At 39.4% G+C, this 57,671-nt stretch carries 49 protein-coding genes and 1 pseudogene (1 of these 50 cut by a window edge); 20 read left to right on the forward strand and 30 right to left on the reverse strand.

Features of this window, described 5'->3' with window-relative positions; genetic code table 11:
* The first annotated feature begins 65 nt into the window (after nt 1-65).
* Together PL9214_RS02030 and PL9214_RS02035 are read left to right on the forward strand one after the other, a co-directional pair.
* A complete protein-coding gene (locus PL9214_RS02030; RefSeq protein ID WP_072717174.1) occupies nt 66-467 on the forward strand; it encodes a fasciclin domain-containing protein in 402 nt (133 codons plus the stop codon).
* A 114-nt stretch (nt 468-581) separates the two neighbouring features.
* Complete coding sequence (locus PL9214_RS02035; protein WP_072717175.1) at nt 582-1,454, forward strand: DNA cytosine methyltransferase; 873 nt, start codon at nt 582-584, stop codon at nt 1,452-1,454.
* On the opposite strand, the gene tnpA is transcribed toward PL9214_RS02035, so the two are convergent.
* Complete coding sequence (tnpA, locus tag PL9214_RS02040; RefSeq protein ID WP_072717176.1) at nt 1,435-1,833, reverse strand: IS200/IS605 family transposase; 399 nt, start codon at nt 1,831-1,833, stop codon at nt 1,435-1,437. The two genes, PL9214_RS02035 and tnpA, sit on opposite strands and share 20 nt — an antisense overlap.
* 35 nt (nt 1,834-1,868) lie before the next feature.
* Here tnpA and PL9214_RS02045 point away from each other — a divergent pair, with 35 nt between their 5' ends.
* From PL9214_RS02045 to PL9214_RS33370, 3 genes and pseudogenes are all read left to right on the forward strand, one after another.
* Nucleotides 1,869-3,095, forward strand: a complete 1,227-nt coding sequence (locus tag PL9214_RS02045; RefSeq protein WP_222425192.1) for an RNA-guided endonuclease InsQ/TnpB family protein — start codon at nt 1,869-1,871, stop codon at nt 3,093-3,095.
* Between the two features lie 78 nt (nt 3,096-3,173).
* Entirely contained in the window at nt 3,174-3,509 is a 336-nt protein-coding gene (locus PL9214_RS02050; protein WP_072717178.1) for a DNA cytosine methyltransferase, read from the forward strand.
* Between the two features lie 2 nt (nt 3,510-3,511).
* Nucleotides 3,512-3,625 (forward strand): annotated as a pseudogene (locus tag PL9214_RS33370) (restriction endonuclease); the annotation flags it as partial.
* A gap of 36 nt (nt 3,626-3,661) precedes the next feature.
* Here PL9214_RS33370 and PL9214_RS02055 read toward each other — a convergent pair.
* The 5 genes from PL9214_RS02055 to PL9214_RS02075 form a co-directional block, all read right to left on the reverse strand.
* Nucleotides 3,662-4,954, reverse strand: a complete 1,293-nt coding sequence (locus PL9214_RS02055; protein ID WP_072717179.1) for a CO2 hydration protein — start codon at nt 4,952-4,954, stop codon at nt 3,662-3,664.
* A gap of 87 nt (nt 4,955-5,041) precedes the next feature.
* Complete coding sequence (locus PL9214_RS02060) at nt 5,042-6,535, reverse strand: NADH-quinone oxidoreductase subunit M (protein WP_072717180.1); 1,494 nt, start codon at nt 6,533-6,535, stop codon at nt 5,042-5,044.
* Between the two features lie 217 nt (nt 6,536-6,752).
* Nucleotides 6,753-7,475: a carbonic anhydrase gene (locus PL9214_RS02065; RefSeq protein ID WP_072717181.1), complete on the reverse strand. Its 723-nt coding sequence runs from the start codon at nt 7,473-7,475 to the stop codon at nt 6,753-6,755.
* Between the two features lie 93 nt (nt 7,476-7,568).
* Nucleotides 7,569-8,273 carry a carbonic anhydrase gene (locus PL9214_RS02070; protein ID WP_072717182.1) on the reverse strand — a complete coding sequence of 235 codons (705 nt, stop codon included), beginning with the start codon at nt 8,271-8,273 and terminating at the stop codon, nt 7,569-7,571.
* 53 nt (nt 8,274-8,326) lie between these two features.
* Nucleotides 8,327-10,162: an NAD(P)H-quinone oxidoreductase subunit F gene (locus PL9214_RS02075; protein WP_072717183.1), complete on the reverse strand. Its 1,836-nt coding sequence runs from the start codon at nt 10,160-10,162 to the stop codon at nt 8,327-8,329.
* A gap of 374 nt (nt 10,163-10,536) precedes the next feature.
* Between PL9214_RS02075 and PL9214_RS02080 the strand changes: the two genes are divergently transcribed.
* Nucleotides 10,537-11,175 carry a glutathione S-transferase family protein gene (locus tag PL9214_RS02080; RefSeq protein ID WP_072717184.1) on the forward strand — a complete coding sequence of 213 codons (639 nt, stop codon included), beginning with the start codon at nt 10,537-10,539 and terminating at the stop codon, nt 11,173-11,175.
* A gap of 178 nt (nt 11,176-11,353) precedes the next feature.
* Here the strand turns inward: PL9214_RS02080 and PL9214_RS02085 are convergent, their stop codons facing one another.
* A complete protein-coding gene (locus PL9214_RS02085) occupies nt 11,354-12,175 on the reverse strand; it encodes an alpha/beta hydrolase (protein WP_072717185.1) in 822 nt (273 codons plus the stop codon).
* Nucleotides 12,176-12,266: 91 nt separating this feature from the next.
* On the opposite strand from PL9214_RS02085, the gene gcvH reads away from it, so the two are divergent.
* The 3 genes from gcvH (at nt 12,267) to PL9214_RS02100 (ending at nt 14,390) form a co-directional block, all read left to right on the forward strand.
* Entirely contained in the window at nt 12,267-12,656 is a 390-nt protein-coding gene (gene gcvH, locus PL9214_RS02090; RefSeq protein ID WP_222425193.1) for a glycine cleavage system protein GcvH, read from the forward strand.
* A gap of 71 nt (nt 12,657-12,727) precedes the next feature.
* Nucleotides 12,728-13,264, forward strand: a complete 537-nt coding sequence (locus PL9214_RS02095; protein WP_072717187.1) for a sll1618 family protein — start codon at nt 12,728-12,730, stop codon at nt 13,262-13,264.
* A 52-nt stretch (nt 13,265-13,316) separates the two neighbouring features.
* Nucleotides 13,317-14,390, forward strand: coding sequence for a class I SAM-dependent methyltransferase (locus tag PL9214_RS02100; protein ID WP_072717188.1), 1,074 nt, complete (start codon nt 13,317-13,319; stop codon nt 14,388-14,390).
* Nucleotides 14,391-14,574: 184 nt separating this feature from the next.
* Here the strand turns inward: PL9214_RS02100 and PL9214_RS02105 are convergent, their stop codons facing one another.
* Nucleotides 14,575-15,474 carry a GUN4 domain-containing protein gene (locus PL9214_RS02105; RefSeq protein WP_072717189.1) on the reverse strand — a complete coding sequence of 300 codons (900 nt, stop codon included), beginning with the start codon at nt 15,472-15,474 and terminating at the stop codon, nt 14,575-14,577.
* A 286-nt stretch (nt 15,475-15,760) separates the two neighbouring features.
* On the opposite strand from PL9214_RS02105, the gene PL9214_RS02110 reads away from it, so the two are divergent.
* Together PL9214_RS02110 and PL9214_RS02115 are read left to right on the forward strand one after the other, a co-directional pair.
* Nucleotides 15,761-17,290, forward strand: coding sequence for an ATP-binding protein (locus tag PL9214_RS02110; RefSeq protein WP_083579851.1), 1,530 nt, complete (start codon nt 15,761-15,763; stop codon nt 17,288-17,290).
* A 57-nt stretch (nt 17,291-17,347) separates the two neighbouring features.
* Nucleotides 17,348-20,155: a beta strand repeat-containing protein gene (locus PL9214_RS02115; RefSeq protein ID WP_083579852.1), complete on the forward strand. Its 2,808-nt coding sequence runs from the start codon at nt 17,348-17,350 to the stop codon at nt 20,153-20,155.
* Here PL9214_RS02115 and PL9214_RS31065 read toward each other — a convergent pair.
* From PL9214_RS31065 to gyrA, 6 genes are all read right to left on the reverse strand, one after another.
* Entirely contained in the window at nt 20,118-21,857 is a 1,740-nt protein-coding gene (locus PL9214_RS31065) for an ATP-binding protein (protein WP_072717191.1), read from the reverse strand. The genes PL9214_RS02115 and PL9214_RS31065 overlap by 38 nt on opposite strands.
* On the reverse strand, nt 21,854-22,867 hold the full coding sequence (locus tag PL9214_RS02125; protein ID WP_072717192.1) for an ABC transporter substrate-binding protein: 1,014 nt from the start codon (nt 22,865-22,867) through the stop codon (nt 21,854-21,856). The genes PL9214_RS31065 and PL9214_RS02125 overlap by 4 nt, the downstream gene beginning before the upstream one ends.
* A 3-nt stretch (nt 22,868-22,870) precedes the next feature.
* Nucleotides 22,871-28,018, reverse strand: a complete 5,148-nt coding sequence (locus PL9214_RS02130; RefSeq protein WP_072717193.1) for a PAS domain S-box protein — start codon at nt 28,016-28,018, stop codon at nt 22,871-22,873.
* Nucleotides 28,019-28,022: 4 nt separating this feature from the next.
* A complete protein-coding gene (locus PL9214_RS02135; protein WP_072717194.1) occupies nt 28,023-29,144 on the reverse strand; it encodes a hybrid sensor histidine kinase/response regulator in 1,122 nt (373 codons plus the stop codon).
* Between the two features lie 128 nt (nt 29,145-29,272).
* Nucleotides 29,273-30,889 carry an apolipoprotein N-acyltransferase gene (gene lnt / locus PL9214_RS02140; RefSeq protein WP_072717195.1) on the reverse strand — a complete coding sequence of 539 codons (1,617 nt, stop codon included), beginning with the start codon at nt 30,887-30,889 and terminating at the stop codon, nt 29,273-29,275.
* Nucleotides 30,890-31,063: 174 nt separating this feature from the next.
* A complete protein-coding gene (gene gyrA, locus PL9214_RS02145) occupies nt 31,064-33,697 on the reverse strand; it encodes a DNA topoisomerase (ATP-hydrolyzing) subunit A (RefSeq protein WP_072717196.1) in 2,634 nt (877 codons plus the stop codon).
* A 180-nt stretch (nt 33,698-33,877) separates the two neighbouring features.
* Between gyrA and PL9214_RS02150 the strand changes: the two genes are divergently transcribed.
* The 5 genes from PL9214_RS02150 (at nt 33,878) to PL9214_RS02170 (ending at nt 38,894) form a co-directional block, all read left to right on the forward strand.
* Nucleotides 33,878-34,798 (forward strand): histone deacetylase family protein, encoded by a 921-nt coding sequence (locus PL9214_RS02150; protein WP_072717197.1) that lies wholly within the window; start codon nt 33,878-33,880, stop codon nt 34,796-34,798.
* Between the two features lie 263 nt (nt 34,799-35,061).
* Nucleotides 35,062-35,256: a hypothetical protein gene (locus PL9214_RS02155; protein ID WP_437126732.1), complete on the forward strand. Its 195-nt coding sequence runs from the start codon at nt 35,062-35,064 to the stop codon at nt 35,254-35,256.
* A gap of 145 nt (nt 35,257-35,401) precedes the next feature.
* The gene (locus PL9214_RS02160) at nt 35,402-36,109 is read left to right on the forward strand and encodes a sirohydrochlorin chelatase (protein WP_072717199.1); all 708 of its coding nucleotides are present in this window, start codon (nt 35,402-35,404) and stop codon (nt 36,107-36,109) included.
* A gap of 189 nt (nt 36,110-36,298) precedes the next feature.
* Nucleotides 36,299-37,006, forward strand: coding sequence for a hypothetical protein (locus PL9214_RS02165; RefSeq protein ID WP_072717200.1), 708 nt, complete (start codon nt 36,299-36,301; stop codon nt 37,004-37,006).
* Between the two features lie 79 nt (nt 37,007-37,085).
* The gene (locus PL9214_RS02170) at nt 37,086-38,894 is read left to right on the forward strand and encodes a PmeII family type II restriction endonuclease (RefSeq protein ID WP_072717201.1); all 1,809 of its coding nucleotides are present in this window, start codon (nt 37,086-37,088) and stop codon (nt 38,892-38,894) included.
* 63 nt (nt 38,895-38,957) lie between these two features.
* Here the strand turns inward: PL9214_RS02170 and PL9214_RS02175 are convergent, their stop codons facing one another.
* On the reverse strand, nt 38,958-39,626 hold the full coding sequence (locus PL9214_RS02175; RefSeq protein ID WP_072717202.1) for a Fe2+-dependent dioxygenase: 669 nt from the start codon (nt 39,624-39,626) through the stop codon (nt 38,958-38,960).
* 169 nt (nt 39,627-39,795) lie between these two features.
* Between PL9214_RS02175 and PL9214_RS02180 the strand changes: the two genes are divergently transcribed.
* Nucleotides 39,796-40,125 (forward strand): hypothetical protein, encoded by a 330-nt coding sequence (locus tag PL9214_RS02180; protein ID WP_072717203.1) that lies wholly within the window; start codon nt 39,796-39,798, stop codon nt 40,123-40,125.
* Between the two features lie 48 nt (nt 40,126-40,173).
* Here PL9214_RS02180 and panB read toward each other — a convergent pair whose 3' ends face one another.
* From panB to PL9214_RS02195, 3 genes are all read right to left on the reverse strand, one after another.
* Nucleotides 40,174-40,959, reverse strand: coding sequence for a 3-methyl-2-oxobutanoate hydroxymethyltransferase (panB, locus tag PL9214_RS02185; protein ID WP_072717204.1), 786 nt, complete (start codon nt 40,957-40,959; stop codon nt 40,174-40,176).
* A gap of 116 nt (nt 40,960-41,075) precedes the next feature.
* Nucleotides 41,076-41,924 carry a GNAT family N-acetyltransferase gene (locus PL9214_RS02190; protein ID WP_072717205.1) on the reverse strand — a complete coding sequence of 283 codons (849 nt, stop codon included), beginning with the start codon at nt 41,922-41,924 and terminating at the stop codon, nt 41,076-41,078.
* Nucleotides 41,925-42,007: 83 nt separating this feature from the next.
* Nucleotides 42,008-42,367, reverse strand: coding sequence for a phage holin family protein (locus PL9214_RS02195; RefSeq protein WP_072717206.1), 360 nt, complete (start codon nt 42,365-42,367; stop codon nt 42,008-42,010).
* Nucleotides 42,368-42,535: 168 nt separating this feature from the next.
* Here PL9214_RS02195 and PL9214_RS02200 point away from each other — a divergent pair, with 168 nt between their 5' ends.
* Complete coding sequence (locus PL9214_RS02200) at nt 42,536-43,030, forward strand: pentapeptide repeat-containing protein (protein ID WP_072717207.1); 495 nt, start codon at nt 42,536-42,538, stop codon at nt 43,028-43,030.
* Between the two features lie 265 nt (nt 43,031-43,295).
* Here PL9214_RS02200 and PL9214_RS02205 read toward each other — a convergent pair whose 3' ends face one another.
* The 10 genes from PL9214_RS02205 to PL9214_RS02250 all read right to left on the reverse strand — a co-directional run bounded on the left by PL9214_RS02205 (nt 43,296) and on the right by PL9214_RS02250 (nt 54,736).
* A complete protein-coding gene (locus PL9214_RS02205) occupies nt 43,296-45,122 on the reverse strand; it encodes a sensor histidine kinase (protein WP_072717208.1) in 1,827 nt (608 codons plus the stop codon).
* A gap of 375 nt (nt 45,123-45,497) precedes the next feature.
* Entirely contained in the window at nt 45,498-46,757 is a 1,260-nt protein-coding gene (gene metK, locus PL9214_RS02210) for a methionine adenosyltransferase (RefSeq protein WP_072717209.1), read from the reverse strand.
* A 286-nt stretch (nt 46,758-47,043) separates the two neighbouring features.
* Entirely contained in the window at nt 47,044-47,373 is a 330-nt protein-coding gene (gene frp, locus PL9214_RS02215) for a fluorescence recovery protein (RefSeq protein ID WP_072717210.1), read from the reverse strand.
* Between the two features lie 361 nt (nt 47,374-47,734).
* Nucleotides 47,735-48,694 carry an orange carotenoid-binding protein gene (locus PL9214_RS02220; RefSeq protein ID WP_072717211.1) on the reverse strand — a complete coding sequence of 320 codons (960 nt, stop codon included), beginning with the start codon at nt 48,692-48,694 and terminating at the stop codon, nt 47,735-47,737.
* Between the two features lie 256 nt (nt 48,695-48,950).
* Nucleotides 48,951-49,721, reverse strand: coding sequence for an HAD family hydrolase (locus PL9214_RS02225; protein WP_072717212.1), 771 nt, complete (start codon nt 49,719-49,721; stop codon nt 48,951-48,953).
* A gap of 147 nt (nt 49,722-49,868) precedes the next feature.
* Nucleotides 49,869-50,915, reverse strand: a complete 1,047-nt coding sequence (locus tag PL9214_RS02230) for a 30S ribosomal protein S1 (protein WP_072717213.1) — start codon at nt 50,913-50,915, stop codon at nt 49,869-49,871.
* A gap of 633 nt (nt 50,916-51,548) precedes the next feature.
* Complete coding sequence (gene nrdR / locus PL9214_RS02235; protein WP_072717214.1) at nt 51,549-52,106, reverse strand: transcriptional regulator NrdR; 558 nt, start codon at nt 52,104-52,106, stop codon at nt 51,549-51,551.
* A 249-nt stretch (nt 52,107-52,355) separates the two neighbouring features.
* Nucleotides 52,356-52,451 carry a photosystem II reaction center protein T gene (locus PL9214_RS02240; RefSeq protein ID WP_006619121.1) on the reverse strand — a complete coding sequence of 32 codons (96 nt, stop codon included), beginning with the start codon at nt 52,449-52,451 and terminating at the stop codon, nt 52,356-52,358.
* A 166-nt stretch (nt 52,452-52,617) separates the two neighbouring features.
* Nucleotides 52,618-54,147, reverse strand: coding sequence for a photosystem II chlorophyll-binding protein CP47 (psbB, locus tag PL9214_RS02245; RefSeq protein WP_072717215.1), 1,530 nt, complete (start codon nt 54,145-54,147; stop codon nt 52,618-52,620).
* Nucleotides 54,148-54,409: 262 nt separating this feature from the next.
* The gene (locus tag PL9214_RS02250; protein ID WP_072717304.1) at nt 54,410-54,736 is read right to left on the reverse strand and encodes a hypothetical protein; all 327 of its coding nucleotides are present in this window, start codon (nt 54,734-54,736) and stop codon (nt 54,410-54,412) included.
* Between the two features lie 177 nt (nt 54,737-54,913).
* Here PL9214_RS02250 and PL9214_RS02255 point away from each other — a divergent pair, with 177 nt between their 5' ends.
* Nucleotides 54,914-55,585 carry a retropepsin-like aspartic protease family protein gene (locus tag PL9214_RS02255; RefSeq protein ID WP_083579853.1) on the forward strand — a complete coding sequence of 224 codons (672 nt, stop codon included), beginning with the start codon at nt 54,914-54,916 and terminating at the stop codon, nt 55,583-55,585.
* A 117-nt stretch (nt 55,586-55,702) separates the two neighbouring features.
* Nucleotides 55,703-56,284 (forward strand): retropepsin-like aspartic protease family protein, encoded by a 582-nt coding sequence (locus PL9214_RS02260; RefSeq protein WP_072717216.1) that lies wholly within the window; start codon nt 55,703-55,705, stop codon nt 56,282-56,284.
* 2 nt (nt 56,285-56,286) lie between these two features.
* Here the strand turns inward: PL9214_RS02260 and trpD are convergent, their stop codons facing one another.
* Both trpD and PL9214_RS30400 read right to left on the reverse strand, forming a co-directional pair.
* Complete coding sequence (trpD, locus tag PL9214_RS02265) at nt 56,287-57,363, reverse strand: anthranilate phosphoribosyltransferase (protein WP_072717217.1); 1,077 nt, start codon at nt 57,361-57,363, stop codon at nt 56,287-56,289.
* 87 nt (nt 57,364-57,450) lie between these two features.
* On the reverse strand, nt 57,451-57,671 hold the final stretch of the coding sequence (locus PL9214_RS30400) for a L,D-transpeptidase (RefSeq protein ID WP_083579854.1). Its footprint extends 394 nt past the window's final position; the window shows 221 of its 615 coding nt (coding positions 395-615); its start codon lies beyond the right edge, outside the window — the gene reads right to left on this strand; its stop codon occupies nt 57,451-57,453.

Raw genomic sequence — 57,671 nt, forward strand, 5'->3', positions numbered from 1 at the left:
CTGTTCAAAATTCGTTTACTATTTTGAGAGGAACTTTTGTTTTTAATTTAGGTTAAATTTGTTCAATGGCAGATATTGTTGATATTGCTGTAGGCGCTGGTTCATTTACAACCTTAGTGGCTGCTGTTCAAGCCGCAGGTTTAGTGGAAGCCTTAAAAAGTCCTGGCCCATTTACGGTTTTTGCGCCCAATGATGACGCCTTTGCTAAACTTCCCCCAGGAACGGTACAAACCTTAGTTCAAAATCCCCCCCAGTTAGCCCGAATTTTAAAATTTCACGTCGTTTCGGGTAAACTGGCGAAAGCTGATTTAGAAAAATTGGGTTCTGTAACATCTTTAGAAGGTTCACCCATTCCCATTAACTGTTCCGATGGGTTTGAAGTGAAAAATGCAACGGTTCTCGCCCCCGATATTGAAGCCGATAATGGCATTATTCACGTTATTGATACGGTGATTTTAATGGGTTAATTTTCTGTTCTAATTAGCCAATCAATAACCCGTAAGGGTGGGGTTTTCCCACCCATCCTAGAAGTATCAACTCAATTACCGAGACTATTAATAATAGCTCAAGGAGAACAACATTTGAGTCGGTTTAAAAAACAAACAGCGATTGAATTATTTGCTGGAATTGGTGGTTTTCGTTTAGGGTTAGAAGCCAGTGGAATTCAAACGATTTGGGCGAATGATATCAATGAATTGTGTTGTCAAGTTTATCAAAGCAACTTTGGTCAAAATTCTATTGTATTAGGAGATATCCAAAGTATCAATTTAGCGGATATTCCTGACCATGATTTATTAACCGCAGGATTTCCCTGTCAACCCTTTAGTGCGGCGGGCAAAAAATTAGGAATTCGAGATCAATTTCGCGGAACCCTATTTGAAAAAATTGTAGAAATTATAGATACTAAAAAACCTCACTATTTTTTGTTGGAGAATGTTAAACGTATTTTAACAATGGAACAGGGACACCATTTTAAAGTGATTTTAAATGCTTTAGCGTCTCTCAATTATTTGATTGAATGGCGCATTATTAGCCCTATTAATTTTGGGATTCCTCAAAACCGTGAGCGTATTTTTATTTTTGGATCTCGCTGTAAATCGGATTTTAACCCTATAAATTTAGAAGATCATTTAATTTTTTTAAATCAAAGCGAGACTGAATACTTAAATTTTGATTTCGAGAATTTTGAAAAATATTTATATCCTATTTTAGATTCCCCGATTAAAAATTATCCTTGGGGAATTGCTTATCAAAATAAAATGTATAGTCAATCTCTCCCCTCATTTCCTGATATCTATCCCCCTACGCGATTAAAAAATATTCTTCAATCTGAATCAGAAGTTGAGCCTCAATTTGATTTTACAATAACCGTATTCAAAGCCCACGTCTTTCAAGCGTGGGATGTAGAATACCCGCCTTTAGGCGGAGTGAAGGCTAGTGAGAGTTTTGGTTAGCAATATACTTTTTGATAGTTTCACTAGAAACAGAACCAGCCGTCCCACAATAATAGCTTCGACTCCACAAAGAAGGTAGTTTAAGTAAATGAGGAAATTCTTTTCTTAATATTCTTGATGATGCCCCTTTGATTCTGAACATAATTTGATGTGGAGCAATCAAAGGGTGACAACTAATAAATAAATGCACATGATCAGGCATTATCTCCAGAGCTAGGACATCACATTCTAGCTCTTTTGCTTTTTGGTAGATAATTTCCTCTAATCTTCTGCTCACTCCGTTAACCAACACCCTTTTCCTCCTTTTTGGGCAAAAGACAAAATGATAGTTGATCAGACTAACTGATGTGTTTTTTCTTCTATATTGATTTTCTGTCATTGTCGATACACACGATTCATCAACCTTATGTTATCATGGATGACATGACAAAAATAACTCGGACGATTAAATTGAAATTCGTGGATCTCAACCGTTGTAAAGCTCAGGTGTTTGAGCAAATGACGGCAGAAAACACACGGGTTGCCAACAAGCTGTTGTCATTGCCGATTAAAGAACGGCGTAAAATGACAACAGCTAAAATTATGTCCGAGTTAAAATCTGCCCTTGTTAACCAAGTAATCCGACATACCACATCACCCACAGGTCGTAAAACCAAACAATATAAAGTTCTTCCTGTGGAAGTTAACAACCAAAACTGGAAGTTAACCCTAAAAGGGAATACTTATTCAATTAGTTTTCCAACCCTTAAAGGTGAAAAAAGAATTCCCATTGAAGTTGCATCTCCCCATTGGCAACCTGTTTTAGACGGATTGTTAGAGGGAACAATTCAAGGGGGTTCTTTTAAATTAATTAAACATCGAAATAAGTGGTATGCCTATCTGTCAATTACTGAGGATGTTCCAGAAGTTAAGACGGAGAAAAGATTAGGATGTGACCGAGGACAGAATAATTTAGCGGTAGTTGCACCTAAACAGGGTTTTGGTAAGTTCTTTAATGGTCAAAGCGTTAAGCATCGGAGACGTTATTTTCAACAACGAAGAAAACAACTTCAAGAAGCTAAAAAGTTTCGAGCATTAAAGAAATGGGACAAAAAAGAACGACGATGGATGGATGCAATCAATCATACAATCAGCCGTCGAATTGTTCGTTTTGCCGAATACCATAATGCTGATGTTGTTATTGAGGATTTAGAAGGATGTCGAAGCACAATGAAACAGAGCCAAAAATCTCGTTCTGATTCCGGTGAATCTCGACATAATTGGTCTTATTATTCTTTGGAACAGAAACTTAATTATAAGTTGGCTCTTAAAGGATTGAAATTAATTAAAAGACCTGCGCCATACACTTCCAAATCCTGTTCAACCTGTGGTTTTATTGGTAAAAGAAATCGACATGATTTCAATTGCCCTAATGGTCACTACCATAACTCTGATTTGAATGCTGCGAAAAACCTAGCTCAATGGGACGGTTTTTCTTGTCAGTTAGACCTACAGAGAGATGCTTCTGTAATGGATTCATCCGGTTTAACTGATGGGGTGCTTGGCACACCCCTGAACTCGGTGAATACAGTCAAACAAGAGTATATTCAACTGTCTCTGCTTGACTGGACTAGATACGAGAATCCCACCCCTTTAGCGTAGCGCAGGGGTGGGAGTGTCAACACAGATACTTTAGAACGGATTAAAAACAGTAAAGCAGTTAATCGCTATTGTAATGGTGTGGAAATTTTATATAACCAAGATGGGGGTGCAAGGTTAGGGTATACTATTTTTGGTGTTAATGGAGTTGCTTCTACTTTGACCGCATCCACTTCCAGACATTATGAACGATATCAAATTGGGAATAAATTTAGACGATTAACGCCGATAGAATATGCACGTTTAATGGGTTTTCCTGACAATTGGTGTCGAGTTGCTAAAATTTACGATCAATATGCTTTATTTGGTAATGCTGTTGTTACCATTTGTATTGAATGGATTTGTCAAAGAATTGGGCAAAAAAATATAATAATCACACCTAAAAAATATCAACAACTCAGTTTATTTACTAGCTAAACCCTGAACTGGGTTATTTAACCATTTCTAATGCGTTGCAATGGCGGTTACAATACAGAAGAATTATCGAACAAGCAACGTTGGGAACTGAGGGTGTAGAAAATTTAATGGGATAACCATTAAGTGACTCATTCTACACCCTACATCCTAATTTAACGATAATCAGAACGTTGAATATCTCTTAATCGTGCTTCAGGACGTTTAAATCGATCTAATTGCGCTTCAAAAAATTGACGATTTGCTATCAAATGTTTGGGATTTTGATCGTCTAATGGGTACAGTAAAGCCGTGCGTAACGCTTGAATGACCGCAGAAGTTACACAATACATTGACCGTTGAAAACTATTCGCCAACTGAATCAACATATCATCTTCACCTCGACAATATTTTTGGTAATATTCCACTAAATAAGGAGGCAAGAAATGTAACATATCTTGCATTAATAATGTTGGGGGAATTCCCGCCGTCCCAACGGGGAAAATATCAGCATACAAAATACCATAATGGAAGTCATTCTGATCCTCTGGAACTTGTTTTGCTTGCGCGTTATAAGATTTAGTTCCTCGGAAGGGAGCAGTCCGATAAAACACTGCTTCAACATAGGGTAATGCCGCTTCATAAAGCCACATAAATCCTTTAGATTTGGGGATAATTTCATAACATTCCCCATCAATATAAACATGATGATAAATCGGACGACCGGCGATCGCAAAAATCCCATTAACCAGAAAATTCATCGCTTCAGGAACACTGGTAATTTTGCCTTCATCATAAAGATCACTCATTTCAAAAAACACAGGCGCCATCACTTCCCAAAACAGTCCTAAATTGCTATAATAGGACATCATTCTCACCTGTTCGATGAATAAATCTGGGAAAAGTTTATACAATCCCATCATCATCGGATTTTTCTTAAAATAAGCTTTAATGGCTCGATCTGCATTAGCTTTATATTCATCGGTATCTAAATAAGGATCAAATAATCCCCCCATATCTCGATGCCAAAGCATCGCCTGCATACAAGCTTCAGCAAACTCCATATTCACCCGATCATGCCATAAATGATGCAGTAATTTCGGCATTTTTCGGGTTTCCCCTTTTTCAATAAAGGCTAATAATTCCGGGTGTGCTGTTGCTTCTCCTCGCCAAATTCTTAAGTCAGCATCATCTCCCGCATAATGATTATGGAGATCTAAATATTCTTGAGGAATGAAGTATTTTAAAAAGGGTAAGGGATTTAAAAACACCTGTTCGGCAATGTACAGTAAATCCCGCCAATAGAAATCCATTGGGACTGCATAAGCTTTATAAATCCCGATAATTTGCATTAAATTTTCGGGGGTATCGGGTAACATTGCACCCCCTGCTTCTAAACGGTGAATAATCTCGGAAAATTCATGGGTTGAGGGGGGTAATTTGGTTTGAGGTAAGGTTGCTGTTGTCATAATTTTTTCCTCGTTTTAATTGTTGTTAAGGGAGGATGCAGAAACCGGGTTTTTAAAGTCTAACTTAGGAACCCGGTTTATAGGGGGTTATTGTTTAATTGCAACTTGGGTGGGAACAGCGTTATTTAAAGCAATTACCATCGATTGTGCCGTGGGTTCCATCCATCGGAATAACCAAGTTGGCTGGATACCGAGAACAAAAATTAAAGCAGCTAAAATTAAGGCTGGAGCTTGTTCAGATAAACTAACTTTCGGATAATAAGCTAAGTTATTATCGAGTTTTCCAAAACAGGTACGGTTGAGGAGAATGACAAAATAAACAGCCGTTAAACCGGAGGCAATAATACACAATAAACTGTGAATGGGGAAGACGGCAAAAGTTCCTTGGAAGACGGGAAACTCAGCAACAAATCCGACTAAACCGGGGATACCAGCGCTCGCCATTCCTGCCATAATTAACAAGGAACTGGTGAGGGGTAAACCTCGAATCGGGTTCATTAAACCATTGAGAATATTTAAGTCCCGGGTTCCCACTTTTTCTTCCACAACCCCAACTAATTGGAATAGAATTGCCAGGATTAAACCGTGAGCAATCATTTGAGCAATTGCTCCAATTAAACTCAATTCATTAGCAGCAGCAGCGGCAACTAAAATATAACCCATGTGACCAATTGAACTATAAGCCACCATGCGTTTAATATCCTGTTGAGCAATAGCCGTTAACGCTCCATATAAGACACTAATTACTCCAATGGTTGCCAGTCCAGGACTCACAATATGCCAAGCTTCAGGAAACAGTTGTAAGCCAAACCGAATTAAACCATAGGTTCCTAATTTCGCCAGAATTCCGCCTAATAAAATTGTGACGGGAGGAGAAGATTCAACATAGGCATCGGGCAACCAAGTATGCAGGGGAACTAAAGGAATTTTGATCCCAAAACCTAAGAGTAAAACCGTGATTAAAATTAATTGAGTGTTTAATGCAAAGTCCTGGGTTTTAATTGCAGCATAATCAAAACTTCCGGCATTACTGAGCCACGCCATTCCTAAAAATCCTGCTAGAATCAGAATCCCTGAAAGGGCAGTATAAATCAGAAATTTCATCCCCGCATAGGCGCGTTTTTCGCTGCCCCAAATGCTAATTAACAGGTAAACGGGAATCAGTTCAAGTTCATAAAATAGAACAAACAGCAGTAAATTCTCAGATAAAAAGGCTCCGGCTATGCCTGCATTGACTAAGAGAATCATGGAATAATAAAGGCGCGGACGGTCAATTTCTCCGTGACTGCTGGAAATCGCAATTAAAGTTAATAAACCACTTAACCCAATTAAGGGAAAGGATAAACCATCGATACCTAAACTATAAGATAATCCTAATTGTGGAATCCAATCCAGATATTCTTGGAGTTGAAAATTAGGATTAGTTAAATCAAAATCAAAGGTGAGTTTTGCTGTCCACGCTAAAATGATAGTGGTAATCACTAAGGCAATGGAACGAACTTGCTGGGCTGAAAATTGTTTAGGCAATAGTCCTATTAACAGGACTCCCAAAACTGGAATAATAATTAAAGCACTCAACATAAGCTTAGGGTATGAGGATGAGGGGTAATCTCAGCAATATTCAAGTTAACCCAAAAGTAGGTTTTAAAGTCTGTTTTCAAACTTTATTCATCATAACTTACCCAGTTTAAAAAGAGTAAAATTATGAATTTTAAAGTTTTAATCAAGGGGATAAAAATGATTTATCAAAATCTAATTACTTACATTTTGATGTCGCATTTCTATTTTAACAACGGTTTTAGGTAATCAGTTTAACTTTTCCAGTTTCTAATTCATAAAATCCCCCAACAACTTTTAATTCATCATTGGCAATTAATTGAGCAATAACCGGAGAAGAGTTTAATTTTTTGATTTGTAGTTTAACATTGGCAGTGACCGCTTCTTCCCAAGTTGGTTTGCCTTTAATGGAAGGTTTAATGGCATCAATAATACTGCCAATTTTACCCGGAACGGAATTTCCGTCCAGAGTAGCTTTAACGGCTCCACATTTTTGATGACCTAAAATCATAATTGTTTTAATTCCTAATTCTAAAACCCCAAATTCCAAACTACCCATTTCTTCAGAAGTGACAACATTTCCCGCATTACGAACCACAAAAATATCGCCTAAACCTTGATCAAAAATAATCTCGGCTGATACTCTGGAGTCAGCACACCCTAAAATAGCGGCAAAGGGTTTTTGACCTGCGGCAACTTCCTTAATTCGTTCCCGATTTTGGTTAGGATGTTTTTGTTTATTTTCCATAAACCGTTCATTTCCTAACATTAAGGTTTCTAATGCTATTTCAGGGGTGATTTCTGGGGTTTCACAACTCGAAGTTTCAGCGACAATTTTCTTTTTTTCTCGGTCTAAAACTTTTGTTGTAATTCCAGCCGTTAATAAGGCTGTTCCCACAATGCAAACTCCATATTGTAATAAATCACGGCGGGTATAATTGGGTGTATTGTAATCTGGGGTCATGTTGTCCTCCCGGGTTTATGGCATTGAAACTGTTCAAAAAGCAAGTTTATCTTTGATGCAATGGAATTAATTATAAACTTGCTTGAGACAGCTTTATGCAACCACTTTTACCATTCCCGTATCCAGGTCATAGTAACCTCCGACTATTTTTAATTTACCCTCTTTGATTAATTGGGAAATTACCGGAGAAGCTTTTAAACGACCCATTCCTGATTTGACATTAGAAATGATGTTTTCTTCTAAGGTTTGATTCATCTTAATGGCAGGTTTAATCACGTCTATAATACTGCCAATTTGACCGGGAACTGCTTTTCCATCAATGGTTGCTTTCACCGCCCCACAATTTTTATGTCCAATCACCATCAGAACTTTTGCTCCTAACACTAATGTTCCAAATTCTAAGCTGCCAATTTCTTCAGGTGTAGCAATATTTCCCGCATTTCTAACCACGAATAAATCTCCAAACCCTTGATCAAAAATAATCTCTGAAGGAACTCGTGAATCTGCACAACTGAGAATGGCGGCAAAGGGGGTTTGTCCTTGGGCAACTTCTTGAATTCTTGCCATACTTTGATTCGGATTTTTGCGTTTGTTTTCAACAAACCGCTTGTTTCCGTCTAACAGTTGGTTTAAGGCTTCATCAGGGGTAATATTATTCCCAGCAATCGCAGGTTTCTGTTTTAACCAATTAGCTTTTGTGCCTAACCCGACGGTTAAAGCAGCAGTTCCCGCAGCCGCAGCCCCAAATTTTAATAAATTCCGACGAGAGACGTTGAGATTGTTTTGAATTCCGCTCATAATTTCCTCACACTTAATTCAAGGTTTAAACATCTAGCAAAAGAATGCTATTTTTAAAACATATTTAGGGAAAAGAACCCTAATAATAAAGTGACTCCGACAATAATCGTCAGGGCATAAAATTGGGTTTGGCCAGAAACGTTATATTTCAAACTTTGCCCGCTAAAAACTGTTGCAAGTCCCACCAAATTTACAAAGCCATCCACGATATAGCGGTCAATCCAATACATGATATTGGAGATGAGTCCCACGATAAAAATAATCGTGACTCGATATAGTTTTGCCGTGTAAAAATCGTAAGCAAAAAAGTCTTGTAACGTTTGGGAGGGAAGCTTAACAGGCTTTGGCCAATTACTATTCAGATAAATTAACCCACTAAACCCACATCCGACCAAGGTTGAAGCAGTTAATAATCCAGCAACGGTGAGATTAATGTCTTCTCCTAGGGGTAACAAATTCCACTGTTTTAATAATAAGGGAATATGCAAACAAAATCCCGCTAAAATTGTCATGGGTAATACCATCGCCCATAACACTTCCGGGGAACGGGTGGTCATTTGTTTCGGTTTTCCAGCAAACAGTAACCCAAATTCACGGGTTAAACTAAAAGCTGTTAAACCATTCACTAAAAACAAGCAAAATGCAATCGCAGGTTCATTTTCCCAAAGGGTTTCTGCTAACTCTAATATTGTCCAAAAGCCACCAAAGGGAGGAACGGCAATTAACGCCGCCATTCCCGCTAAAAAACACAATCCTGAAATCGGACGTCGTGACCACAATCCCCCATATTGAGTTAAATCTTGAGTGATATTATTGCTAATAATTCCCCCCGTGGTCATGACTAATAAAGCCATTGGAAAAGCATAAGTTAATAACAGAGAAAGAGCCGTTTGAGTTTGTCCTGTTCCCACTGCAATAAAGGTGATGCCCATATAGGTACTCACGGAATAGGAAAGGGAGCGTTTAATATCAATTTGAGCAATGGCAATACAACTGGCTCCCACAGCCGTTGCCAACCCAATAAACACCGCCGTTGACATTACAAAAGGAGACAAAGCAATAACAGGTTGCATTTTGACTAAGACCCAAGCCCCAACTGCAACGACAACGGAATTGCGTAAAATCGTACTGGGAAGGGGGCCTTCCATCGCTTCATCTAACCATAAATGCAGGGGAAATTGAGCGCATTTTCCCAATGGCCCTGCTAATAATGCTAACCCTAATAAGGTGGCAACGTTCGGGTCAATTTGAGCCGTTTGTGACCATTGAGCTAATTCTGTAAAATCCCAAGTTCCAGCGAGGGGAAATAGGGCGACCACTCCCATTAATAGGAATAAATCTCCGACCCGTTTGGTTAAAAAGGCGTCTCTAGCCCCTGTTACTACTAAGGGTTGGTTAAACCATAACCCGACTAATAAATAGGTTCCCAGGGTGAGAATTTCCAAAATAATGTAACTGTAGAATAGGGAGTTACACAGCACTAATCCACATAACCCCGCTTCAAATAAAGCTAAAAGCGAATAAAACCTCGCCCACCCCCAGTCCATTTCCATGTAACCGATGGCGTAAATTTGGGCCAATAAATTTAACCCAGTAATCACTAAGGTGGCGCCAATGGTGACAACGGAGACTTCTAAGGGAATTGATAAATTGAGGTCAACGATGCTAAACCAAGGAATAATCAACCGTTGGGGGGGATGACCCCAAATTTCCGTGAGGGCGACTAACCCATGCACAAAGGCGAATAAGGAGGTGATGATATTGACATATCCAGCCGGACGGGGGCCAGTGCGTCGAATAATAGAGGGAAACCAGAGGGTAGATAATAATGCTCCGATTAATGGGTAGCACGGTATCCACCAAATGGTCTTTAGAAAAAAATCAGCCATTGGTGTGACCTATTGATCAGTTTGCAAAAAGATTAAAAATGGAGTAAACCCTTACTCCTGGGGCTTTGTAGCTTTTTGGAGTTTCATCGACCCCGGAAGACCACATAGATTTTTTGCTGTTGAATACAAACATACCATAGATATTAGTATATAGATAGTCCTAAAGGTATATCAATATAAGAGATATTTCTCATCTTATTAATAAAGTTTGATTATATAAGCACAAATACTTAACAAAGCATCTTTTTTAGAAGCCAGAAATGAATCATCAGTTTGATAGGAAGAGAGTCAAGAAATAATACAAAATAGTAGCTTTTGGTCAGGTTGTATTAAAATAATTTTGGTATTTTTGTATATAAAAAATCCAGATCAAAATGAAGTTATATTATATTCCAACAACCAGAGCCGTGCGTCCCCGTTGGATATTAGAAGAACTCGGAATATCCTATGAATTAGTTTATGTGACGATGGCAATGACTCAGGAGCCAGGGTATGAAAAATTGCATCCCCATCGAAAAGTTCCTGTATTAGTGGATGGCGATATCATCATGTTTGAATCCGCCGCCATTTGTGCCTATTTAGCCGATAAATTTCCTGAAAAACAATTAGCACCCAGCCCAACTTCTGCGGCTCGAAGTTATTACTATCAATGGCTATTTTATGCTTCTTTAACTTTAGAAGCACCTGTTGAACAATTTATGTTTAATGTTTTACCGAATTTACCTGAAAAACTTCTACCTCAAAAAGAAAAAACAAAAGTTCCGGCTGAAGAAGCCTTAATTTGGTTTAATAAAGTCGCCCAACCTCTCAACGAATTATTAAAAACTCAAACCTATCTTGTAGATAATCGTTTCAGTGCTGCGGATGTAGTGACAGGGGGTGTATTAGTATGGGCGTTACGATTAGGAATGCTTTCTGAAAATTCTCCGGTCAAGGATTATGTACAGCAGCTAATGGAACGTCCTGCATTGAAAAAAGCGGATGAAGATTTTTATGCAAGAAAATTAACTTAGAGATTGATTTTTTAGATGCTATAGAAAGTCTAAATAGATTGTACAATCCTAAGTATCAAGATTATTAATCCCAAAAAATAGACACAAATCTCTGACGATAGATTAGGTTTTAAGTCATTCATACCCCTGATTTAGATTTGCTATATATCCGAGAAAATATCACAAGGAATTAGAAAAATTAATTTTTAATAATTTGGATAAACTCTTGTAATTTTTGTTCATAGCGATCGCCTGCAACTTCAATCACATTATTATGATTAGCTCCTTCCAGCCAAAAGGATAATTTAGGGGTTTTTACCGCGTCAAATAACCGTTGTCCATGACTAAAGGGAATCACTTGATCTATCGTTCCATGAATCACTAAAACGGGAGCTTTAACGAAAGGAATTTTTCTAAGATTAGCAAACCGATCAAAAGGATATAAAGGAAAATCTATTTTGACTCGAAAGGTACTCATAAATGTACTTTCCAGAACTAATCCCCCCACCGGTTGACGGGACGCTAAATCTACTGATGGCCCCCCACCGACAGAACGACCATAAACAATAATCTGATTAGGGGGAATCTTTAACTGTTGTGTAAGATAATTGTAAGCAGCATCAATCGCTTGATAAGTACCTTGTTCTGAAGGTTTTCCTTCGCTGGTTCCATAGCCGGGATAATCATAAGCAAAAACAGCAAATCCCATTTGACGAAATCGTTCCAACAAAAAACGATTATCCCCTAAATCTTCAGCATTTCCATGACTGTAGAGAATCGTGTATTTTGCTTTTGAGTTCGGTAAATATAACGCGGTGATCTTCACACCCTTGACTGTTTTTAGGGTTAAGAATTCGGGAGTTTGTACATAACTCGAAGGTTGAGGGACAAAAATCAAACGTTCTGAGTAGAAATAAGCCCAAGCCCCAACAGCGACATAGATAATTATCAGAGAACGGATCATTCGTTTTAGGGAAAACTCACCAATAACAAAGCGTTTGATCAACGTCTGGCGGTTCATGGCAATCTTTCAGAGGCAAACCTGTTTTGATTCTAATTTTGTAGTTTAATAGGTTTGGTGAACAATTAATAGAGTTAATCGATAGTGAGGAATGACTATGGCAAACTATCCTGACGACCTCAGATATACAGATGATCATGAATATGTCAGACTAGAGGGCGAAATTGCCACTATTGGCATTACGAGCTTTGCTGTGAATCAACTCGGAGATATCGTCTTTGTGGAATTACCTCGTGTAGGAACTGAGGTTTCTCAAGGTGAAGAATTGGGAACCATTGAATCTGTGAAAGCAGTGGCAGAATTTTATACACCCATCGGGGGTACAGTGATTGAATCCAATACAACCCTCGAAGATTCCCCTGAATTGATATCAGATGATCCCTATGGAGAGGGATGGTTAGTTAAAATTCGAGTTAATAATTCCATAGAGTTAGAGAATACCTTGTCTGCTGACGAATATCAAAACTACCTCAGAGAATAAAGACGCTTAACAGCATTTTGGGTTTTGGGTGTCATCAAAATCTTGATTAAACAGTTTATCAAACAATATCTATGTTGAATTTATCCTCCCTATCGGTTCCCGAAAATATCACGTTTGAGCAAGCCATTGAAATTACTCAAACCTTACTGGATAAAATTGAAGAAAAACAGTTATTTGAGGCCGAAATTGAAACGGTAATCGTTCAGTTGGTGACAACTCAAAATGGCGCAAGGGGATTTTTTGTCACCTATTTAACTGATCCTCGCCCCTTCTGTAATCAACCTACAGATGCTGTGATCCAAGCTCTACAAAAATCACCCGAAATTGTATCCGAATTACTGGTGAAAAATATAGCAATGTCGGCAGCAATGGCTGTATATCATCGTCGGCATAATAACACCGAAATGGAGAGCAGTTCTCAACGAGTTTCTCAACGGTCTTCTAATTTAATTCAACGGTTGAATTTTCCCCAGTTGCGATCGCGAGTTCAACAACTTTTTGATAGTGCGAAAACCGGTGAAGGAACCTATCAAGAATTTTTAGACCGTTGGGGATATGATGCAGAACAACAAGATGTAATCGCCGAAGTCTTGCAACCTTTATTATAAACTGTTTAACAACGACATAACCTCACCCCATTTAACTCGCCCTCAAATCGATATGACTCTAACACAATCCCTTAAAACCCTAGGCTGTTTAGGAGATGTTACCCTAGAAGCCAATCATGTCCGCTTGAAAGGATGGATCACCTCTATTCAAGGAGAACCCATAGACCAGTTTAAATTAAGGATTGGGAATCAAGAAATTACTGAATTTAAGCTTGAAAAAAATCTCCCTAGTCCTGATGTTCAAAAGCTTTTTCCGACTTTACCGAATTCTGATCAAGCTCGATTTTTTATTTATATCCCTTTAGACAAAATTGCACCAGAGCAATTTAATACTTTAGTGCAGTTAATTCCTATTGTAAAGGGAGAAGAGGGAGAAGTTTTATTTAATTTATTAGAATCAACCCTTCCGGTTCCTGAAAAAGAAGATCGCTTAGGAGTAGGTGGTAGTTTTAAATTTGTCGCGTGTGATTTTCTGGGTCATTTTGTGAATAAAGCGCAATTAAAACCCCATGAATCGATTTTAGATGCGGGATGTGGAGTCGGGCGCATGGCCTATTCCCTCAGCTATTATTTAGATGATACCGCCCGTTATGAAGGGTTTGATATTGTGGAAAAATGGATTAACTGGAGTCAATCTGTTATTCATGAACATCGACCGAATTTTAACTTTCAATGGGCAAATATTTATAATAAACGCTATAATACAGAAGGAACAATTAAAGTAGAAGACTATTCTTTTCCCTATGGAAATGAACAATTTGATTTTGTTTTCCTAACCTCTGTCTTTACCCATTTATATGCGAATGCGGTTCAGAATTATCTGAAAGAAGTACATCGCGTTCTGAAACCCGGAGGACGGTGCTTATGTACGTTATTTTTATTAAATGAAGAATCAGAAGCTTTAATAAAAACTGGGAAAAGTTCTCAGAACTTAATCCATGAGATAGAAGGTTCTTTTTGTACCGATTTAGACATTCCTGAAGCTTCAATGGGTCATCGGGAATCTTCTGTTATGCAGTGGATTGAAGCATTAGGATTTACCGTTTCAGCGAAATATGATGGCTTATGGTGTGGAAGAAATTTTGGGACGAATTACCAAGATATGTTAATTCTAAAAAAAGCCTAACCTCGTAGTAAGCCCTTCAGGGCTTTCTTCCTTCCCTCTCTCTTAAGCATCCCAATCTTTCCCATAATCTTTAACAGGATTATGAAACAGCTAGAAGTATTACCCCTGTTCCCTGTTCCCTTTTGAGCAGAAATTTTGGATACAACTCAAATAGAATTGCTATAGAGGGATTGTTGTTATATTTTTAGGTTTTGGGGAATTCAGCCCTTAAGGGCTTACTACACATAGATAAGCGGGAAAAAAATGAGGATAAATTTTTATCGGGGGTTGTATTTCCAACACCGTAACACGCTCGTTTTCGCCAAGCAATAATCGGTAAATGTCCTAGAGGTGCATTCAAGGTAAAATTTAATTCCTCATAATAAATCCAACTGTCTCCCATTCGCCAACCGACTTGCTCACAAAATTTTGTATAATCTCCATCTAAATCATAGAAAATTTGCCATTGACTGGTTAAACTAAATAATCCATGACTATAATATTCCCAAAGCCAGTTTAAAGTGTTTAAATCCGTACAGGGAAATTGTTCAATATCTTCAACTCTTAACCATTTTTCGGCTTCCCGTTCTCCAATATATAAAATTAATTGCCAAGTATATTCATCTGCTGTTTTCCAATCTCCCTTTGCTAATAATTCAATTAGGGAACTATAATCTATTCCAACTTCTGATAAGGGAAATGTAGAAGTGATATTAGAATCAAAATCTGTAACAGATGGGAAGGTTTGATTGAGAGATAATTCAGAATTGAACGCTTTTAAATAGTGTAAAATCGAATCTAACAAACTTTGTAAATGTTGTCGTTCTAGGGTTGCTTGTTGCAGTTGAAGTTCTAAACTTTCTAAGCGAGGTAAAATATCAGTAAGAGTTAATCTTTTTTTTGATGAGAAATGAGGTTTTTGTTGAGAAAGTTTAAGAGTTTGTAAGCGTTCCCATGTTTTTTTTGCCCAGTCTAAACGCTTTTGTTCCTGTTCTAAATCTTCCGGTATTGATAGATTAAATTGTAAATCCCATCCACAGACTAAACAAGCTTCAGGAATCGGTTTTTGATAGGGAGAGTTACAGACGGGACATTGAAAGCTCATGGAATCAATCCGGTAAAGTTGGTGTTCAGGAGTTTGTGGTATGTTAACATTTCATACAATCTGCACTCCACCGTCACGACTTTACGCCCCCTGTTTCCTGTCTTTTGATCACAATATTGTATGATTGAACTATCCGGGGTAATCTTTAGGGAATGTTAGGGCAAGCCAGTTAAAAGAAACGATAAATTATACCTTTTTTGAAACTGTTCGTTGTCCACGCCCATCTTTAAGTTATGTATCAAAGGCAATCAATTGTGAAGTTTGCCTATCCATTGGGGGACAAGAAATGATGAACAAGTCTGACTTAACCACTGTTTTAATTATTGATAATCACTCCCTAGACCTTCAGGCTGTATTGAATTTGTTCAGCCTAGAAGAGGTTAATTTATTGTTTTTAAATCCGGTGGAAGCAGATCTAAATTCAGTGATATTTTCTCTCCCCGATTTGATTTTTATCGCCGTTGACAAGCTAGATGAAAAACAATTGCGGTTGTGTGAACAGTTAAATATATCTGATGCAACTCAACATATTCCCATTATTTGGATTACAGACAATCCCGACAAAGACTGTTTTAAAAAAGCATTAAGTTTAGGAATTATTGATTATCTCTCCACCTATATAGAAAAAGATGAGTTATTTCTGAAACTCAAAAGCTATTGTAAAATGGCTAAAGAGCGAAAAGCCATCCTAAAAACCTATGAATTATTAGAAGAAGAATTAGTCTGCCAAACCCAGGAGAATCTGGAGTTAAAAGAAATTAATAATAAATTAGAGGTAAAAGTTGAATTTTATTGTCAAGAATTGGCTGAAGCTCAGGACAAATTAAAACAAGAAATTACAGAATCCCAAAAAGCTAAAACGGCTTTATATGAATCTTTAAGTCAAATTAAAGTTATTCAAAATCAGTTGGTAAATAGCGAAAAAATGTCAGCATTAGGGCAAATGTTAGCAGAAATTGCCCATGAAATTAATAATCCGGTTAATTTTATTTATGGAAATTTAGCCTATGTTCAAGAATATATTGATGATATTTTAAAGATTTTTGAACTGTATCAACAGTATTATCCGCAACCTAATCCTACCATTCAAGAAGAAGCGGAAGCTGTGGAATTAGATTTTATTTTGGAAGATTTGCCCAAAATGTTAGAATCGATGCAAGTGGGAGCAGAACGTATTCGAGAAATTGTTTTAAGTTTACGCAGTTTTGCCCGTCAGGATGGATCAAAAATGAAAGCGATTAATCTTCATGAAGGAATTGATAACACCTTAATGATTTTACAAAATCGCTTAAAATCTAAACCGGATCATCCTGCCATTCGCGTGATTAAAGAATATAGTCCTGCTTTGCCTTTAGTCGAATGTTACGGGGGAGAAATGAATCAAGTTTTTATGAATATTCTAGCCAATGCCATTGATGCCATTGAAGAAAATAGTCAACACAAAAATTTAGAAGAACTTAAAGTTAATCCGAATAAAATTTGGATTAAAACCGATATTATTAATGATCATAATATTTCGATTACCATTCGGGATAATGCCGGGGGAATGGCAGAGGATATTATTCATCATTTATTTGAACCTTTCTTTACCACAAAACCCGTTGGAAAAGGCACAGGAATTGGTTTATCGATTAGTCAACATATTGTAGTAGAAAAACATAACGGAAGTTTACGCTGTATTTCCACCCCAGGAGAAGGAACAGAATTTATTATTGAAATTCCTATGACTCAGGAACTACCAACTCCCAAGAATATAGCCGGGAATACAGAGGAAAAAAGTTCACGATTTCGGTTTGAGCATCAGCCTTTGTCTTAATCATTCTGGTAACAGCTAAACCCTAAAAGTTTTACAACCTAATTCAAGGGATTAAATATGAATAATCATCTTAAAAATTATAAATTTTTGCCCAAAATACGATTAATTTTATTGACATTTTCTTTGATTTATGCTGGGAATGTTCAAAAAGCGATCGCCCAAATCATACCCGATCAAACCTTACCTCAAAATACCAGAGTTACCCCCGATGGTAATCTGATGAAAATTGAAGGGGGAACCCAAAACGGAATCAATTTATTTCATAGTTTCCAAGAGTTTTCAATTCCTGAAGGTGGTGCCGCTTTTTTCAATAATTCCGTTGATATTCAAAATATTATTAGTCGCGTCACAGGACATAATATTTCCAATATCCAAGGCTTAATTCAAGCCAATGGAACCGCCAATTTATTCTTAATTAATCCCAATGGAATTTTATTCAGCCCTAACGCTCAACTCAATATTGGGGGTTCTTTTACAGCCAGTACCGCCAATAGTATTATTTTTGATAATGGCAGCGAATTTAGCGCCACAAATCCCGTAGCACCGCCTTTATTAACCGTTAATGTTCCCATTGGGTTACAGATGGGAAATCAACCGGGTTCTATCACTAATCAATCCCAAGGGTTAGGCATTGGTATTGATGGAAAAGCTGCCAATACAGGATTACAAGTTCAACCCGGTCAGACTATTCGTTTAATCGGTGGAGATGTCATTTTAAATCAAGGAAATCTCACGGCTTTTGGCGGTAAAATTGAATTAGCTGCCTTAAAAAATGGCACTTGGTCTTTACAACCTGCAAATTATGTCTTTACGTCCCCTGATTTTCAATTAGGTTCAATTCGACTCTTCCGCCAAAGTCAAATTGATAGCAGTGGAGCCGGAGGAGGGTTAATTGTTATGCAAGGGGGAGACATTTCTTTAACCGATGGTTCCCGGATTCTTTCTAACACCTATGATGCTCTTAATGGAGGGGGTATTAAAATTCAAGCGGAACAATTTAGTTTAGATAATCGGGCGTTTATCTCTTCATCAACCATCGGCACAGGCAATGCAGGCAATATTAATATTACGGCTAAAAATTCCATTAATTTAGTGGGAACTGACCCCCTATCGTTTCTGGAACAATTATTAACCGAAAAGTTTAATCCCCAAAGTCTCTATGATGGGATTTTTAGCGTCACGGCAGGTGAAGGAACTGGAGGAAACGTTACCCTGGATACGGCCCAATTGCAAGTCATGAATGGGGCGGCTATTCTAACCCCAACCTTGGGCAAAGGTTCCGGGGGAAATATTTCCCTCTTCGCCTCTAGGTTCGCGGATATTACCCAAGGTTCCATTCTAATTACCGGAACCATTGGTTCAGGAAGTGCCGGAAATATTAATATCGTTACGCCTCAATTGCGGGTTCTGCAAGATGGATATATTATCACCAGTCCAGGACGTTCAGGAGCAGGTCAAGGAGGCGATATTACCCTGAATGCGGATACCGTAGAACTCCGGGGGGTGACATCCGGTGTCGCCGTCCCGGCGGGGTTATTTACCGCCACCTTGGGAACCGGAGCCGCTGGGGATATCCTCGTTAATACCCGTCAACTCACCGTTGCAGAGGGGGCGCAAGTGTCTGCATCGGCGGCGGGGGCTGGCAAAGGCGGCAATTTAACGGTAAATGCCGAGTCTGTCAACCTGCGGGGGGTGTCGGAGGATGGACGGTTTTTGAGCGGGTTATTAACTTCTTCTTCCCTATTAACTGTCCAGGGACAAAAAGGAACCGCCCCGGCGGGAGATTTAACCGTTAATACCCAACGATTAGTGGTACAGGATGGTGCCCAAATTTCGGCAGCAACCGGAGGAGAAGGGTCGGCGGGAAATTTAACCTTAAATGCCTCGGAATCCATTGATGTTGTTGGATTTGGCACTAATATTGATAAATCCGTTGAATCCGTTTCCTTTGGAATCATTGGCGATGGCATTGTGCCGAGTTCCATTGAGTCTAATACCAGTGGGGCTGGAAGTGCGGGGGATTTGCGGATTAATACCGGACGGTTAACGGTGCGAAATGGAGCGGAAATTGGGGTGCGAGGAACCAATGAAGGGCCGGCGGGTAACTTAGAAATTCAAGCGAATCAAGTTCGATTGGATAATGAAGGAACCATCAGTGCTGCAACGGTTGCGGGTACGGGGGGAAATATTCGCGCCACAGCGCAAAGCGTTGAATTGCGGCGGGGGAGTCAAATTACCACCAATGCTGGAAACGCTGACGGGGGAAATATTACCCTGGGTACTTCCGATTTAGTCGCTTTAGAAAATAGTGATATTACGGCGAATGCGGAAGCAGGAAAAGGCGGACAGGTGAGAATTAATGCTCAAGGGGTTTTCGGGACACAATTTCGAGAATTCCAAACCCCCCAAAGTGATATTACCGCCACCAGTGAGTTAGGGGCCGAGTTTAGCGGGGCGGTGGAAATTAGTAGTCCAGAAGTTGACCCCAGCGCGGGGTTAGTGGAGTTACCGACCAATTTAGTTGACCCCACCACCTTAATTGCAACGCGATGTTCAGGAAAGGAAGGGAATCAATTTGTGATTACCGGACGGGGAGGTTTACCACCAAGTCCCAATGATGCGTTAACCTCTGAACCGACTTTCATAAATTGGATTAATCTCGTAGAGACGCGCCATGGCGCGTCTCTACCGGGGACTATTGGCGCGTCTCTACGGGGGGCTGTAAAAACAACCCCTAACCCACCCATTCAAGAAGCCCAAGGATGGATTGTCAGGGCGGATGGAGCGATAGAATTAGTCACGAATCCCCCCCAAGGGACACCACAGCCTACAGGTGTGTTACCGCCTCAGTGTTCGACATTGTAGATAACGGTAAGGTGATCACAAAGGTACTCCCCTCTCCAAGTTGAGAGGTACACAACAGTTGACCTTGATGCTTTTCCACCACAATTTGATAACTAATGGCTAATCCCATTCCGGTTCCTTGACCAACGGGTTTCGTCGTAAAAAAGGGTTCAAAAATTCGGTTTCGCACGGTTTCAGACATTCCCAAACCGTTATCCGAAATTTCAATTTGTACCCAGGTTTTGTGTTCGGAGTCAATCAGGGTTTCAGTCTGAATTAAAATTTGAGGAGACGTTGAGGTTCGGACTTTACAAAACTCATTGTCTTGAACCGAGCCTAACGCATCAATGGCATTAATTAAAATATTCATAAATACTTGATTAAGTTGACCCGCATAACAGTTAATTAAGGGAATATTGCCATAATTTTTAACGACTTTAATTTCTGGGCGAGAAGATTGTGCCTTGAGACGATGTTTTAAAATCATCAAGGTATTATCAATATTTTCATGCAAATCAACGGTTTTAAGATCGGATTCATCTAACCGAGAAAATGAACGTAAGGATTGAACAATATCAGCAATTCTTTGACTTCCAACTCGCATTGACTGGAAGATTTTTTTAAGGTCAGTTTCCAGAAAGTCTAGCTCTAAATCCTCTAATTTGGCTTGAATTTCGGGGTAAGGTTGGGGATAATATTGTTGATAGAGAGCAATTAAATCGAGTAAACTATCGGTATATTCTTCAGCATAAGTAATATTTCCAAAAATAAAACTAACCGGGTTATTAATTTCATGGGCAATTCCCGCAACGAGTTGTCCTAAACTAGACATTTTTTCACTTTGTAATAATTGAGTTTGAGTTTGTTTTAATTGCGTTAAAGCCGTTTCTAATGCGGTGGCTTTTTCTTGTAATTCGAGTTTAGATTGTTGTAAATCATAGGTATCCTGTTCGATTTTTTCAGCCATTTTATCAAAAGCATGAGAAATTTTTGCTAATTCATCAGATCCGGGTAAACGACTGCGATCACTTAAATTTCCCTGAGCTAAATTCTGACTCACTAAGACTAACCGCGAGACTCGTTTCGTTAAACTCAATTCAAAAAATAACCAAACTAAAAAACAAATTCCTAAGACTACAGCATTCATTTTTAGAGAGCGATTTAAAGCATCTTGAAAAGCTTCTTTTTTGAGTTGATTTAAGTCATAAATAGATAAAAAAGTTCCAAATCTCGACCGCAATTCATTCGGCTTTGGAGGTAGCGTAACGGGAGTAATCACTTTTAAAGATTGTCGATCAGCCGACCAAATCTTTTGTTGCATTTGGGTTTGTTGAACCTCTTGAATTTTCGGGTAAAGATAAGCTAAATCAGTATCTTTTATAGCTTGTTTTTGTAAATCGTAGTGAGTGGAAAAGATAATAATATTATTTTCATTCAGAAATGCCGATAATTCTAAATTCGGTTGTTCCCCTGTTTCCCCAACAACTATTTTTGCCCCATCTAAACTGCTACTGGAACTGGTAGATCGGCGTAAGATAAATTCTAATAATTGCACGGTTTTTTCACTATAAAAATCCGCCTGCTGATAAATTTCAGTTTCCTGATATTCATAGGTTTCTTTTACCTCTGTCATGAACCCATATAAACCCAGTCCACTACCCAAAAAGAGTAATAAACTAGGAATAGCGACTCGCAGAGGGATAGTAAAAGCCAAACGTTTCATGGATTAGATTTATAAAATTGAGTCACAAAACGCTGATCCAATAAAGACGAAAATTGGATATCTGAGTTGAGCAGTTTTTTTTCCTGCATTAATTTAGACAATTTTTGGGATGCCTTCACCAAACTTGGATCAGTTTGGGAAAGAAGGTTTTGATTTTCAACGGGAGTAAAGAATTTTAGGAGTTTCAGAGAAGATAAAAATTCTTTCGGTGTAATTCCTCCCCGTTCTGCCATGATTTGAGCAGCACTCTCCGGTTGTTGTTTCAGATAATCTAAAGCCATAAACCAACCTCGAATTAACTGTTCTAAATCTTTTGAATGTGTTTCTATAATATCTTGACGCACCACCAACACATCCACGATTTCACCCGGAATTTTACTACTGTCAAATAAAACGTTCGCTCCGGTTTCGATTAATTTAGAACGAGTGGGTTCAAAGGTAACAACGGCATCAATTTCACCCTGTTTAAAGGCATCTTCATGTTCCGAATACCCTAAAGAAACAATTTTAATATCTTGCACTGAAAGTCCCACTTGATCAAGTGCCCGACTTAACATATAAGCCCCTAATGCTGTATTTTCTACCCCGACCTTTTTTCCTTTAATGTCCGATAAGGTATTTAACTGCGGTTTTCCCAGGATAACATCTGCACCATTGGATAAATCAACTAACAGAATCACCCGAATTTGAGGAAAAGTTTCGGCTAATAGTAATGTTTCATCAAGACTAATTGCTCCTGCTTGTAAATTCCCACTGCGAATGGCGCGATTAATTTCTGTTGTGGAAGGATAATCTACAATTTTAATCGAACTATTTTGATAGTAACCTAACTGTTTGCCTAAATATAAAGGGGCAAAACCTGGCCAATCATTGATCCCCACTAATAGAGGGGTTGTAGATTGTTGAAAACAACTGGCTAAGATTCCCAAACCCAGACAAAGCAAAATCCCGATTAAAAAGAAATAGATTTGCTTTCGAGTTTTTCCCAGGTGAATATTGTGATAATTCATGAATTAATTCCTGTGATAATCATGGATCAGACTCTGAATTAACTGAACTAACTGTCGCAGTTGTACAGGTTTAGGAAGATATTCATTCGCCCCTGCGGCTAAACATTGTTCTCGATCTCCCTGCATAGCTAAAGCTGTTAATGCAATAATGGGAAGGGTTGTGAGTTTAGGATCAAGCCGAATTTGGCGCATCGCTTCTAAACCATCCATTTCTGGCATGGAAATATCCATCAAAATCACTTGCGGTTGCAAACTCCGAGCTTTTTGAATGGCTTCAATTCCATTGAAGGCTATTTCCACATCAAATCCTTTGGCTTGTAAATAATTGAGTAGGGTTTGAATATTATCAGAATTATCTTCAGCCAGCAGAATTAAAGGACGTTTTAATCCATGAGAAGATATCCCAGAAAAGGGTAAGCGATCTAACGGTTCGCTGGGTGTTAATCGGGGTGTTTCTCTCCACGATACACGAGTCCAAGGCAGTGTCACCGTAAAACAACTTCCCTGTCCTAATTGGCTGTCAATCTTCACCGTCCCCCCGTGCATTTCGACGAGTTTTTTAACTAAAACTAATCCTAAACCTGTTCCTTCATAACGTCGAGATAAACGACTATCAATTTGAACAAAGGCTTCAAACAATTGATCTTGATCATCCTGACCAATACCAATACCATTATCAATCACAGAAAAACTCACTGTTTGTTCGTCAAGATCTCCTCGAACTTCCAGTCTCACCCGTCCCCCTTCGGGGGTAAATTTTACGGCATTATTGAGTAAATTAATTAACACCTGACGGATTCGTCGTTCATCAACATTGAGGGCTTCTGTTACATCTTCAATTTGATAACTGAGGCGAATATTTTTTTGATGGGCTTGTTGTTTAACAAAGCTTAAACTGTGTTGACAAAGTTCATTAACGGACACTGGAGAACAGTCTAAGCCTAATTTTCCAGCTTCAATTTTAGAGAGATCGAGAATATCATTAATCAGTTCTAGTAAGTGTTTACCGTTGCGGTAAATCATTTCTAAAGCTTGATTTTGTTTATCATTTAATACCCCAAAGGTTCCTTCTTGCAAAACTTCTGACATTCCTAAAATTGAGTTGAGCGGAGTTCGGAGTTCATGACTCATATTGGCTAGAAATTCATCTTTAAGACGCGATGCACGAGCAAGTTGAGCGTTTGCGATCGCCAATTGTTCATTGGTTCGTCGCAGTTGAATTTCGGCATTTTTCCGTTCCCGGAGAGCCGCTTGGCGTTCACTAATATCTTGACAAACACAAATATAATCTCCGTCCTCTGTCAGTGTTAAGGACACTTCTTGATTAAAGGTTGTGCCATCTTTTCTTAAAGCAATGGTTTCTCCCCGCCAAAATTTTTGTTGGGTTAAAATTGGCAAGACCTGATTTTCAAACCATTCGACTACATCGGGGGTGTAAAGAACTCGCCAACTTTTCCCTAATAATTCATCAGGATGACGATAACCAAAAAGCTTTAAGTGAGCATTATTAAGATAAATATATTCTTCATTTTTAAGAATTGAAATCCCATCAATAGAAGCTTCTACTGCTGCTAATTGTCGTTTTAAATTGTCTTCAGCTTGTTTATGTAAGCGTTCAGTTCGATCAGCTTCAATAATATTACTACAAGTTGCTAAGAAAGGCTGTAAATAATCAATCAGTTCTTGGTCATACCCTCCGGGTCGATTTGCGATCGCCACCACACCCAATAATTCCTTATGGGTATAAAAGGGTAGACCTAAGAAACTATTTAGAGTCAGATGATTTTCGTCGGGTAAACGTTCTGGGTGTCTTGTGGTGCTTAGAATTGAATGATTAATCATAACGGGCTTTCCCGCTAAAATGACGGTACAAAAAAAGGCTTTTATATTAAAATATTCAGCTTGTTTTGTCTCCTCCTCAATACAGTTAAAGTCTAGGCTGCACATATTATGAGTCATGGGATGGATTTCTAAATGGGGATTTCCTTGTTTTTTCAGATAATATTCTTCGAGATAACTTTCTCCATTAAGGCCAGAGAAGACTTCTGCCATAAACCCATACTCACTTTGGGTTAATGTTAAGATTGAAGATAGCAAATTTTCCAACAGAAGATAGGAGTCTCCATTGGTAATAAATTGAGCTTGAGCATGGCTAATGGCTTCTAAAATTTGATTACTTTCATATAAATCTAATTCAGTTTGTTTACGGTCAGTTATATTTTGAGCAACCCCTAAAATCTGTTGAGCCTTACCTTGTTGATCTCGTTTAAAAACAGTTGCATGACTAGAAAACCACAGCCATTCCCCATTCTGATGCTGAATTCGATATTCAATATAACTCACCTCTCGATCATTGAGTTGGGCTGTTTTTTGAAGATGTTTGCACACCGCTTTTTGATCATCAGGATGAAAAATCCTTAAGAAATGATCACCCATTGCCGAAATGTCTAGGGGAGTATATCCTAGAATGGGAGTTAAGGATCGACTATTATAAATACTGCGTTTTTCTTCTAAATCATAAATATATAAAATATTCGGACTACTATCAGCAATACTTTCAATAAATTGTTCTCGTTCTCGAATGGTTTCTACTAATTGAGCTTGTTCTAATGCCACACCCACTTGATCGACAATTTCGCGCATCAGTTCGATTTCAAATTCTGTCCATTGTCGCGGGCAAGTACACTGATGGGCAATCATAAATCCCCACAAATAATGATTTTTTAAAATCGGAACAATCAGTTTTGCTTTAACACACCATTCCTGCAAAAATTCAACTAAACACGGTGTTACCTCTTGATAGGTTTGATGAATATCAGCAATTGCTTTTACCGTTCCATGATCATACAATTGTTGATATTCGGGGGGAAAAACTTCTTCAGGAAAATCAACACTCAAAACAGAACGCCATCCGGGTAATACACTTTCTGCGATCGCCCGTCCTGTGCCATTAGAAAACACCCGATAAATTAAGAGACGATCACAACCTAAAATCTTTTGAACTTCGGTGACAGTGGTTTGTAAAATTTGGTCGATATCTAAAGATTGACGAATTTTTAAAGCGATTTCTGCAAATAAACGAGATTTGCGTTCTTGACGTTCTAATTTAGCGGTTCGATCCAGAATTCGGGTTTCTAATTCTTGATTTAAAAGTCTTAATTCTTGTTCGACTTTCTGGCGTTCTTCTAGTTCCGTTTGCACCGCTTGATATAACTGAGATTGTTGAATTCCTAGAGACAGTTGAACGGCAATTTCATCTAATAATTCTAATTCGGTTGGATACCAATTCCGAGGGGAAAAACATTGATGAGCAATTAATAACCCCCAAATCACAGTTTCGTTTTCTCGATTTTTATCGGGAATTAAAATGGGAACAACGAGATTTGCTTTAACATTAAATTGCTCTAAAAGGTGTTTATGGCATTCTGTTATTTTAGCGGTTTCAATATTGTTGATTAAGCTTTTTTTACCCTGAAAGTAAGGTGAAATTTTTCCGGTTTTAAAACAAGTATCTTCTAAATAAATTCCTAAGCTAGACGTTAAACCTTCAGCAATAGATTCCGCTACAATGGTGCCATTCCATTCCGCATCAAATTGATACACTAAAACCCGATCACAATTGAGAATGGCACGAATATCAACCACGGCATTATTCAGAATATTGGTTAACTTCAACGATTGACGAATATGGAGTGCCGTTTGGTAGAATAGTCGTTCCCGTTGTACCTGCTGCTGTAATTTCTGTTCCGCTTCTTTGCGTTCACTAATATCAAAACTAATCCCGATTAAACCGATTGGATTTCCCGCTTGATCTCGAATTAACGTATCAAAAACATGAATAGGCAATGTGCTACCATCTTTGCGGGAAATGGTAAATTCTCCTTCCCAGTATCCTTGATTTTGAACTTCTTTAACAATTTCTTCGGCTAAATTTTTATAATCTACAGGAATAAAAAAATTAATAATATTATTTCCCAGAGCTTCTTCCTTTTTCCACTGATATAACATTTCAGCATATTGATTCCAATAGATAATTTTTCCCTGGAAATCTGTGGCAATAATGGCATTTCTGACTTGATCTAACAAAGAAGCTTGAAAAGCAATTTTAGCTTCAATTAAACTCCGGTTTTTGATCTCGCTTTGCAATTTTTGATTGGCAATTCTTAACGCTTCTGTGCGTTTGTGAATTTTCTCTTCTAGTTTGGTATTTTGACTTTGGAGTAACTGAAGTTTATCCGCTTCTAATTGATTAACTTTCTGATTTAAAACCTCAACCATCTGTAATAAATCAAGGGGGTTAATCGCTTTTAAAATACTGCTGGGCGTAATAATCCCAACCAGTTCACCGCGATCGCCTACAATTGGGATTCGATTAATATAGCGTTGCTGCATCAACACATGAGCCGCTAATAAACTATCATGGGGGTGGAGGCAAAAAACGGGGAAACTCATGACAACTTGAGCTTCTAAATTCCAATTTAAACCCAAGGCTTGAAACCTGAGAATATCTCCTTCTGTCAATAAACCAACAGGAATATTTAAGGATTCTTCATTACAGATTTTTTCCTCAACTAAAACAATACAACTCACCAGAGCAGCACTCATTAATTCAGCTAGTTCTAATAAAGAAGTTGTCGTCGGTGCTTGCACAACAGTTGTTGTCATTACCTCTTCAATAATTCTGAGTTTTAATAAATCCGTTGGTTCTAGGGAATGTCTTAGATCTCGATGGGTGAGTAAACCGACTAATTTTCCCTCAGAATCTACTAAAGGTAAATGACGGATTTGATGGTGTTGTAATAAGTTTAAAGTTGCATTCAGATGGGTCAATTTACTTTGTTCGAGAGTAATCACAGGTTGAGTCATCACTTCGCCAACACTGAAATTTTCAATCTTAACTTTTTGAGCAATCAAGCGAACAATATCTCGATGAGTTAATATTCCCACAGGTCGGTTATTTTCAATCACAATTAAACAGGTATGTGCAGAATTCAACCCCAAGGAATGAAACGTTAAGGAACAAGTTGTTTGAGATTGGTTGAGGAGGGCGATCGCATCTATTAATCTAGTCTGTGGTTTCACCGTCAGAGGGTTGGGAATAATGGCTTTTTGTAGAGGTAAAATAAAAAGGCTATCGGAATCGCTAGACATAGAATTAAGAATTAAGAAGGGAGTGATATTCGGTGTTTAATTCCAAGGTAAAAATTGAGCCTTGGGGTTGATTATCTGTCAGGGAAAGGCAACCTTGATGAGCATCAATCACCATTTTACAAAAGGCTAATCCTAATCCGGTTTGATTAACGCCTTCAAAACGTTGACCAATCTCATATTTTTGAAAAATACTTTGCTTGAGTTCATCTTTCACCCCCCTTCCCGAATCTCGAATATAAACTTTAACGATATTAGCATCGGGAGGATATTCAACTTCCATTGAAACCCAACTGTTGGTTGGGGAGAATTTAATCGCATTATTCAGTAAATTTTCAAGTACCCGTTTAATTAAATCTGGATCAGCCATTACTAACCGTTTTGCTTCGGGAATAGTAGCCGTTAAGTTAATTTTCTTTTTAATCGTTTGAGTTTCAAATTCATTGACAACCTCTTGAACCATAGCCGAGAGATTTACCAGTTGAGGATTCAGCAGTGCTTTACCGGATTCTAGCTTTGCCATTAACAATAAAGAATTAATCAGGTTGTTTAAATGTTTTCCTGAAATGGCAATTTGCTCTACTTTTTGAGATTGTTTTTCTGTTAAATCCGTGAGCATCAACAGTTCACAAGCTAATGTAATCGCCACCACTGGATTCCTTAGATCATGAATGACAGCATAAGCCATATCTTCGCGTAATTGCAATAAGTGTTCTAATTTTTGATGGGATTTTTCTAACTCATCGTGCTGTTTTTTGAGTCGCAGCATGGAACGAACTCTCGCTCTAACTTCCAGCGCACTCACCGGTTTTCCAATAAAATCCTCTGCCCCAGCTTCTAAACATTGTGCTAAAGTTTCTTTAGAATTGAGTGCCGTAATCATAATAATGGGAATCGGATTACATTCAGGAATTTGTTTAATTTGGCGACAGATATCCATCCCATCAGAATCAGGCATCATCACATCTAATAAGATTAAATCAGGTTTACCCCATTCTAAAAATTTAAACACCTCAAATCCACTGGAGGCATAATGTAATTGATATCCCTCTCGAAATAGAATTCCTTCGAGAACGTCAAAGACATCCGGTTCATCATCCACAATCAGAATTGAGTCCGACTTGATCATGGCTATTCGTTAATTTTCAATAAAAATTTAACGCAATTTGAAGTTTAATCGGGGGAAGAAAACTTCTCACCGCTTATTTTTTAGAGATATCTGTATGACCTTAAATTCTTCAGACGTTGTGATAAAATTTAGGAGAAAAGATCGATTTTTATAAAAAATACAGTTATCCCTATTATTAATAATACAGGCATAAGCCAATTTCCCCAACGCACATAGAGGGTTTGAGTCTGATAACGATAAATTATATCAGCATACAGTTCATAAGTATTGTGATGGGAAAGCCAGAGAGTTCTACCATGAGGATCAACAACGGCTGAATATCCTGTATTGGTGGCTCGAATTGTCCAGCGATCATTTTCAATGGCACGCATCACATCAAGGGCATGATGTTGAGCTAACATAGTTGAGGAATAGTGGGCATCATTGGATGCGGTCAGGATAAATTCTCCTCCTTGAGCCGTTTGGTTGCGAAAATGGCTTGCAAATGCGGAATCATAACAAATTCCTACCGTTGCTTGACCGAAAGGGGTTTGAAACGTTTGACCCGGTTTCCCGTGAATTAAAGTGGCTTCTAACGGAGATAATCGTCGAATAAATTGTCCTAAAATTTCACTAAATGGGATAAACTCTCCTAACGGAACTAAATTGATTTTATCATATTCGCTGATAATTTTTCCGTCCTGATTAATCGAAAATAAACTATTGGTATATCCTTCTTCTTTTAAAGCAAAACTGCCAACTAAAGCCGGAACTTTTTCCTTTAAAATGGCTTGATAAAAAGAACTATTGTGTCGCTGAATGGGGTCAGTCCAAAAAAAAGGTAGGGCTGTTTCGGGGGTTAATACAAGGTCTACGCCTTGATTCGCTAAGGTAATATATCCAGTGGTATAACCTTGTAAAGCTTGCAAAAAGCCTACCGGATTTAATTTAATTTCATTGGGAATATTGCCTTGAATAATTCCCACTTTTAAAGCTTGTTCGGGGTTATTATTCAAAGGGCGACTATATAATATTAACCCCAAAATATGAGAACTGATAAAAAATATTAACGCTAAAATTAATAATTTAACGGTTTTTTGATTCTGATCAAATATTAATCCTTCTGCGATTAATCCATTCACGATTAACAAAATAGCTGTAACTGTTGTGGGGCCAGAAATTTGACCTAAATGTAAAATGATTAAATTTCCGAAACTTTGAGTATAAGATAACGAAGACCACCATAACGCCCCGGAACTCCACAAAGATTCTAATCCACACCATAAGGCTGTTCCAATTAAAACCCGTGTTAAAGCCAGGAAAATTGCCGAATGTAGAGATGCACCATGGCGCGTCTCTACAGCAGATAAAATTAAAAATAATCCTGTCCAAACCATCACTAAAGCTGTTCCCCAAAGGGTAATAAAACTCCAACAAAATAAAGCAATTGCTAAACTCGCTAACCCAGGAATTCCTAACCAAGTCATGGGGTGAATTCCAGTAATCCAAAATAAAGCAATTCCGTAATAACCAATTCCCCAAATTAACGCGAATATTAACGGAAGTTTTAACCCGTTTAACATCTGTAGAGGCGAGACAGAGCGCGTCTCTGCGGGGATTTTAGCAATAGTAAGACAATTGACCCAAAGGGGAACTAATGCCACCCAAGCGAACCCCCAAAGCCCCCAAGGTTCTGTGGCTAACCCCATTAAAACCCCACCTATTGCTGTTAATAATAAACGTTGAATAATTTCCCGTCTGTTCATAACAAATTGTCGTGAAGCGTGAACACCTCAAAAATACTTTTAATATGAAATCCTTAAATGTTTGCTCTGCATTTGTCTACTGTAGAGACGCGCCTGGGCGAAGCCATGCCGCACTTGCTATTGGCACGTCTCTAGGGGCTTAGGGGGGTAATTCCGGGTAAAAATCAACCCGATTTACTCTTCTTCTCCAGATTCTTCAGCAGTGGATGTCGCTTCCGCATCTTCTCCAGAGGCTGGAACAATGGCAACCGCCGCAATTGAATCTTCTTCGTATAAGCGCTGAACTCGAACCCCTGTAGCACTGCGAGACTGAAGGGGAATGGCATTCACCACTTGACGAATAATAATTCCGCGACTACTAATTAGCATTAACTCCTCAGTTTCATCGACGACTTTTAAGGCGACAACTTCATCTTTTTTGGCATGGGGTTTAAACTTAGTGGCAATAATGCCTTTCCCTGCCCGATTTTGTAAGCGGAATTGAGACACTGGAACCCTTTTTCCATAACCACTAGCGGTGATGACTAAAACGGATAATCCTTGAGCAGTTCCCTCCGTTACAACTTCGGTTTCGGTTTCATTTTCCTCGGTGGTTTCTGTTGCTATTGCCGTTAATTCTTCATCGGTTTCTGGTTCTTCACCTTCGGCTTCCGCCAAATTAGAAATAATCGCACTGGGCAAAATATCCATGCTAATTAAGCTATCATCTCCTTTCAATTTCATGGCTTTAACGCCTCGGGTTGCCCGTCCTAACGGTCGCAATTGTTTATCATTGGCTTTAAAATGAATTGCCATGCCATAACGGGAACCAATAATAATTCCATCTTCAACTTTTGCCCGTCTTACCCAGCGTAATTCATCTCCTTCTTCTAAGGAAATGGCAATTAAACCATTAGTCCGAATATTACTAAAGGCGGATAATTGGGTTTTCTTAATAAAACCTCCTTTGGTTAACATCACCAAGTATTCATCATCGCTAAATTCGCTAACGTGAACAATGGATGTAATTCGTTCTTCCTTGGGAATGGGTAACATTTGAACGATGGGAACTCCTCGCGCGGTGCGGGAAGCAACGGGGATTTGATACGCTTTGATACTATAAACAACACCCCGTTCGCTAAAGAATAAGACAGTATCATGATCGCAACAAGTGATAAAGTGTTGAACTTCATCATCTTCTTTCATTTTTGTGCCTTGTTTACCTTTTGTTGCTCGACTTTGGGCGGTAAACGTATTTACAGGCATTCGTTTCATATAACCTTGTTCTGTTAACAGAATTAAGGCTTTTTCATTGGCAATTAAATCGGTTTCATCTAACTCCCCTTCAGTATGTTCAATCACAGTCCGCCGAGGGGTATTGAACTTTTGTTTCAGTTCTAGGGCTTCCTGTTCAACAATTTCTAAGATTCGTTCTCTTCGCGCTAAAATATCGTACAAATCAGCAATTTTAATTTGCAGTTCTTGGTGTTCTTGGTCAATTTTTTGAGCTTCTAAAGCGGTTAACCGTCGCAATTGCATTTGTAAAATTGCATCGGCTTGTTGTTCAGATAAACCATAGTTGGTCATTAATTCTTGCTTGGCGATGGGAATATCAGCCGCGTGACGAATTAAGGCAATAATGGCATCTAAATTGTCTAAAGCAATTAATAATCCCTGTAAAAGATGATCTCGTTCTTGGGCTTTCCTGAGTTCATATTCCGTGCGTCTGCGAATCGTTTGTTCCCGGAATTGTAGGAATACTTCTAAAAATCGTTTGAGGTTAAGAATTTCCGGGCGACTATTAACTAACGCCAACATATTAGCCCCAAAATTGGTTTGTAAGGGCGTTTGTTTGTAGAGGTTATTGAGAACTACACGGGCATAAGCATCTCGTTTGAGTTCAATCACGATTCGCATTCCATCGCGATCGCTTTCATCCCGGATATCAGAAATTCCCTCTAATTTCTTATCATTGACCATTTCTGCAATCCGTTCAATCATTGCTGCTTTATTGGTTTGATAAGGCAGTTGCGTAATAATAATCGCATCTCGATCGGGTCGTCCGCGATGTTCGATGGTTTCAATGGTAGCAACCCCACGCATGGTAATCGAACCCCGACCATCGGTATAGGCTTCTTTAATTCCCGATGTCCCTAAAATTTGCGCCCCCGTGGGAAAATCTGGCCCCGGAATATGACGCATTAATTCAGCAATGGTAATCTCAGGATTATGAATTAATGCTACTAAACCATCAACTAATTCCCCTAAATTGTGTGGGGGAATATTGGTTGCCATTCCCACCGCAATTCCTGACGATCCATTTAATAATAATTGGGGAATTCGTGCGGGTAAAACTAACGGTTCTTGTTGAGAACCATCGAAGTTATCGCCAAATTCAACGGTTTCTGCGTCAATATCTCGTAGGAGGGAATCAGTCGTTAAGGCTTGCAAACGACATTCGGTGTACCGCATGGCAGCCGGGGGATCGTTATCAACTGATCCGAAGTTCCCATGACCGTTAATTAACGGCGATCGCATGGAAAAATCCTGCGCCATCCGCACTAAGGCATCATAAACGGCGACATCCCCATGAGGGTGATATTTACCGAGTACCTCCCCCACCACACGGGCGCATTTACGGAAGGGTCGATCAGGGGTTAAGCCCAGTTCGTTCATGGCGTATAAAATCCGTCGATGAACGGGTTTCAAACCATCCCGCGCATCTGGCAGCGCCCGCCCTACAATTACGCTCATGGCGTATTCGAGGTAAGATTGCTGCATTTCATTTCTCAGATCCGTCGGGATAATTCTCGACTCAGAGGTACTCATACCTTCAAAAACTCCATTACAATTTAAAATTAGTCACCTTTAACCGAAAATATTAGGAGAAATAAAATCATCTTCGGTATAGGCTCTAAAATCAGTGACTAATGCTTAAAATTATACCATAATTTGCCTTCTTCTTGGGGGTGAAATCTGGGATTAAAATTGACAATAAACTCTTGACAAATGCTAACAGTTATTTATTCTGACGAATTCCTCAACCATAAGACCGGATTATTCCATCCAGAACGGCCAGAACGGTTAACAGCGATAGTAAATGCCTTGAAATCGGTATCTTGGGCCGAAAAGTTAGACTGGAAACTACCCACTCCGGTGATGGATCGGCTGCAACCGTTGATGAGGTTATTGGAAACGGTACATACCTCTTCCCATATTCAACGAGTCAAAGCGATCGCCGATCAGGGGGGGGGTTATTTGGATGGAGATACCCCCATGTCGGCTGAAAGTTATGATGTGGCACTGTTGGCGGTGAGTGCCTGGTTGGATGGGGTGGATCAAGTCTTGACAACGGGACATCCGGCTTTTGTTTTAGCGCGTCCCCCCGGACATCATGCCGAAGCTGATCGAGGGATGGGATTTTGCTTATTTTCTAACGCAGCGATCGCGGCTTATTATGGCTTAGAACAACCGGGGATTGAGAAAGTCGCTATCTTAGATTGGGATGTGCATCATGGCAATGGAACCCAAGCGTTAGTGGAAGATGATCCTCGGATCGCTTACTGTTCGTTACATCAATCCCCCTGTTATCCGGGGACGGGATATGCGGAAGAACGTGGCTCTCACAACAATGTGCTGAATCTTCCCCTGTCTCCGGGTAGCACCATTGATCTCTACAAACCCGCCTTTCAACATTATATCTTGCCCTTTTTACAACAGGTACAGCCGGATTTGCTGATTGTGAGTGCGGGATATGATGCCAACCAGGATGATCCCTTAGCCAGTATTTCTCTACAACCAGAAGACTACGGACTGTTTACTGAATATTGTTTACAACTCACTCCCCGCATTCTGTTTGGACTAGAAGGCGGTTATGATTTACCCAGTCTCTCCCAGTCCGTTGTCGCCACCTTGGAAAAATGCCTTTAGGTAGTCAGTTATCAGTTATCAGTTATCAGTTATTAGTTATTAGTTATTAGTTATTAGTTATCAGTTATTAGTTATCAGGGGTTGGACGAGGCTGGATAGTTTGGCAACACAGTTGATCTAAATCACAAAACTTATCCAAGTTAATCACAAATTTACAAAGCGTTGAGTCACTTAATATTGAGAAGAAAAAGTTCATAATTAATCCAGACAAACCATGGACTTTGATCAACCTCTGAGTAACGTATCCCAAGGAAAGGTGATTTATGATGGCATATCGTCCAGTACCCCTTGAAGAACTTTTTGGTCAAATTATGTTTTCTAGTGTCGTGACTCGCAGTGATCGCCAACACTTGCGTTCCGCCATTTTAGGTGAAAGTTTGACCGATAATGAAAAGGTGATTATTAACCGATTACTGTACAATGTTCGCCGGGGGTGGGTGAAGCTAGTGGATCTTTAGTTGATCAGCTACCTGTTTTCATAAAAAATTTTCATAAATAGAGTTTCCGTTACCCATTTTTCCTTTTTATAGATAGATCCTGAAATTGAGCAATTTTCGATACAATATCAGTCGTTAACTTTACGTTCAGGATTAATCCCAACCCTTGCTATCCCCATCTTTGCTGGTTGCTCACGGTAGCCGAGATCCTCGTCCCCAACAAGCTTTAAATCTATTGGCAAAACGCTTAGGGGAACGTTCAGGCTTTCCTATAGTTGGAACTGCCACATTAGAATTAGCACTCCTTCCCCTTCATCAACAGATTCAAGAGTTTGCCCAGTTAAGTCAATCTTGGGGATATTCTCAAGTCCAAATTTTACCGTTATTTCTCTCGTCAGGCGTTCATGTTAACGCTGATTTACCCGCAGAAATTGCGATCGCCCACGAACAACTTGGATCAGAAATTCAACTTAATTTATTACCTTATTTTGGGTCTAAAATCAATCGTTTAGCGGCTTTAATCGCAACAAAAATGGCAATGGTTGAGATCGAGCATTGGATTTTAATCGCTCATGGCAGTCGCCATCCAGGGGGAAATCAACCCATTGAACAATTAGCAACTCAAATCAAGGCAATTCCCGCCTATTGGTCAGTTTCTTTACATTTTGAAACTCAAATTAAAGCCTTAATTTTATCGGGAGTTCACCGAATTGGAATTATTTCTTATTTTATGTTTTCCGGTGGTATAACTGATGCGATCGCCCAATCCCTTCAACAGTTTTATCAAGAATACCCCACTGTTGAATTTTATTTAATTTCACCGTTAGAAATTGACGATAATTTACTTGATTTAATTGAAGATTTATTAAAATAATAAGTTTTAGATTAAAATAAAAGGAATAAATTTAATATTAGGATAGAATATAGTAATCCGCGCCTTCGAGACGGAGGTTATAATAATTTCTAACTGACATGAAACAGCCAGAAGTATTATCCCTGTTCCCTGTTCCCTTTTGAACCCAGATTTTGGATACAACTCAAATAGAATTGCTATAGATTACCCATGAGTCAATTAACCTTGAAAGATTTTACTCCCGACCCCCAACGGTTAGCCGTTTTGGCAGAATGTATCGCTGACTATGGGATTGATGAGGGAAATAGTGAATGGACAAATAATATAATTTCTAAAAAAACCGTTGTTTATGGCAGTGGTGTGATTGCCAAACAAGGTGAAATTGTTGATCATAATGTTGACCCCAAAGAGTTAGAATTATGTCAACAATTAGCAGATCAAGTTTGCCAAATTATGGGAGATATTGATGTGGGGATGGGTTCAGAATCTTCTACCCCCTTTCAACCCTTCTATATTGTTGCTAATATTGATGATCCAATTCCTGAAAAAATAGATATCGAATTGATTCGCTCAAAATTTGCTGGGACAATTTTTCCCCCTGCAATAATAACCGTTGAACCTTTAGAAGAAGCAGGAATCTGGTGGTCAGAAGTCTTAGAAGATGCAGATGGTAGTGAAGAGGAAGAGTATTTACAACCTTGGCGAGAAATGATGGCTTGGTTTCAAACTCAAGATGCTTTTAAAGATACGGCATTTGTTCGTATTGGGGACTATAACGTATTCTATCAAGGTCAATATAATGAGGATGAATTTCCCGAAAATATGGGAGATCAGGGATGTGTTTTCCCCCGGTTTGCAGTTGGTTTAACTCATCATGGCAGTTTAGCTGGAATTTTTGGGTTTAGTGTTCAAACGTAATCAATTCTGGTAAATTAGAACGGTGGATTTATTTCCATGCCACACGACAAAATAGATCATCAATAAAATTAAAAGACAAATGGAAGACTCAGTTCAACCTCAATATCATTTACAACCCTTTAAGGTTATAGGGGGAGATTCTGGGTATTCTAAATTAGAATTGAAGAGTCAAGAAACTCTCATTAACTGGAATAATCAAATTATTTTGGGTAATTGCTTAAATGTATTAAAGCAGATACCTGATCATCAGGTTGATTTAGTGATTACATCCCCACCCTATGCGGATAGTCGTTCTAAAACCTATGGCGGAATTCATCCCGAAGAATATGTTAATTGGTTTTTGCCGATTTCTGCGGAAATCAAGAGAGTCTTAAAATTCAATGGTACATTTATTTTAAATATTAAAGAAAAAGTTGTTAATGGGGAACGACATAATTACGTTATTAAACTTATTTTAGAACTGCAAAAACAAGGTTGGTTATGGACAGAAGAATATATTTGGCATAAGAAAAATAGCTATCCTGGAAAATGGCCGAATCGATTTCGAGATGCGTGGGAACGATGTTTACAATTTAATCAACAAAAAAAGTTTAAAATGTATCAAGAACAAGTTATGGTTCCTATGGGAGATTGGGCTAAAAATCGCCTTAAAAATTTAAGTGAAGTTGATCAAATTCGAGATAACTCTAAAGTTGAGAGTGGGTTTGGAAAAAATGTCTCGAATTGGGTAGGACGAACAATGGTTTATCCGGCAAATGTGTTGCATTTAGCGACGGAATGTGGTAATAAAAATCATAGTGCTGCCTTCCCAAAGTCTTTGCCGTCGTGGTTTATTAAATTATTTACTGAACCGAATGATCTGGTATTAGACCCCTTTGTCGGTTCAGGAACAACTTGTATCGCAGCTAAAGAGTTGGGAAGAAATTATTTAGGGATTGAAATCAAAGAAGACTATTGTAATCTTGCCTTATCGAATCTTGATAAAACAGTATTTAATGTTCAAAATCAAGACTCAGTTATCGAAACTATCTCAACCGATTCTATTAATTCTAATATCACAAATTCAACGATAACTCAAAAAAATTATCAAATTTATAATGACTATCTGATTAATCATGTTTTGTCTCCTTTTTATAATAAACGATTTGAAAAATTGAATAACCTTAAACTGAAAGATATTCTTAAACGGAAAAATCCTTACTTATTCAAAGCCAAGAATATTGAACTTGCAGGTGATTTTGTTAAAAGTATAGTTGATGCTTTTCTTTCTTCTCAAGAAGAAACAATTTTTGGTCATTTATTAGAAAGCTTTGCTATTTATATCTCAGAAACTCTTTATGGGGGATTTAAGTCAACGTTGAATAGTGTTGATTTAGAATTTGAACGAGGAAGAAATTATTATATTGTGGGAATTAAGTCAGGAATTAACTGGGGTAACTCTGATCAAATTAATCGCATGAAAGATAACTTTAAGAAAGCCAAAAATAGACTAAGAGAAGAAGGAAAAACTTGTGATATTATTGCAGTTAATGGCTGCATCTATGGAAAAGACAAAAATCCTTTAAAAACCGATCAAGATCCAGATAAAACCTACTATAAATATGCAGGTCAAGATTTTTGGAATTTTATTGCAGAGGATGATAACCTATATCAACAAATGATTGTCCCGATTGATATAGAAGCTCAAAAAAAAGATGAAAGTTTTAAAACCATCTATTCCAGTAAAATTAATCAAATGACGCAAGAGTTTATGCAAAATTTCATGAAAGACAATCAAATTGACTGGGTTAAACTGGTTGATTATGTTTCTAAGCGAGAAGAAAACCCTTTAGATCCTGCTATTGAACAGTTATCCTTAGATTTAGAATTAGGAGATTCGGAAACTTAACCGCTTAGTAAGCCCTGAAGGGCTTCCGGTGAGAGCGAATCATCAAACCCCTTAACCTTAATTTTATTCTGCCCATCTTCTCAATAAATTTGTATAGGTTTTAGACACCAAATCAAACTCAATGGTTTTCCCTTCCTTAGCAAAAATAGAACGGCGAGTGGTATCTAAATCAAATAAAATTTCTCGATTTGCAGGGTCACGAACTAAACTTTGAACCCATCCCACAATGGCTAATCTTACCCCTTGACTAACAGGTTCAACTCGGTGTAAGGTTGTTGATGGATAAACAATCATTGAACCCGCTTTCAATTTATAGCTACGTTCTTCATCACTATTTTCAATCACTAATTCTCCGCCTGTGTAGGTTTCAGGATCACTTAAAAATAACGTAAACGAAACATCCACACGCCAAAATTCTTGATCTCCCATCAACGCATTATCTGTATGGGTTCCATAGGACATTCCATCTTCGTAGCGGCTGGCTAAAATCGAGTGAACAATTTTAGGTAAAACCGCACTTTGAAATAAGGCATTTTTTTTGAGAATAGACTGCACTTGTTCCCGCAAAGCTTGAGCTTCCGGTGTTTTCTTATCAAGCTGTTGATTGTTCTTAACGAGTTTGGCGTGCCAACCTGCGGTTGTTTTGCCATCAACAAACGTAGCTTGAGTGAGATGATCAATAAAAAATTTTAATTCCTCTGATGTCAAAATATCATCAATCGAGAACAGCATAGGAGATAAAAGTGCAACATTAGATAATCGATAGCTGTTTGCACCTCTGTTTTTCGGCGAGTTTCTATGAAACCAGCTTGACAATGTGCAAATTTGTCAGCTTGACGGTATATTGAAAGACGGCTTAATCTTACCTTAATTTTCATTGGTGTAGTCAAGGAGTGTCAAAATGCAATCCAAAACAATTCAGTTATTTCTCACAGTCGGTTTAGCTGCTACTTTAGGGGCTTGTGCCCCAGCCACTCAAGAAGGGGGTACCCCAGCGACTTCACCCGCCCCAGAAGCGACTTCTAGCCCTGCCACTTCACCCAGCCCTGTCACTTCACCCAGCCCTGTCACTTCACCGAACCCTGCCACTTCACCCAGCCCGGAAGCAACTTCTAGTCCAGAAGCAACTTCTAGTCCAGAAACTTCACCTAGCCCAGAAGCAACTTCTAGCCCAGAAACTTCACCTAGCCCCTCTGCTTCTCCTGAAGGTGGTGAAGGGGGCGAAGGCTAGATCCTTTGCTGAGTAGAGATGTTTGAGAGAACGTCTCTACGCAAACAGTTAATGCCCAGGAGGAAAACTCCCCTCCCGCACTTCCGTACAGAACTGTTGAACGGCTTGGGTAATCGTTTGTTGTAAATTGGCGTAGGTTTTGGCAAAGGGGGGTTGCCAGGACGATAATCCCAAAATATCCGAGGTGACTAATACTTGACCATCACAATTAGCCCCCGCCCCAATACCAATGGTGGGTATGGTTAATTGCTGGGTAATTTTTTGGGCTAAATCTGAAGGGATATGTTCTAACACAATTGTAAAGGCTCCAGCTTGCTCTAACGCGATCGCTTCTGAAAGAATGCGTTCTGCTGCATCGGAAGTTTTGCCTTGTTTGCGATAACCCCCAAATTGATGAACGGACTGGGGGGTTAAACCCACATGACCCATGACTGGAATTCCAACTTGGACTAACTGACTAACTGTTTCTGCCATTGCTGGATATCCCCCCTCCAGTTTAACACCTTGAGCACCTGTTTCTTTGAGAATTCGTCCGGCTGAATGAATGGCTTGTTGAGGACTTTCTTGATAAGTTAAAAAGGGCAAATCAACAACTAATAAAGCTTGTTTCACGCCTCGTCGCACAGCTTTAGCATGATGAATAATTTCATCTAAGGTTAGGGGTAAAGTGGTGTCATATCCTAACCCAACCATTGCCAGAGAATCTCCCACTAAAATAATATCAATTCCGGCTTGATCGAGGAGTTGAGCGATCGCATATTCATAGGCTGTCAATACTGTAATGCGTCGTCCCTGCTGTTTCCATTGACTTAATTGTTGGGTTGTAACTGTCATAATCAGTTATCAGTTATCAGTTATCAGTAATTATATCAAGCATGACATAAATGCAGTCGAATCAGACATCCGACCTTTTCTATTCTTTAAAATTTCAACTTTTATTCTTTTAAACCTTAACCTAATTCCAAACTGGTAACTCCAAAAATATTTGTCCAATTGATATTCGGTTGCTCTCCAGTATACATTCTAACACATTCAAACATGGATTGCATTTGATAACGTTCAACTAAAGAAATTCCTGGATTATTAATATTCGGAACATCAATATAAATCGAATCTCCCTGGGCATAACAAGCTAAAGCCAGAAACAGCTTTTCTGCTATCTCTTCATTTTCAGCAAATAAAGGAGCAATTTTATATCCATCTGTTGCTTTTCTAATCACTCCATAACCGACTAAATTCTCCCCATTTAAAATCCCATAACCTTGTCCATGGGGTTGATTAATCCAGTGAGAGAGAAAATTAGGACGATCACCGGGAAAATATTGACGATCATAATTACACAGTTGAGCAAAATTAATCGTTTTTAAATCTACTAAATCATTAGCCATTGTTCCTGAAATTATCCCTTGATAACGCAGATGAGAATGAAACGGTTTAAAGCCAAATTTTTGATAAGTTTTAACTTGTTCCAAAACAGCATCTAACGCTGCATTTTGACCCGGAATTAACTTAAAAGCTTCCTGCCAAGTTTTCAAACCATATCCTTGCTTACGATATTCCGGTTTAACAATATAAAGGCCAATAAAGTTAAAATTGCTATGATATCGGACAACAGAAATACAACTAATGGGTTGACCGTTTAATTCCCCAATTAAAAATCCACCTGGATCAGCACTATAAAAATTATCAACATCATCAATACCCGGATTCCATCCTTCAGAAGCTGCCCAACTTAAGGCTAATTTTAGATCATCCGGGGTCATTGAACGAACTCTGAAATAATCTTCTATTAGGGTCATTTTTTTCGACTCATTAAAACATTTCTCCCCATCTTTTGCAGATAGGGTTCAGATTTACTGATTGATTTTTTAATAATTTAGGTTTAATCTAATTGATTAGTAGATTTTCCTAAAATTTGATTGAATAAACTAGAAACCAAAGAAAGAACGATTGAACCCAATAATGCTGCCCAGAAGCTAGAAATTGAAAATCCGGGGGTGAAATAAGCAACTAACGAAATAGAAATAGCATTGACGACGAATAAAAATAAACCTAACGTTAGAATGGTTAAAGGAAGGGTAAAGATCGTAATAATGGGTTTAATAATGGCATTCACTAAAGCCATTACAACCACTCCAACGGCAGCAGCTTGCCAACTGTTAATGGTAAAACCCGGAACAATATAAGCCGTTATTCCAAGTGAAATTGCAGAGATTAGCCAAGTTAGAAAAAAATTTAGCATGGATGTTTCCTAGGAATAAAAATTCAAATGGCGGTTCTTTTGAGGAATTTGAGATCCTCAAGGAAACTTCTGAGAGATAGCTAATTTTACATGGTAATGGCAAAATTAGGCATTTGAGAAGCTAACATAAGTATAAATCAGTTGATCCTAAAGTGGAGTAATCAATAGATGATTAGACTTTGGCAATATATCATTTTAACAGTCGTTGTCGTGCTGTTGGCTTTACCGCTTCCCTCCTGGGCTGCAAAAAATCCATCCCATCTGTTTTTCAGTCATAGTTTATTACAAGGACGGGATTTTTCTAATCAGTCTTTACCTGCGGCTGAATTTGCGAATTCTAATATGGAGTTAGCCAAATTTGATCATTCTGATTTAGAAGGAGCTATTTTTAGTAAAGGGATTCTAACAAAAGCCAGCTTAAAACAAGCAAACTTAACCTATGCTATGTTAGATCAAGCTGATTTTACAGAAGCAGATTTAAGTGATGCTGTGTTAGTTGAAGCCTTATTTTTCGGGTCAACCTTTCATCATACAAAAATCATAGGGGCTGATTTTACTGATGCTTTATTAGATCGAGAACAGATTCGACAATTATGTCAGGTTGCCAGTGGCATTAATACCACAACAGGAGTTTCAACTCGTGAGTCTTTGGGATGCAGATAAATATGCAATTACTTTGGGAAATATTCTTGAGTGGGATGAGTAATCATGGGGTAATTTTTACTCCCAAAACCTAGATTACACTTGTTGTTGATTATATCACAAATAGAGCTATCTATCTGAAACTTTAACTCTGTAAAAAATGCTTATTGAATTAAACTAATTGGGTAGCTTTAATCAGGTGATAAGCCATTAATAATTGTGTTAAGACAAGAGGATAGCTTTGTAACATTTCTCCCGTTATTTATACTAAAATCCATAAATTCTGTTAAAGATTACAAGTTTTTCCATTTTCTTCTTTGTAATCTTCTGAATTTATTTTAGCAACCTGACTATAGGGTGTAATTAAAGATTGTAAACTCGCCTTAAAAATACTTCCCTTACTCACTTGACTTTGAACTAATTTTAAATCGCCTCCCATCATTTGACAAAAATGGCGACTAATCGCTAAACCTAATCCTGTGCCGCCATATTTACTCGACGTTGAATTATCCCCTTGAATAAAGGCTTCAAAAACATATTTTTGCTGTTCTTCGGGAATCCCAATTCCTGAATCTTGAACACAAAAATTAATTCGATAATACGGTAAAGGATTATCCGATAAATCCTCATTTTCAGAATTGAAATCATTAGAGGAAGGAGTCAGAAGTTCACGATTCACTGTTAGTATAATTTCACCGTGCTGTGTAAATTTAGCCGCATTACTCAGTAAGTTTAATAAAATTTGTTTCACTTTGGTTGAATCCGCATAAATAATCGTTATAGTCGGATCATAATTCAGCGTTAAAATATTTCCATTTTGACTAACTAAAGGTTTAACAGTTGCAACAACGCTTTCAATTAATTCTTTTAAATCAAAATTTTCTAAATGAAGTTCCATGCGTCCGGCCTCAATTTTAGATAAATCTAAAATATCATTAATTAATGATAATAAATGTTTCCCGGCGGTATTGATCATATCTAAATCACTAATAAATTCCTCATGACCTAAATCTTTCGCATCTTCACTCAGCATTTCGCTGTAGCCTAAAATAGCATTTAAAGGTGTTCTTAATTCATGACTCATATTAGCTAAAAATTGGCTTTTAGCGATGTTGGCAGATTCTGCTGAATCTTTCGCTTGTTCTAACTGCTGAGTTCGTTGATCAACTTGTTCAATTAAGTAGTTGACTGAATGAGCTAAAGAATAGATTTCATCAATATTCGTCTGGAAAGGAACCCGAAGTTGATAATTAGACTCCTGTGCAACTTGTTCTGCCACTTGCTGGGTCACACTTAAGGGTTGAGTAATAGAACGGGTCGTTTTAATAGCTGTAATAATAGAAATTAAAACCGATAACACAGCACTAATAATAATAATTAAATTTTCTAGCTTTCGAGCTTTTTTGAGCACAAGTTCGCTCCTATCTTCTTGGATTTGAGCTTTTTTTAACCAGTCTGTCAATTGATTATTCAGCTTTTCTAAGGTTTGAATGGTTTGTTCATTAGAGAGAGAGTTCAAGGACTGATAAATCGCCTTGCTTTTAGAGTCCGGGGATAAGGTCGGTAAAATAGATTTTAAAGTTTCAATCGTTTTAATATAGGTTTTTAAACTGTTCTTATAGGTTTTAAAGAAGGATTTTATTTCTAGGGGTGTAGCCACTGACCAACTGGGTTCTTGATCAATAAACTTTTCAATTTGAACAACAAGCTGTTCTATTTCAGCTAGATTTTGATGGATACTTTTTTGGTCATGATTCCAAGTTTTAGGGTTATCTGCTGAAGAGATTAAGTGATAACTCTGCAATTGGATCTTGAGAACCGTTGTATTAAAGTTACTGAATAATTCTACTTGTTGATGAGCATCCGATAATTGATGATAAGTCTGTTTTTGGTAAACATCCGCCAACAATAATCCTGTAATTGAACCCATAAAACCAATAGAAATGGCTAAAAAATAGCCATAACTAATTTTTTGATAAATAAACCAGCGATGCTCTGACTGCTTCTGGTGTCGAAAAGGATTATATTTATCGATATAACCCTTTAAAGAATGCGCTCCAACTCTGTGAGTGTCTTGGTATGTTGCAGTGGATTTTAAATCTTCAGATGGCATTAGCCTATACTCCTTTTCCCTCCCAGTTACCTTTGACTAAAGAATAGTTACCTGGTTCATCTTGTCAACCTCAATCCTTAAATTGCCAAGTTTTAGAACATAATAGGGGTTGGTCAGAATACAATCTCCTTCCAGGGTATAACCCCTTAACTACAATTGTGACATGGCTGTGTTAGTGTTACTACTAATTAAATAAAAGATGTAAAAAACCCTCCAGGTTCAACTGAAGGGTTAGGAAGACAGCAAAGTCAAGAATTTCAATCGAGTTCTAAATCCGTGAAGGTTGATCTGATCACAAAGAGATCTCTATTTTTTTGCAAACTTAACAATCACTATCTGAACGATTCACTTCAGTCGAAAAGAATACAGCCGTAACTAACCGACCATAGCAGTTGGTTGCAGTAAGGCTTCTTTGAGTAACTGTACTTTATCCGTCTTCTCCCAAGGTAAATCTAAGTCTGTTCGACCTAAATGACCATAGGCAGCCACATCTTGGAAGAAACGACCGCCACGTTCTGCGGGTAATTTTTGTAAATTAAACGCTTGAATCATTCCCGCCGGACGCAATTCAAAGTTTGCTTGTACAACTTCCAACAGTTTGTTTTCATCCACCTTCGCAGTTCCAAAGGTTTCAATAAACACGCTGACGGGTCGAGCTACCCCAATTGCATAGCTTAATTGCACTTCACACTTCTCTGCTAATCCCGCCGCCACAATATTTTTAGCCACATAACGGCAAGCATAAGCCGCACTGCGGTCTACTTTTGTGGGATCTTTACCGGAAAATGCACCGCCACCATGACGGGAATAGCCGCCATAGGTATCCACAATAATTTTGCGACCGGTTAAACCAGAGTCCCCTTGAGGGCCACCAATCACAAATTTACCCGTTGGGTTGACTAAAAAGCGAGTTTGGTTATCAGGTTTTACCGCAATATCATCAAATACGGGTTGGACAACCGCTAACCACAAATCTTCTTTAATTTTGTTTTGTACTTCAGCCTCATCGGTAATGTCTCCAATGGTCGCTGTATGTTGGGTGGAGATTAAAATCGTATCAATGCCAACGGGACGATCATCTTCATACAGGATAGTGACTTGGGTTTTACCATCGGGACGTAAATAAGGCAATTTGCCATTTTTCCGCACCGTTGCCAATTGTCGAGCAATTCGATGAGCTAAACTAATGGGTAATGGCATCAGTTCTGGGGTTTCATTACAAGCAAAACCAAACATAATGCCTTGATCTCCGGCACCGATCGCATCAAGTTGTTCATCACTTAACAGTTCTCTTGCTTCTTGAGCTTGGTTTACCCCTTGGGCAATATCAGGAGATTGTTTATCTAAGGCAATCAGAACAGAGCAGCTATCGGCTGAAAAACCATTGTTGGCATCAACATACCCGATCTCCGCAATTTTTTTTCGAGCTACATCAATATAGTTGATATGGGCAGTCGTCGTAATTTCACCCGTAATCAGCACTAAGCCGGTATTGACCACTACTTCAGCAGCAACGCGGCTTTTAGGATCATGGGCTAATAAGGCATCTAAAATCGTATCGGAGATTTGATCGCAGATTTTATCGGGATGACCTTCAGTAACGGATTCAGAAGTAAACAGGTAACGGCGAGACAATAATCTATTCCTCCTTATCTTCGAATGAGATTGATTCAGTAGAACCGGATTGACATTACACTACTACAGCATCATCTCTTAATTCTCATTTTCACCGATCAGACGGATTATATTATAGAAAGTTGCGACGATCAGCAATTATACAGGGGTTATTCCCAATTTAACGAAAATTATGGGTTTAAAGCCCCGCCCTTTAGCCGAGTGGAGGGCGGATTTGGTAGCCAGATTGTCAATGTTAAAACTCAAATTGTTTTAAGAATCCCCGTCGCGATATTCGCGGAGAGTATCAAATACGGGCAATAGCGGCTATCTTAGTCAGCTTATTTGTGTTGAGTCCATCTAGTTCATTAAGATGTAGCCAACCCTCTTTAACCAAACTGGCAAAAATAAAAATTAGTCCTGAATATTCATAATCATATTTGCCATCTATATTGTGTCTTCTAGCACTTAAAAAGTCGTGCAAACGCCAGATATCATCAATTTCTACAATCGCACTTGATTGTTTACGAACTTCGTCTATCAAAGCCTTTATTTCTCGTTGATAAGCTGTATCAAAGGCAGCTTTGGCTACTTCTTTTTCTGCCTCAGACCATTCAATTTCATTGACTTGCATCATTACTAAAGTTAAAAGGTTTATTAATCAGAACTTACACAACCATAATTAGGGTTATGTTTGTTAAATCTCACCAACAGGGAAAATAAAAACTATTTATTATCTTCCCCTTTAAACCACAAGTTAAAATATACTAAGTAGGTAGGCAGGATTAAGCTATACCATGTAACAATATGTAAAGAAGCCTCGATCAACCATTACAGAGCGTTAGAGCGGTTTACAATCGTTTACATAGTGGCATTTTATAGAGCCTACCTACTTATTTATTAAAAATAGACCCTAAAAAAACCTACACAATCAGGGTTTTGTCTGTGTGGCAACGGGTTTAAACCCGTTGCTATATTAAATTAGATTCGTTTATTAATTAACGAACTAAATTTAACAACTCTTTAGGTGATGCTAACAAGTCAATTGCAACAAAGAAAATTTTATTTTCAGGACTTAGCAAAAATCTCCAAGCCATATTCATGCCCACACCAGCACCAAACCAAGGAGTTTGCACTTTACCAGTTACTTTGATTTGGGTATAACCACCCTCTGCGGGTTCTGTTACGCCTCGCTCTGGAATCAACTTGAGATGATTACACTCTTCTCGGAAAAATCGAAGAACAGCATCTTTCCCCACAATGGGTTTCTGAAAAGGAGGTTGAAGCGCGCCATCGGGGGTGAATAACTCAATCAGCACCTCAAAGTCGTTGGCGTTCATGTTATTCATGTAGTTGAGAACCGTGGGATTATCAACGCCTTCGATAGTAACTTGAGTCCGTTGTGCCATATCTTTAGGAACAACCACAGGTTCAGAAACTCTCTGAAAACTATCAAGCTTACTTGTATCAAATCCCATGTCAACAACGCAATTGCGTAAAACAGTGATTTGTTGACCTGATTCTAGTGCTTGAATTGCTTGCAGTACAGAAGTTGCATTAGCTGATAGCTTATATCCTGATGGAATTGGAGCGACAATTCCTTGAGCCATCCATTCCCCAAGCTGATACCAAAAACCTAGCTTAATGTTGGCAGTCCAACTACCGTAAGCTCGTGAAATTGGTGTATCGGTTCGGTTTGCCAAATCACACATGACCTGTGTTTGTTCTTGGAAAGACATTTGCCGAATTTGATTCATCGTTCCTTGAGCAAACTCCATATTAGCCGCGCCTAAAGCAGCAACGGTAATCGTTTTACCCATTTCAAGGTAAGCAAACCAGATTAATGCCAGTTGATCTTCAGCATTAAGTTGATTGAAGCGGGCGATTGTAGCTGGTACTACGTCAGCAGTTAAAGTATTTGGAAAAATCCCACGGGCTGAATCGACTGTAAATGGCATAAAGTAAATTCCAGACTAAAATTTGGACAAAAACCAATCCTGAGTTTCAAAGCAGGGGATGAACTTTAACAGAACATGATTTTAAACTTGCTCATGTTTTGACTATAGCACACAAATCTTAAAGAAAGTACAAAAATCTTTACATAAATTTTCAGACAACATTACGATCTTTGCGAAAAGTATCGGCAAAATTAGGGTTAGATCCTAGTCGAGTTGGTAGAGGCGTTTTGATATCGCCGTTAAAAGTCAAATTGTTTTAAGAATCCCCGAAAGATACTCTTGGGAGTGTCAAGCTCTTAATTTTCAATTGATCCCAATGGGAGATCACCACCGTCGCCCGATTTAGGTGTTTAGGGTGGGATTGGTTCCAACAAACCCCCACACAACCCGCAGCCCCAGCCCCGATCGCCATATCAATATCTCCTTGAGCATCCCCCACCATTAAAGTCACAGAAGGATGCACTCCCAGGGCTTGACAGGCATTCAGGAATAAAATCGGATCGGGTTTTGTTGGGCCGTCATCGACCCCCATTTGTAATTGAATATAGGGTTCGAGTTGATGGTGTGTCACAAAACGTTGGACTTGTGCAGTCGGAGCCGCCGAAAGAATCCCTACCTTTACCCCTGCATCGGATAGGGATTTGAGAATGTCTAAACCCCCAACAAACAAAGGAGAAGGGGGAGTAGACTTGAGATAATAATCTGCATCTTCAAAAGCACGACGGGCAATCGTTAAAGACTCTAACCACCCTCGTCCCGTTTCAGCAATATAGGCTGCTGCAGCAATTTCATTTTCTCGTCGGCTTCCCACCGCCATCAATCCAGTAGGGTCAAGGCTATCTCCCTGAACGCCAAAAGCCATCAATAGAGGTTCCCCAATCCCCGGAATTTGAGCATCAATTAAACGCGATCGCTTTTGAGCTAAATTCCTCAAGAAATCAGTAGAATCCTCTAAGGTTCCATCTTTATCGAAGATAACGGCTTCGATATTAGAAAAAGTAACCGTCTGAACTTGAAGAGTGACCAACCTTTAATACTCCAAAGCGAATCGGGAAAAAGCAAAAGGGAACAGAAAAAAATCTATTCCCTCTTCTTAAAAAAACAGGGAACAGGGAACCGGAAAAAGCTTGATTTCCTCTACCCTATTCCCTCTTCCTTTTTGTTCGGTTGAAACTTATACTCCTTCGGCAACAGGTTCAACGTCTTCTTCGATGGCTTCTGGAATGTCATCGTCAATGGCCGATGGGATTTCATCATCAATAGCCGATGGAATATCTGCTTCATCCAGTTCTGCGGGAACTTCAATCGAGACAGTTCCTTGTTGAGCCGCCAAGAGTTTTTCCCGGAATTTGGCTGCCATTTCTTCAGCTTTCTCATACACAAGCTGAGGATTTTTAACCATTGCTCCCGGTTCGGGTTCCAGTTGTTTTGTCGAAAGGGAAATCCGACCGCGATCTGCATCTAAGTCAATAATCATGACTTTGACTTCATCATTGACATTAAAGACGCTATGAGGCGTGTCAATGTGATCGTGAGAAATTTCTGAGATGTGGAGCAGACCACTCACGCCACCAATGTCAATAAACGCCCCGTAAGGTTTAATTCCTCTAACGGTTCCTGTCACCACTTCACCCACTTCTAAGCGGTTCATCTTCCGCTCAACTAAAGCCCGACGATGGCTTAGAACGAGGCGATTGCGATCCTCATCAACCTCTAGAAATTTTAAGGGTAATTCTTCAGCAACGAGTTCTTCTTTGGGTTTGCGTGTACTAATATGGGAGCCGGGAATAAAGCCCCGCAATCCTTCAATGCGAACTAAAGCGCCGCCTCGATTTGTGGCAAAGACTTGAGAACGGACGGTAGCATCTTCCGCTTGCAGTTGGCGGACGCGCTCCCATGCCCGCATATACTCAATGCGACGAATGGAAAGAGTTAATTGCCCATCTTCGTTTTCATCGGTCAGAATGAAAAACTCGCGGGTTTCATTGGACTGTAATACTTCATCAGGACTTTCCACCCGATTAATTGACATTTCTTGTAGTGGAATGTATGCTGCGGTCTTAGCACCAATATCAATCAGAGCGCCCCTTGGCTCTAGACTAAAAACTGTCCCCGCCACTACGTCACCGGGACTAAAGTGATAGTCGTATTTATCGAGTAAGGCGGCAAAATCTTCGTGGGTGAAGCCCACATCTTTTGGTTTTGTTTTCTGATTGATCATGCGAGTTGTGTCCTAAAGTTGCTCCTATTAAATGGTTGTTTTTGCAGTTAAGAGAGGTTTTTGATCCTGGCTGATCAGCCAATTTCTAGGCGATCAAAACTGCTGACTTGACACCCGAAGCCTCTGGACTATCTGCTAAAAACAGATAAACCGAGTATTACTGCGTCAAGTCTAGTAGCTCCTATAGAATTAAGGTCATCAACTTGAATATACAGCCTAAACCTTTACCCTTGGGTTTCAGGTAAGCTGTGTTGATGCCTAGGGGAACAGTTGACATCCTCCACTGCCTAAAGGCGAATGGATTCTTCACCACGCCACAAGGGTCGCTGAATGGGGTTGACGCTTCATCGATCAATGCCTAAGTGTTTAGGTCTTACGCAATCTCTACGTCCGTTTTGAGTCTCCGAATGCCCTCCGGCGACTTAAGTTTAACCTCGTTCACTAAGTTAAACTTTTTTGTTTAATTTGGTAAATGGAGTTAACTTAAATAGTATAACTGTTCAGAGCATATCTATTATGCCATAACTGATCGATTTTGGGTCATAGCTTGCCCAAAGTTTTATCCGGTTAGGGCTAGAGTTCAAGATTGATTGGGATAAATTAAAAATTATAACTCTGCTGTTGAGATGGAACTCAGGAGGCAGAACACAAAGAAGGGGGGGTTTCAAGCGGTGAACTCTCCCTTGGGGAACTCGGATCTTCCTCGGTTGAAGTGGGTTCATTCCCGTTTTGAGGGTCAGTATCACTCTGAAAGTGATTCAACGCTTCGGCAAAATCTCGAATCCCTTGAAATTGTCGATAAACGGAAGCAAACCGCACATAGGCAACTTCACTTAAAGATTTGAGTCGTTGCAAAACTAATTCTCCAATTTCCTGGGTGGGAAATTCCCGTTGGGAACGTTGTTGCAGTTCCGCTTCAATTTCATCAATAATTGATTCTAAATCTAAAGCAGAAAGTCCTGTTTTTTCACAAGCTCGAACCATTCCCCGCAGTAATTTAGAGCGATCAAAGGATTCCCGTTTCCCATCCCGCTTCATCACCGTAATGGGAACAAATTCAATCCGTTCATAAGTCGTAAACCGATGCTGACACTGGAGACATTCTCGTCGCCGCCGAATGCTTTTACCCGATTCAGCCGAACGCGACTCCAGTACGCGACTATTGGTATACTGGCAAACTGGACACTGCATGATTAACGTCCTTTGAGCATAGAGTTCACCGAACAGAAGTTTTCTGATCAGTGAGTACAAAGCACGGTGGTAACGTTTGAACAGTCCAATACTCAGCCATGAGAACTTAAGGTTTTAGTTAAACAAGTGAACCCCTAGCTCCCAGAAATAAATCCAAGCTTTTCTGGGTTGGCGACGGTACAGAACGTTAAATTACCCCAAATCCTCATCACTTAGTATTGGATCGGAAAAAAATTCTCTTATTGCCAGTTACTTCCCAATCCGAGGGGGTTCCCGGAATGCAATTGCAAAAAAGAGAACTCCTAAGGCCAAGGTCAAAACTAAGATGTAAGCAACACTTTCCATGTTAATGTTTCCTAAACTTATTGTTTTCTAACAGTCTACCATTGAGCGATTAAGGAAGATGGAATCCGTCTAAATAAAGAGAGAGTCGGAAACTTTATGAACAAAGCTCCAACTCTCTAAAAATTAGGTTGACCAAAAGACCGCAAAAGCCTGAACTAGGTGTGTCCTAGACGGTTTTCTTAACGCGAGTCGTTTTGTCACCCACTTTCTGGAACAGACCCCATTCCACTTGTTCTTCGAGATCGGCTTCCACCCCAGCGAACACATCGCGGAAGATCGTCCGAGAACCGTGCCAAATATGGCCAAAGAAGAACAATAATGCAAAGCAAGCGTGGGCGTAGGTGAACCAGCCCCGGGTGCTAGTGCGGAACACCCCGTCAGATCCCAAGGTTTCGCGATCAAACTCGAAAGGTTCCCCTTGTTGGGCTAAACGAGCGTATTTCTTAACGGTTGGGGCATCTTTAAAGGTTTTGCCATCTAATTCACCACCATAGAAACTAACCGTCACTCCAGCTTGTTCAAAGCTGTAGCGAGACTCAGCCCGACGGAAGGGAATATCAGCCCGAACCACACCGTCTTTATCCGTGAGGACTACTGGGAAGGTTTCAAAGAAATTAGGAAGACGGCGAACTAATAATTCCCGTCCTTCAGAATCTTTGAATACCGGATGGCCTAACCAAGCTTTAGCAATGCCATCGCCGTTGTTCATCGGGCCAACCCGGAATAAACCGCCTTTAGCGGGGCTGTTGCCCACATAGTCATAGAAGGCGAGTTTTTCAGGAATTTTTTCCCAAGCTTCAGCGTAGCTATCCCCACGGGCAACACTGGATTGTACCCGGCGTTGAATTTCCTGTTGGAAGTAACCACTATCCCATTGATAGCGGGTTGGGCCAAACAGTTCAATGGGGGTCGCCGCAGAACCGTACCACATCGTTCCAGCAACAACGAAAGCGGAGAAGAACACCGCAGCAATACTGCTGGATAACACCGTTTCAATGTTCCCCATCCGCAGGGCTTTATATAACCGTTGGGGCGGGCGAACAGAAAGGTGGAACAGACCCGCAATAATGCCAACAACACCGGCGGCAATATGGTGAGCGACAATTCCTCCCGCATTGAACGGGTTAAATCCTTCAGGCCCCCAAGCCGGTGCAACGGGTTGCACACTTCCGGTAATGCCATAGGGATCGGACACCCACATTCCAGGGCCAAATAAGCCTGTTAGGTGGAATGCCCCAAAACCAAAGCAAAGCAGACCAGATAAGAACAGGTGAATGCCAAACATTTTAGGCAAATCTAAGGCAGGTTCGCCTGTTCGGGGATCGGTAAAGAGTTCAAGATCCCAAAAAACCCAGTGCCAAACGGCAGCCAGGAAGAGTAAACCAGACAGAATGATATGAGTGGCAGCCACCCCTTCAAAAGACCAAATACCAGGGTTGGTAACGGCTTCTCCGGTGAGACTCCAACCGCCCCAGGATTGAGTTACCCCTAAGCGGGCCATGAAGGGCATGACGAACATCCCTTGACGCCACATCGGGTTGAGGACGGGATCAGAAGGATCATAAATTGCGAGTTCATAAAGGGCCATAGATCCAGCCCAACCTGCCACCAAAGCGGTGTGCATCAGGTGTACAGAGATCAATCGTCCTGGGTCATTCAGGACAACTGTGTGTACACGATACCAGGGTAGTCCCATTGACTACGCTCCTCCTAGTTGATAATGGTCTACTTTTTTATAACTTTGCTATGAATACGCCCGAATTGATCGTCCCTCAATTGAAAAGTCATCAATTTCGGTTAGATCATTAACGGGATCTCCACGAACATGAAGCTTATCTTAAAGAAGTGTATCGATTGTTAGAACCAAATGCAATAGTTTTGATACTCTCACCGACAAGCTTCGCTGTGTCGGGAGATTCTTGGGCTGAACATTGACTCCGCACGACTTCACCGTGAGATTACAGACTATTATTCATTTGACATTCTGTGGAAGCACTTGCCAAGCGTTCTAGGACTTGATCGGCTGTAATTAAGCGAGTCAGAACAACTTGACCAATAGTGCTAGAGGGCTTGTTAATTGGGGTAATATCGGGTTTGACTTCTAACATCAAAACAGCATCTTCAACCCGATACAGCCACATTTTTTCCTGTTGAGTTTGATTCCAAATACAGAGGTTCATTTTTTGAATTTCGGGTGGACGGCGACGTAGGGTTTGATCCCACAGACCTCCTACTCCCCAGACTCGTCCTACTGTCCATCCATCGGTTAAAAAAAAGTATTTCACGACTGCCTTAAACAAACTGACTTTAGATCTGCTGTTTACGATAGCGCGAAAGGTTGACATACTCCCCATTTAAGATAGAAGACAGAACATAGCTAAAGTTCATCTTTGATCAGGGAAATTGACGGGGGCAAAGATCTCTGTAACGATTAAAGTTAACGCTTGACTCCCAGTAAAATCATGAAGACTTCCCCGTCTTTAGTCCGGTTATATCCCTTATCAGCTTTTGCAACTGTACGGCTGTATTATCTAAAGGTTTTGGCTGAACAAGCCCAAAGACAGAGTTTATCTCGGTTAATCCCTCTGTTTTCGATTTTATTATCAACTACAGGCTTAATCTTGACCGATCCTCTCGGTGCGCTCGCTCAAGAATACCCGGGTTGCTTTATGAAAACAAAAACCGGACAGATGCTTTCTTTAAATCAAGTTTGTATTTTTCCACAAACTGATGCAAAAACAGCTATTTCTCCCCTGGCAACACCCGGTATTTATCAAGCTAAAATTATTAGAAGAGATGGAGGAATCCCGGTCATCCAAGTCATCTTTAATAATCTACAACCTTTTGAAATGATGGTTGATACCGGAGCCAGTGGAACAGTCATTACTCCCATGATGGCAGAACTTTTAGGGGCAATTCCAGCCGGTCGAGGTAAAGCAGATACACCCAGTCAAAAAGGTGTGGAATTTGATTTGGGTGCTATTCAGAAATTGGAGGTAGCTGGGGCTGTTAAAAATAATTTCATCGTTGCGATCGCTCCGACTTTAGATGTGGGTTTACTCGGTCAAGATTTTTTTGGAGAATATGATGTTACGATTAAAGCAGATGTTGTTGAATTTCGAGCCAGGCAATAAAAAATCAATAACCAACTTAATGAATAATGGGATCTCAGATTTTAATCAGGCAGATGAACATATCGAATTGAGAGATTGAACTCTCTAATCCTTAAACCAGGATAAAAGGGTGAAATTATGAGCAAAGTAATTTCGATTGATATTAATTCCTTCAGGCTAAGTTTAACCGTTGTTTTAACTGGAATTCTTCTAAGTGTGGTTCCTGTTAAGGCTCAAGAATATCCGGGCTGTTTTATGCGTGAACACTCTGGAAATGTTGAGAATTTAACGCAGTCGGTTTGTGGTTTATTCCCAACCTCAACTCCCTTATCTGCAAATCCAACAACACCCGGAGTTTTTCAAATTCCGATTAAACGCCGACAAGGAGGAATTCCCGTTATTGATGTTAATTTTAATGGTCAAAATACCTTTGAAATGTTATTAGATACGGGAGCAACTGGGGTTGTGATTACACCTGCAATGGCAAATGCTTTAAAGGTGCAACCTTATGGAAATCTACCCATTAATACTGCCAGTGATCAATTGGTCAATCAACAAGTAGGTCGTGTAGATTCTATTAATGTGGGCGGGTTACAAATGAGCAATGTGGAAGTGTCGATTTCTCCGGTATTACAAATAGGATTATTAGGACAGGGCTTTTTTGGAACTTACGATATCACCATTAAACAAGATGTGATTGAATTTCGCTCTCGTGCCTAATATTAATTTTTGAGGAATTGTACCAATTGTTCGAGTTTTGACCACGCCGCACCGCTTTGCAAAATCTCTTGAGCTAAAGAGATCCCTTTTTGATGGCAACCCATTGGCACAGCACCCCCCACTTGTAAAGCTAAAGACGCATTCAGAGCCACTACATCTTGTTGAGCTTGCGTGCCTTTTCCTTGTAATAAATTTCGGAGAATTTCAGCATTTTCTTCCACATCTCCCCCTTTAAGAGCCGTGAGGGAGGCTGAAGTTAACCCCACATCATGAGGATTGAGGGTGGTTTGTTCAACATGACCTTGGGATAAAATCGCTAAGTCAGTTATATCGCCTAACCCCGCTTCATCCAGTCTCTCCCGTCCATGTAACACAATCGCCACTTCTGTTCCTAATTCATTTAAGGCTTGGGCAATAGTGGGGAGCAATTTTGAGTCAAAAACACCCATAACCTGTCCGGTAGGACGCAGAGGGTTCACCAAGGGCCCCAATAAATTAAACACGGTTCGGACTTTTAAGGTTTGGCGTAGGGGAACAACCGCTTTCAGGGCGGGATGCCAACCGGGAGCAAATAAAAATGTAATTCCAACCGCCGATAACGCCTGGGTCACTCTTTCTTCGGGTGCTTTTAAGTTAACCCCCAAAGCTTCTAAAACATCCGCAGACCCGACTTTACTGGATGCAGAACGATTTCCATGCTTCGCTACCGGAACCTGAGCCGTCGCCGCCACAAAGGCAACGGTTGTGGAAATATTAAAGGTTGAAGCACCATCACCTCCGGTTCCACAGGTATCAATGATACGGTAAGAAACAGAGGATTCTGTAGAGACGCGCCATGGCACGTCTCTACTACAGGACTGTAATACCGATGCCATTCCTGCTAATTCTTCTGCGGATACCCCTTTAGCTTGGATAGCTGCCAAAATAGCCCCAGACAGCACAGGAGGAACTGCTTCTTCCAACCATCCCCGCATCAATTGTGAAGCTTGGGTTATCGATAGGGATTGGCGGTCTAACAGTTGTTGTAATAACTCTGGCCAAAGATTGGGATGAATTTCAGGTGCAGCAGGGTTTGTCATGAAGATGGATTTTTCAATAACCAGAATTCAGTTTACAGCATTTTTTCAATCAAACTCTAAAATTCGTGAAATTCCTATTATCCGTAACTAAGGTTCAACAATCACAGGGGTTCCGATTTTTACCATCTCAAATAAAGCCAAAACATCTTGATTAAACATCCGAATACAACCATGAGATGCGGCTTGTCCAACAGTTTCAGTATTCGGGGTTCCATGAAATCCAATATAGTTTTTTCCATCTGTCCAAAACCCAATCCAACGCTGGCCCAAAGGATTATCTGGCCCTGGAGGAATAATTTCTCCGGTGA

It is taken from the genome of Planktothrix tepida PCC 9214 (assembly GCF_900009145.1).
Taxonomy (GTDB): Bacteria; Cyanobacteriota; Cyanobacteriia; order Cyanobacteriales; family Microcoleaceae; genus Planktothrix; species Planktothrix tepida.

Coding starts and splice junctions, on each gene's coding strand:
- gcvH (WP_222425193.1), top strand. CDS start 12,267: ATGACTATGGCAAACTATCCTGACGACCTCAGATATACAGATGATCAT.
- PL9214_RS02125 (WP_072717192.1), bottom strand. CDS start 22,867: ATGAATTATCACAATATTCACCTGGGAAAAACTCGAAAGCAAATCTAT.
- PL9214_RS02170 (WP_072717201.1), top strand. CDS start 37,086: ATGGAAGACTCAGTTCAACCTCAATATCATTTACAACCCTTTAAGGTT.
- panB (WP_072717204.1), bottom strand. CDS start 40,959: ATGACAGTTACAACCCAACAATTAAGTCAATGGAAACAGCAGGGACGA.
- PL9214_RS02155 (WP_437126732.1), top strand. CDS start 35,062: ATGATGGCATATCGTCCAGTACCCCTTGAAGAACTTTTTGGTCAAATT.
- PL9214_RS02055 (WP_072717179.1), bottom strand. CDS start 4,954: ATGACAACAGCAACCTTACCTCAAACCAAATTACCCCCCTCAACCCAT.
- PL9214_RS02175 (WP_072717202.1), bottom strand. CDS start 39,626: ATGCTGTTCTCGATTGATGATATTTTGACATCAGAGGAATTAAAATTT.
- PL9214_RS02260 (WP_072717216.1), top strand. CDS start 55,703: ATGAGCAAAGTAATTTCGATTGATATTAATTCCTTCAGGCTAAGTTTA.
- PL9214_RS02205 (WP_072717208.1), bottom strand. CDS start 45,122: ATGCCATCTGAAGATTTAAAATCCACTGCAACATACCAAGACACTCAC.
- PL9214_RS02195 (WP_072717206.1), bottom strand. CDS start 42,367: ATGCTAAATTTTTTTCTAACTTGGCTAATCTCTGCAATTTCACTTGGA.
- psbB (WP_072717215.1), bottom strand. CDS start 54,147: ATGGGACTACCCTGGTATCGTGTACACACAGTTGTCCTGAATGACCCA.
- PL9214_RS02095 (WP_072717187.1), top strand. CDS start 12,728: ATGTTGAATTTATCCTCCCTATCGGTTCCCGAAAATATCACGTTTGAG.
- PL9214_RS02230 (WP_072717213.1), bottom strand. CDS start 50,915: ATGATCAATCAGAAAACAAAACCAAAAGATGTGGGCTTCACCCACGAA.
- PL9214_RS02255 (WP_083579853.1), top strand. CDS start 54,914: ATGAAGACTTCCCCGTCTTTAGTCCGGTTATATCCCTTATCAGCTTTT.
- PL9214_RS02085 (WP_072717185.1), bottom strand. CDS start 12,175: ATGAACCGCCAGACGTTGATCAAACGCTTTGTTATTGGTGAGTTTTCC.
- PL9214_RS02075 (WP_072717183.1), bottom strand. CDS start 10,162: ATGGCTGATTTTTTTCTAAAGACCATTTGGTGGATACCGTGCTACCCA.
- PL9214_RS02150 (WP_072717197.1), top strand. CDS start 33,878: ATGCTAACAGTTATTTATTCTGACGAATTCCTCAACCATAAGACCGGA.
- PL9214_RS31065 (WP_072717191.1), bottom strand. CDS start 21,857: ATGAAACGTTTGGCTTTTACTATCCCTCTGCGAGTCGCTATTCCTAGT.
- trpD (WP_072717217.1), bottom strand. CDS start 57,363: ATGACAAACCCTGCTGCACCTGAAATTCATCCCAATCTTTGGCCAGAG.
- PL9214_RS02065 (WP_072717181.1), bottom strand. CDS start 7,475: ATGACCCCAGATTACAATACACCCAATTATACCCGCCGTGATTTATTA.
- PL9214_RS02080 (WP_072717184.1), top strand. CDS start 10,537: ATGAAGTTATATTATATTCCAACAACCAGAGCCGTGCGTCCCCGTTGG.
- gyrA (WP_072717196.1), bottom strand. CDS start 33,697: ATGAGTACCTCTGAGTCGAGAATTATCCCGACGGATCTGAGAAATGAA.
- PL9214_RS02105 (WP_072717189.1), bottom strand. CDS start 15,474: ATGAGCTTTCAATGTCCCGTCTGTAACTCTCCCTATCAAAAACCGATT.
- PL9214_RS02030 (WP_072717174.1), top strand. CDS start 66: ATGGCAGATATTGTTGATATTGCTGTAGGCGCTGGTTCATTTACAACC.
- PL9214_RS02060 (WP_072717180.1), bottom strand. CDS start 6,535: ATGTTGAGTGCTTTAATTATTATTCCAGTTTTGGGAGTCCTGTTAATA.
- PL9214_RS02045 (WP_222425192.1), top strand. CDS start 1,869: ATGGATGACATGACAAAAATAACTCGGACGATTAAATTGAAATTCGTG.
- PL9214_RS02200 (WP_072717207.1), top strand. CDS start 42,536: ATGATTAGACTTTGGCAATATATCATTTTAACAGTCGTTGTCGTGCTG.
- PL9214_RS02130 (WP_072717193.1), bottom strand. CDS start 28,018: ATGTCTAGCGATTCCGATAGCCTTTTTATTTTACCTCTACAAAAAGCC.
- nrdR (WP_072717214.1), bottom strand. CDS start 52,106: ATGCAGTGTCCAGTTTGCCAGTATACCAATAGTCGCGTACTGGAGTCG.
- PL9214_RS02180 (WP_072717203.1), top strand. CDS start 39,796: ATGCAATCCAAAACAATTCAGTTATTTCTCACAGTCGGTTTAGCTGCT.
- PL9214_RS02165 (WP_072717200.1), top strand. CDS start 36,299: ATGAGTCAATTAACCTTGAAAGATTTTACTCCCGACCCCCAACGGTTA.
- lnt (WP_072717195.1), bottom strand. CDS start 30,889: ATGAACAGACGGGAAATTATTCAACGTTTATTATTAACAGCAATAGGT.
- frp (WP_072717210.1), bottom strand. CDS start 47,373: ATGATGCAAGTCAATGAAATTGAATGGTCTGAGGCAGAAAAAGAAGTA.
- PL9214_RS02190 (WP_072717205.1), bottom strand. CDS start 41,924: ATGACCCTAATAGAAGATTATTTCAGAGTTCGTTCAATGACCCCGGAT.
- tnpA (WP_072717176.1), bottom strand. CDS start 1,833: ATGACAGAAAATCAATATAGAAGAAAAAACACATCAGTTAGTCTGATC.
- PL9214_RS02240 (WP_006619121.1), bottom strand. CDS start 52,451: ATGGAAAGTGTTGCTTACATCTTAGTTTTGACCTTGGCCTTAGGAGTT.
- PL9214_RS02110 (WP_083579851.1), top strand. CDS start 15,761: ATGATGAACAAGTCTGACTTAACCACTGTTTTAATTATTGATAATCAC.
- PL9214_RS02220 (WP_072717211.1), bottom strand. CDS start 48,694: ATGCCATTTACAGTCGATTCAGCCCGTGGGATTTTTCCAAATACTTTA.
- PL9214_RS02070 (WP_072717182.1), bottom strand. CDS start 8,273: ATGAGCGGAATTCAAAACAATCTCAACGTCTCTCGTCGGAATTTATTA.
- PL9214_RS02100 (WP_072717188.1), top strand. CDS start 13,317: ATGACTCTAACACAATCCCTTAAAACCCTAGGCTGTTTAGGAGATGTT.
- PL9214_RS02115 (WP_083579852.1), top strand. CDS start 17,348: ATGAATAATCATCTTAAAAATTATAAATTTTTGCCCAAAATACGATTA.
- PL9214_RS02135 (WP_072717194.1), bottom strand. CDS start 29,144: ATGATCAAGTCGGACTCAATTCTGATTGTGGATGATGAACCGGATGTC.